Annotated in this window: 51 protein-coding genes (1 of these 51 running past the window's edge); 39 read left to right on the forward strand and 12 right to left on the reverse strand. The window is 55.2% G+C overall.

Going from position 1 to position 57,449, the window contains the following annotated elements; translation table 11 throughout:
* Positions 1-94: 94 nt before the first annotated feature.
* On the forward strand, positions 95-1,597 hold the full coding sequence (locus AC3WP7_RS20135; protein WP_092247648.1) for a nucleobase:cation symporter-2 family protein: 1,503 nt from the start codon (positions 95-97) through the stop codon (positions 1,595-1,597).
* Positions 1,598-1,712: 115 nt separating this feature from the next.
* Here the strand turns inward: AC3WP7_RS20135 and AC3WP7_RS20140 are convergent, their stop codons facing one another.
* The gene (locus AC3WP7_RS20140) at positions 1,713-2,645 is read right to left on the reverse strand and encodes a proline iminopeptidase-family hydrolase (protein ID WP_092247523.1); all 933 of its coding nucleotides are present in this window, start codon (positions 2,643-2,645) and stop codon (positions 1,713-1,715) included.
* Between the two features lie 92 nt (positions 2,646-2,737).
* A complete protein-coding gene (locus tag AC3WP7_RS20145) occupies positions 2,738-3,502 on the reverse strand; it encodes a LuxR family transcriptional regulator (protein WP_071489052.1) in 765 nt (254 codons plus the stop codon).
* 182 nt (positions 3,503-3,684) lie between these two features.
* On the opposite strand from AC3WP7_RS20145, the gene AC3WP7_RS20150 reads away from it, so the two are divergent.
* The 6 genes from AC3WP7_RS20150 to AC3WP7_RS20175 are packed head-to-tail and all read left to right on the forward strand — an operon-like array spanning position 3,685 to position 9,848.
* Positions 3,685-4,572 (forward strand): proline iminopeptidase-family hydrolase, encoded by an 888-nt coding sequence (locus AC3WP7_RS20150; RefSeq protein ID WP_071489053.1) that lies wholly within the window; start codon positions 3,685-3,687, stop codon positions 4,570-4,572.
* Between the two features lie 3 nt (positions 4,573-4,575).
* Positions 4,576-5,523, forward strand: a complete 948-nt coding sequence (locus AC3WP7_RS20155; RefSeq protein ID WP_092247532.1) for an ABC transporter permease — start codon at positions 4,576-4,578, stop codon at positions 5,521-5,523.
* Positions 5,520-6,377 carry an ABC transporter permease gene (locus AC3WP7_RS20160; RefSeq protein ID WP_092247535.1) on the forward strand — a complete coding sequence of 286 codons (858 nt, stop codon included), beginning with the start codon at positions 5,520-5,522 and terminating at the stop codon, positions 6,375-6,377. The genes AC3WP7_RS20155 and AC3WP7_RS20160 overlap by 4 nt, the downstream gene beginning before the upstream one ends.
* On the forward strand, positions 6,374-7,330 hold the full coding sequence (locus tag AC3WP7_RS20165; protein ID WP_092247538.1) for an ABC transporter ATP-binding protein: 957 nt from the start codon (positions 6,374-6,376) through the stop codon (positions 7,328-7,330). Before AC3WP7_RS20160 ends, AC3WP7_RS20165 begins: the two co-directional genes overlap by 4 nt.
* Positions 7,327-8,298: an ABC transporter ATP-binding protein gene (locus AC3WP7_RS20170; protein ID WP_102593037.1), complete on the forward strand. Its 972-nt coding sequence runs from the start codon at positions 7,327-7,329 to the stop codon at positions 8,296-8,298. Before AC3WP7_RS20165 ends, AC3WP7_RS20170 begins: the two co-directional genes overlap by 4 nt.
* Positions 8,299-8,333: 35 nt before the next feature.
* The gene (locus AC3WP7_RS20175) at positions 8,334-9,848 is read left to right on the forward strand and encodes an ABC transporter substrate-binding protein (protein ID WP_092247541.1); all 1,515 of its coding nucleotides are present in this window, start codon (positions 8,334-8,336) and stop codon (positions 9,846-9,848) included.
* 128 nt (positions 9,849-9,976) lie between these two features.
* Here the strand turns inward: AC3WP7_RS20175 and AC3WP7_RS20180 are convergent, their stop codons facing one another.
* The 4 genes from AC3WP7_RS20180 to AC3WP7_RS20195 form a co-directional block, all read right to left on the reverse strand.
* Complete coding sequence (locus AC3WP7_RS20180) at positions 9,977-10,717, reverse strand: YciK family oxidoreductase (protein ID WP_071496681.1); 741 nt, start codon at positions 10,715-10,717, stop codon at positions 9,977-9,979.
* Between the two features lie 185 nt (positions 10,718-10,902).
* Positions 10,903-11,574 carry an N-acetylmuramic acid 6-phosphate phosphatase MupP gene (mupP, locus tag AC3WP7_RS20185; RefSeq protein ID WP_058424511.1) on the reverse strand — a complete coding sequence of 224 codons (672 nt, stop codon included), beginning with the start codon at positions 11,572-11,574 and terminating at the stop codon, positions 10,903-10,905.
* Between the two features lie 4 nt (positions 11,575-11,578).
* Positions 11,579-12,277: a bifunctional 2-polyprenyl-6-hydroxyphenol methylase/3-demethylubiquinol 3-O-methyltransferase UbiG gene (gene ubiG / locus AC3WP7_RS20190; protein ID WP_071489061.1), complete on the reverse strand. Its 699-nt coding sequence runs from the start codon at positions 12,275-12,277 to the stop codon at positions 11,579-11,581.
* Between the two features lie 64 nt (positions 12,278-12,341).
* Positions 12,342-13,673 carry a TRZ/ATZ family hydrolase gene (locus tag AC3WP7_RS20195; RefSeq protein ID WP_093126483.1) on the reverse strand — a complete coding sequence of 444 codons (1,332 nt, stop codon included), beginning with the start codon at positions 13,671-13,673 and terminating at the stop codon, positions 12,342-12,344.
* Between the two features lie 108 nt (positions 13,674-13,781).
* Here AC3WP7_RS20195 and mtnA point away from each other — a divergent pair, with 108 nt between their 5' ends.
* The 26 genes from mtnA to AC3WP7_RS20325 all read left to right on the forward strand — a co-directional run bounded on the left by mtnA (position 13,782) and on the right by AC3WP7_RS20325 (position 44,971).
* Positions 13,782-14,858: an S-methyl-5-thioribose-1-phosphate isomerase gene (mtnA, locus tag AC3WP7_RS20200; RefSeq protein WP_102593036.1), complete on the forward strand. Its 1,077-nt coding sequence runs from the start codon at positions 13,782-13,784 to the stop codon at positions 14,856-14,858.
* A gap of 303 nt (positions 14,859-15,161) precedes the next feature.
* Positions 15,162-17,816 carry a DNA gyrase subunit A gene (gene gyrA / locus AC3WP7_RS20205; protein WP_010211963.1) on the forward strand — a complete coding sequence of 885 codons (2,655 nt, stop codon included), beginning with the start codon at positions 15,162-15,164 and terminating at the stop codon, positions 17,814-17,816.
* 243 nt (positions 17,817-18,059) lie between these two features.
* A complete protein-coding gene (gene serC, locus AC3WP7_RS20210) occupies positions 18,060-19,145 on the forward strand; it encodes a 3-phosphoserine/phosphohydroxythreonine transaminase (RefSeq protein WP_071489064.1) in 1,086 nt (361 codons plus the stop codon).
* Positions 19,145-20,239, forward strand: coding sequence for a prephenate dehydratase (gene pheA / locus AC3WP7_RS20215; protein ID WP_003172650.1), 1,095 nt, complete (start codon positions 19,145-19,147; stop codon positions 20,237-20,239). Before serC ends, pheA begins: the two co-directional genes overlap by 1 nt.
* A 9-nt stretch (positions 20,240-20,248) precedes the next feature.
* Entirely contained in the window at positions 20,249-21,361 is a 1,113-nt protein-coding gene (gene hisC / locus AC3WP7_RS20220; RefSeq protein WP_102593035.1) for a histidinol-phosphate transaminase, read from the forward strand.
* A 28-nt stretch (positions 21,362-21,389) separates the two neighbouring features.
* On the forward strand, positions 21,390-23,600 hold the full coding sequence (locus AC3WP7_RS20225; RefSeq protein ID WP_256579952.1) for a bifunctional prephenate dehydrogenase/3-phosphoshikimate 1-carboxyvinyltransferase: 2,211 nt from the start codon (positions 21,390-21,392) through the stop codon (positions 23,598-23,600).
* Positions 23,597-24,286, forward strand: a complete 690-nt coding sequence (cmk, locus tag AC3WP7_RS20230; protein WP_003172653.1) for a (d)CMP kinase — start codon at positions 23,597-23,599, stop codon at positions 24,284-24,286. Before AC3WP7_RS20225 ends, cmk begins: the two co-directional genes overlap by 4 nt.
* Before the next feature lie 119 nt (positions 24,287-24,405).
* Positions 24,406-26,097 (forward strand): 30S ribosomal protein S1, encoded by a 1,692-nt coding sequence (gene rpsA / locus AC3WP7_RS20235; protein WP_071489067.1) that lies wholly within the window; start codon positions 24,406-24,408, stop codon positions 26,095-26,097.
* Positions 26,098-26,259: 162 nt separating this feature from the next.
* Positions 26,260-26,544 carry a hypothetical protein gene (locus AC3WP7_RS20240; RefSeq protein ID WP_071489068.1) on the forward strand — a complete coding sequence of 95 codons (285 nt, stop codon included), beginning with the start codon at positions 26,260-26,262 and terminating at the stop codon, positions 26,542-26,544.
* A gap of 132 nt (positions 26,545-26,676) precedes the next feature.
* Entirely contained in the window at positions 26,677-26,973 is a 297-nt protein-coding gene (ihfB, locus tag AC3WP7_RS20245) for an integration host factor subunit beta (RefSeq protein ID WP_003189779.1), read from the forward strand.
* A 24-nt stretch (positions 26,974-26,997) separates the two neighbouring features.
* Entirely contained in the window at positions 26,998-27,240 is a 243-nt protein-coding gene (locus tag AC3WP7_RS20250; RefSeq protein WP_093126506.1) for a lipopolysaccharide assembly protein LapA domain-containing protein, read from the forward strand.
* Between the two features lie 424 nt (positions 27,241-27,664).
* Entirely contained in the window at positions 27,665-29,014 is a 1,350-nt protein-coding gene (locus tag AC3WP7_RS20255; RefSeq protein ID WP_102593033.1) for a Wzz/FepE/Etk N-terminal domain-containing protein, read from the forward strand.
* A gap of 568 nt (positions 29,015-29,582) precedes the next feature.
* Entirely contained in the window at positions 29,583-29,996 is a 414-nt protein-coding gene (locus AC3WP7_RS20260; protein ID WP_092247557.1) for a sugar 3,4-ketoisomerase, read from the forward strand.
* The gene (locus AC3WP7_RS20265; protein WP_092247560.1) at positions 29,980-30,444 is read left to right on the forward strand and encodes an acyltransferase; all 465 of its coding nucleotides are present in this window, start codon (positions 29,980-29,982) and stop codon (positions 30,442-30,444) included. Before AC3WP7_RS20260 ends, AC3WP7_RS20265 begins: the two co-directional genes overlap by 17 nt.
* Complete coding sequence (locus AC3WP7_RS20270) at positions 30,441-31,568, forward strand: DegT/DnrJ/EryC1/StrS family aminotransferase (protein WP_092247563.1); 1,128 nt, start codon at positions 30,441-30,443, stop codon at positions 31,566-31,568. The genes AC3WP7_RS20265 and AC3WP7_RS20270 overlap by 4 nt, the downstream gene beginning before the upstream one ends.
* A complete protein-coding gene (locus AC3WP7_RS20275) occupies positions 31,568-32,842 on the forward strand; it encodes an O-antigen translocase (protein WP_092247566.1) in 1,275 nt (424 codons plus the stop codon). The genes AC3WP7_RS20270 and AC3WP7_RS20275 overlap by 1 nt, the downstream gene beginning before the upstream one ends.
* A 51-nt stretch (positions 32,843-32,893) precedes the next feature.
* Positions 32,894-34,084, forward strand: coding sequence for a hypothetical protein (locus tag AC3WP7_RS20280; protein WP_146012709.1), 1,191 nt, complete (start codon positions 32,894-32,896; stop codon positions 34,082-34,084).
* The gene (locus tag AC3WP7_RS20285) at positions 34,084-35,421 is read left to right on the forward strand and encodes a hypothetical protein (protein ID WP_102593177.1); all 1,338 of its coding nucleotides are present in this window, start codon (positions 34,084-34,086) and stop codon (positions 35,419-35,421) included. Before AC3WP7_RS20280 ends, AC3WP7_RS20285 begins: the two co-directional genes overlap by 1 nt.
* On the forward strand, positions 35,418-36,281 hold the full coding sequence (locus AC3WP7_RS20290; protein ID WP_093527378.1) for an alpha-1,2-fucosyltransferase: 864 nt from the start codon (positions 35,418-35,420) through the stop codon (positions 36,279-36,281). The genes AC3WP7_RS20285 and AC3WP7_RS20290 overlap by 4 nt, the downstream gene beginning before the upstream one ends.
* Positions 36,282-36,525: 244 nt before the next feature.
* Positions 36,526-37,935: a mannose-1-phosphate guanylyltransferase/mannose-6-phosphate isomerase gene (locus AC3WP7_RS20295; protein ID WP_092247578.1), complete on the forward strand. Its 1,410-nt coding sequence runs from the start codon at positions 36,526-36,528 to the stop codon at positions 37,933-37,935.
* A complete protein-coding gene (locus AC3WP7_RS20300) occupies positions 37,895-38,707 on the forward strand; it encodes a glycosyltransferase (RefSeq protein WP_092247580.1) in 813 nt (270 codons plus the stop codon). Before AC3WP7_RS20295 ends, AC3WP7_RS20300 begins: the two co-directional genes overlap by 41 nt.
* A gap of 18 nt (positions 38,708-38,725) precedes the next feature.
* Positions 38,726-39,760, forward strand: coding sequence for a UDP-glucose 4-epimerase GalE (gene galE / locus AC3WP7_RS20305; protein ID WP_093527374.1), 1,035 nt, complete (start codon positions 38,726-38,728; stop codon positions 39,758-39,760).
* Between the two features lie 11 nt (positions 39,761-39,771).
* On the forward strand, positions 39,772-40,857 hold the full coding sequence (locus AC3WP7_RS20310) for a glycosyltransferase family 4 protein (protein ID WP_256579951.1): 1,086 nt from the start codon (positions 39,772-39,774) through the stop codon (positions 40,855-40,857).
* 1 nt (position 40,858) lies between these two features.
* A complete protein-coding gene (locus AC3WP7_RS20315; protein ID WP_102593175.1) occupies positions 40,859-41,815 on the forward strand; it encodes an NAD-dependent epimerase/dehydratase family protein in 957 nt (318 codons plus the stop codon).
* A gap of 41 nt (positions 41,816-41,856) precedes the next feature.
* Positions 41,857-42,867, forward strand: a complete 1,011-nt coding sequence (locus AC3WP7_RS20320; protein ID WP_092247592.1) for an MraY family glycosyltransferase — start codon at positions 41,857-41,859, stop codon at positions 42,865-42,867.
* A 109-nt stretch (positions 42,868-42,976) separates the two neighbouring features.
* Positions 42,977-44,971 (forward strand): polysaccharide biosynthesis protein, encoded by a 1,995-nt coding sequence (locus tag AC3WP7_RS20325; protein WP_092247595.1) that lies wholly within the window; start codon positions 42,977-42,979, stop codon positions 44,969-44,971.
* Between the two features lie 113 nt (positions 44,972-45,084).
* Here the strand turns inward: AC3WP7_RS20325 and AC3WP7_RS20330 are convergent, their stop codons facing one another.
* Genes AC3WP7_RS20330 through gmd form a run of 3 tightly spaced genes read right to left on the reverse strand, consistent with a single transcriptional unit; the run spans position 45,085 to position 48,290 of the window.
* Positions 45,085-46,257, reverse strand: a complete 1,173-nt coding sequence (locus AC3WP7_RS20330; RefSeq protein WP_092247598.1) for a DegT/DnrJ/EryC1/StrS family aminotransferase — start codon at positions 46,255-46,257, stop codon at positions 45,085-45,087.
* Positions 46,254-47,198, reverse strand: coding sequence for a GDP-L-fucose synthase family protein (locus AC3WP7_RS20335; RefSeq protein WP_207240144.1), 945 nt, complete (start codon positions 47,196-47,198; stop codon positions 46,254-46,256). The genes AC3WP7_RS20330 and AC3WP7_RS20335 overlap by 4 nt, the downstream gene beginning before the upstream one ends.
* A 6-nt stretch (positions 47,199-47,204) precedes the next feature.
* Positions 47,205-48,290, reverse strand: coding sequence for a GDP-mannose 4,6-dehydratase (gene gmd / locus AC3WP7_RS20340; RefSeq protein ID WP_092247601.1), 1,086 nt, complete (start codon positions 48,288-48,290; stop codon positions 47,205-47,207).
* A gap of 725 nt (positions 48,291-49,015) precedes the next feature.
* Between gmd and AC3WP7_RS20345 the strand changes: the two genes are divergently transcribed.
* Positions 49,016-49,348: a ComEA family DNA-binding protein gene (locus AC3WP7_RS20345; RefSeq protein WP_092247604.1), complete on the forward strand. Its 333-nt coding sequence runs from the start codon at positions 49,016-49,018 to the stop codon at positions 49,346-49,348.
* A gap of 19 nt (positions 49,349-49,367) precedes the next feature.
* Here the strand turns inward: AC3WP7_RS20345 and AC3WP7_RS20350 are convergent, their stop codons facing one another.
* Entirely contained in the window at positions 49,368-49,946 is a 579-nt protein-coding gene (locus AC3WP7_RS20350) for a TetR/AcrR family transcriptional regulator (protein WP_093527370.1), read from the reverse strand.
* Positions 49,947-50,067: 121 nt separating this feature from the next.
* Here AC3WP7_RS20350 and AC3WP7_RS20355 point away from each other — a divergent pair, with 121 nt between their 5' ends.
* Together AC3WP7_RS20355 and AC3WP7_RS20360 are read left to right on the forward strand one after the other, a co-directional pair.
* Positions 50,068-50,712 (forward strand): GntR family transcriptional regulator, encoded by a 645-nt coding sequence (locus AC3WP7_RS20355; RefSeq protein ID WP_102593174.1) that lies wholly within the window; start codon positions 50,068-50,070, stop codon positions 50,710-50,712.
* Positions 50,713-50,727: 15 nt separating this feature from the next.
* Positions 50,728-51,576, forward strand: coding sequence for an urea carboxylase-associated family protein (locus tag AC3WP7_RS20360; protein WP_102593173.1), 849 nt, complete (start codon positions 50,728-50,730; stop codon positions 51,574-51,576).
* Positions 51,577-51,583: 7 nt separating this feature from the next.
* On the opposite strand, the gene AC3WP7_RS20365 is transcribed toward AC3WP7_RS20360, so the two are convergent.
* Entirely contained in the window at positions 51,584-51,751 is a 168-nt protein-coding gene (locus tag AC3WP7_RS20365) for a DUF2897 family protein (protein WP_003172675.1), read from the reverse strand.
* 112 nt (positions 51,752-51,863) lie between these two features.
* Positions 51,864-53,228: an ethanolamine permease gene (gene eat / locus AC3WP7_RS20370; protein ID WP_102593172.1), complete on the reverse strand. Its 1,365-nt coding sequence runs from the start codon at positions 53,226-53,228 to the stop codon at positions 51,864-51,866.
* Positions 53,229-53,630: 402 nt separating this feature from the next.
* Here eat and kdpF point away from each other — a divergent pair, with 402 nt between their 5' ends.
* The 3 genes in view from kdpF to kdpB are tightly spaced (at most 9 nt apart) and all read left to right on the forward strand, a layout consistent with a single transcriptional unit that may run on beyond the window.
* Positions 53,631-53,720, forward strand: a complete 90-nt coding sequence (gene kdpF, locus AC3WP7_RS20375) for a K(+)-transporting ATPase subunit F (RefSeq protein ID WP_003218754.1) — start codon at positions 53,631-53,633, stop codon at positions 53,718-53,720.
* Positions 53,721-53,729: 9 nt separating this feature from the next.
* Entirely contained in the window at positions 53,730-55,424 is a 1,695-nt protein-coding gene (gene kdpA, locus AC3WP7_RS20380; RefSeq protein ID WP_102593246.1) for a potassium-transporting ATPase subunit KdpA, read from the forward strand.
* 8 nt (positions 55,425-55,432) lie between these two features.
* Positions 55,433-57,449: the 5' portion of a potassium-transporting ATPase subunit KdpB gene (gene kdpB, locus AC3WP7_RS20385; RefSeq protein WP_071490038.1), read on the forward strand. It continues 47 nt past the right edge of the window; only the first 2,017 of its 2,064 coding nucleotides appear in the window; its start codon is at positions 55,433-55,435; the stop codon falls past the right edge of the window.

Genomic DNA, 57,449 nt, shown 5'->3' on the forward strand with positions numbered 1-57,449 from the left:
GTAACTTGTTCGATTGATTGTATACAACTCTATGGACATCCAGTCCAAACATTGCATACAGTGGCCGCACAACAAAAACAGAGAACCCCTCACCATGACTATCCCGAAGGCGTCACCGCAGCGGCCAGAAGATGAGAATCTCGGCGTCGCCGCCAACATGGCTTACGGCCTGCAACATGTGCTCACCATGTACGGCGGCATCGTCGCGGTACCGTTGATCGTCGGCCAGGCGGCGGGTTTGTCGCCGGCGGATATCGGCCTGCTGATCGCCGCGTCGTTGTTCGCCGGTGGCCTGGCCACGCTGTTGCAGACCCTGGGCCTGCCGTTTTTTGGTTGTCAGTTGCCGCTGGTGCAGGGCGTGTCGTTCGCCGGTGTGGCAACCATGGTGGCGATTGTCGGCAGTGATGGCGCCGGTGGTGTGCCGGCGATTCTTGGCGCGGTAATGGCCGCGTCGTTTATCGGATTATTGATAACCCCGGTGTTCTCGCGGATCACCAAGTTTTTCCCGCCGTTGGTAACGGGCATTGTGATCACCACCATCGGCCTGACCCTGATGCCCGTTGCCGCGCGCTGGGCCATGGGCGGCAACAGCCGCGCCGCCGATTTCGGCAGCATGTCCAATATCGGCCTGGCGGCGTTGACCCTTGTGCTGGTGTTGCTGCTGAGCAAGATAGGCAGCGCGACCATCTCGCGCTTGTCGATCCTGCTGGCGATGGTGATCGGCACCGTGATTGCGGTGTTCCTTGGCATGGCCGACTTCTCCGGCGTGACCCAGGGGCCGATGTTCGGTTTCCCCACACCCTTCCATTTCGGCATGCCCACCTTCCATGTGGCCGCGATCATTTCCATGTGCATCGTGGTGATGGTGACCCTGGTCGAGACCTCGGCGGATATTCTGGCGGTGGGTGAAATCATCGACACCAAAGTCGATTCCAAGCGTCTGGGCAACGGCCTGCGTGCCGATATGCTGTCGAGTATGTTCGCGCCGATCTTCGGTTCGTTCACCCAGAGCGCCTTCGCCCAGAACGTCGGGCTGGTGGCGGTGACCGGGGTCAAGAGCCGCTTCGTGGTGGCCACGGGCGGGCTGTTCCTGGTGATCCTCGGTTTGTTGCCCTTCATGGGCCGGGTCATCGCGGCGGTGCCCACTTCAGTGCTGGGCGGGGCCGGGATTGTGCTGTTCGGCACCGTGGCGGCCAGTGGTATCCGCACCTTGTCCAAGGTGGATTACCGCAACAACATGAACCTGATCATCGTGGCCACGTCCATCGGTTTTGGCATGATCCCGATTGCGGCACCGAGCTTCTACGACCACTTCCCGAGCTGGTTCGCGACCATTTTCCACTCGGGGATCAGCTCGTCGGCAATCATGGCGATCCTGCTGAACCTGGCGTTCAACCATTTCACCGCCGGCAATTCGGACCAGCAGTCGGTTTTCGTGGCGGGGACCGAACGCAGCCTGTGCTTTCGCGATGTGTCGGAACTGCGTGATGGGGATTACTTCAAGGGCGGCAAGTTGTTTGATGCCGAGGGCAGGGAGATCCCGTTGGTGGCGGAAGTGCCTAGGAAGGTCACCAAACCCGAGGCTAGCGAGGCCTGAATGTGGGAGGGGGCTTGCCCCCGATGACGGTGTATCAACTGAGTGATTGGCGCCTGACACACCGCTATCGGGGGCAAGCCCCCTCCCACAATTGGAATGCATCCAGCTTGAGCATTCAGCCGGCCTTGAGCACTTTGTATTGTGCTGAACACACCTCATCCAGAAACTTCACCACAGTCCCCATGCACGCCTGGCGTTCTTCCACATGGGGCATGTGGCTGGAGTCTTCAAACAGCGCCCAGCGCACATCCGCAATTTCGTCCAGGAACGGCTTGACCACCAGCGGCGTGGCCTCGTCGTGGCGACCTGAGATCACCAGCGTCGGTACGTTGATCGCCGACAGGCGGCCAGTGGACTTCCAGTCTTTCAAGCTGCCGATCACATGGAATTCGGTCGGGCCGCTCATGGCGTGGTACACCGTCGGGTCTGCATCGACCGCGGCGAAGGTGCGCGCCACTTCCTCGGGCCAAGGGATGACCCGGCATACGTGATGGTCATAGAACACCCGCGACGCGGCGAGGTATTCCGGATCCTGGTAGTTGCCGACGGCTTCGTGCTTGAGCAGGGTTTCATGCACGCCTTCAGGTAACAATTTGCGCAGGCGGTTGGCTTCGCTGACCCAGGTGCGCATGCAGGTCGGCGAGTTGGCCGGGATGAACGCGCGCAGGCCCTTGGGTTGCAGGATCGCGTGTTCACTGCCGAGCATGCCGCCCCAGGACTGGCCGAGGATCGCGTAGTTATCGCTGATCTGCAGGTGGTCCAGCAGGTTGTCGAGTTCTTCGAGGAACAGGCCCACGGTCCAGAAGGACGGGTCTTTGTCGGGCAGATGGGTGGAGCGGCCGTTGCCCAACTGGTCGTAGTGGATCACCGCGTGACCGCTGGCGGCGACGTCCTTGAACGCGTCAACATAATCATGGGTGCATCCGGGGCCGCCGTGGATAACCACCAGGGGCGTGCGACCGCTCGACAAGTCACCGGTGACGCGGTACCAGGTTTGGTAGGCGCCAAACGCCGCATACCCTTCGCGGATTTTTTCGATGAATTCCATTTCGTACCCTGCTCTGAAAAAAGGATCAGGGACACGATAATGCGTGGCAGAAATTTAGGTAACTAGCAAAACAGCTAGGTTTTGCCGGGGGGTCAGTCTTCCAGCAACCGGTAATGGGTGGCGCGCACTACCGCCTGCACGCGGTTCTTGGCCCCCAGCTTGTGCATGGCCGAGGCCAGGTGCAGGGTGACCACCGCCAGCGAACGGCTCAATTGCGTGGCAATTTCGGCCGCAGTCAGGCCTTCGGCGGCCCATTTGAGGCACTCACGTTCGCGTTTGGTCAGGTGGATATGCGGGTAAGTGCGCAGCTCTTTGCTGAACAGTGGGTAGGCCGCTTCCTGCAAGGCATGGGAAATCAGGCTGAAGTCCGACAAGGTCTGCTGCGCATCCTTCAACACGCTGCGGGCGTTGCCGGTGCGCAGGCCGGTCAGCGAGGCGAAGCCGCCACGGGGCAGGTGGATCGGCACGCTGACGCCGCAGGTCAATTGCTGGTCATGCAGGTAGGATGAAACCGGCGCGTGGCAGGGATCGATGATCTTTTGCAGGGGGGTGTCGGCCTTGACGTCGTAGGACCACACGAACGGCGACACCCGGCTCAGAGCCAGGTGTTGCACCGGATCGATCTGGTAGAACCCTTCGCTGCACCACAAGGCATGCCAGTCGGCCGGGGTGTTGCGCAGTTGCAGCACCGAGGGGGTGATCAATGCGCCATCCTGGTCGATCGGCACCGGGGTGTAGTCGTACACCAAGGCGTCGAAGCCCAACTGTTGGGCAAGGATAAAGGTGTTGTCCATCTGCTCGTCCAGGCTCCTGCCCGGCATCAGACGGTGATTTAAGGCAGTCAGCTTGGCCAGCATCCGTTCTGCTCCCGATTTCATTTGAATCTCGACTTGCGGCAAGTAGAATGCCACGCCCCGGCGAAGGACTGCCAGGCCAAACCTATAAGAAATACTAGGTTATGGACGCGCGGCATCCTCGGTAGTGTTGGCCGATCAACGGCCGCTACCTGCCAGGCCGATACAACACAAGGAATGTATGCATGTGGCGTGAAATTGCCCCCGACCAGCAGTACAACGTGCAAGTCGATGGCCATAACCTCGTGGTCTACAGCTTCGGCGAAGGCGATGAGGTGCTGCTGTGCCTCAACGGCGGGCCGGGCCTGCCGTGTGACTACTTGCGCGACGCCCATGGCTGGCTCAAGGAGCATAACCTGCGAGTGGTTGCATTCGACCAGCTTGGCACGGGCGCATCAGCCAGACCCACCGATGTTTCGCTGTGGGAAATCCGCCGTTATGTCGAAGAAGTCGAAACCGTGCGCCAGGCCCTGGGCCTGGGCCGCGTGCATTTGCTCGGGCATTCCTGGGGCGGCTGGCTCGGCATCGAATACGCGATCCATTACCCCGACGCGCTGAAAAGCCTGATCCTCGAAAACACCGTGGGCGACATTCCGCACCTGTCCCAGGAACTGGAGCGCCTGCGCGGCGCCCTCGGCAGCGAAACCGTGGCGATGATGCAACGTCACGAAGCCATGGGTACCCTCGACCACCCGCAGTACCAGGCCGCGATTACCTTGCTCAACTATCGCCACGTGTGCCGGCTGGACGAGTGGCCTGCACCGGTCAGACGCTCTCTCGACGACTGGAACATGGGCCCTTACGAAACCATGCAGGGTCCCAACGAGTTTCTCTACATCGGCAACCTCAAGGACTGGAACCGCCTCCCCGAGATGGCCGCGTTCAAGATGCCGATCCTGATCACCACCGGCCAGCACGACGAACTCACCCCGGCCTGCGCCATGCGCATGAAAATGGCGGCCCGGCACGCCGAATTGCATGTGTTCCCCAACAGCAGCCATATGCCGTTTTATGAAGAGCCCCAGGCATATTTCCCGGTGCTGCTGGACTTCCTCTCGCGTCACCGAGGCTGACGGATGAACCTGGCGCGCTACCGTTTTGTGCTGTCCCGGCCGCTGCAGTTGCTGCCGGTGCTGTTTGGCATCAGCCTGATCACCTTTGTGCTGGTGCGCTCGATCCCTGGCGACCCGGCGCGCGCCTTGCTGGGCTCGCGCAGCACGCCGGATGCCTTGCTGAAGATCCGCGCCCAGTACGGCCTCGACCAGCCGTTGTGGCAGCAATACTTCTACTTCCTGAAAAACCTGCTCAAGGGCGACCTCGGCCAATCGCTGCTGTACAAGGTCGACGCCCTCAAGCTGATTGTCACGCGCATCGAGCCCACCCTGGTGCTGGTACTGGGCAGCGTGGTGCTGGCGCTGCTGATCGCGGTGCCGCTGGCGACCTGGGCCGCACGCAACAAGGGCGGCTGGGCGGACAACCTGATCCGCGTGTTCACCACGGTTGGCCTGGGCATGCCGGCGTTCTGGCTGGGCTTGATGCTGATCCTGTTGCTGAGTGTGCAGTGGGGCTTGTTTCCGGTGTCCGGCTACGGCCGCACCTGGCTGGACAAGGCGCATCACATGGTGCTGCCGTGCCTGACGATTGCCCTGGCGTTATCGGCGGTGCTGGTGCGCAACCTGCGGGCGAGCATGTTGATGGAGTTGCAGGCCGATCACGTGACCGCGGCCCGCGCCCGTGGGCTGTCGGAAACCGCCGTTTTTCGTCGGCATGTGTTGCCAAATTCCCTGGTGCCGGCGGTCAACCTGCTGGCGGTGAACATCGGCTGGCTGATCAGCGGCACGGTGGTGATCGAAAGCCTGTTCGCCATTCCCGGTATCGGCCAATTGCTGGTGCGCGGCATTTTCACCCGCGATTACATGGTGGTGCAGGGCGTGGCCATGGTGCTGGCCTGTGCGACGGTGGTGGTCAACTTCATCGCTGACGTGGTGACGGTGGCCCTCGATCCACGGGTGAAGATGCAATGAGCAGCCGCCCGTTGATTGCCCCGTGGCGCTTGCGCCTGCGTTTCGGTTTGCGCAATGGTCGGCTGACGGCGGCGTGGGGCCTGTTGATCCTGCTGGTGTGGCTGGCGCTTGCGCTGTTTGCGCCGTGGATTGCACCGTATGACCCGATTGCGCAGAACCCTGATTTCAGTTTGCTCGCTCCAAGCCTTATGCATCCGTTTGGCACGGATAACTACGGAAGAGACATCCTTTCGAGGGTGATCTGGGGCGCGCGCATCGACCTGCAACTGGCCATTGTCGGGGTGATCTTCCCTTTCATGATCGGCACCTTCATCGGTGCGGTCTCGGGCTATATCGGCGGGCGCTTCGACAGCGTTTGCATGCGCGTGATCGACGTGATCCTGGCGTTTCCCTTCCTGGTGCTGATGCTCGCGATCATGGCCATCCTCGGGCCGGGCTTGAAGAGTTTCTACATCGCCATGGCGCTGGTGGGCTGGGTGTCGTATGCGCGGCTGATCCGCTCGCAGATCCTGGTGCTCAAGGAAAGCGAGTTTGCCCTGGCCGCCAAGAGCCTGGGCTTTGGCCACGGGCGCATTCTGTTCCGGCATCTGCTGCCCAATGCGATGTTCGGCTCGATTGTGTTTTCCATGTCTGACGCGGTGCTGGTGCTGCTCAATGGCGCCGCCGTTAGCTATCTGGGCCTGGGCGTGCAACCGCCGACCGCCGAGTGGGGCACCATGGTGGCCGAGGGGCAGGCCTTTATCACCACGGCCTGGTGGATCTGCACCTTTCCGGGGCTGGCCATCGTGACCCTGGCCATGGGCTTCAGCCTGCTGGCCGATGGCGTGGCGCAAGTGTTGGGGGACCGCTCATGAGCCTGCTGCAAGTGCGCGACCTCAGTGTCATCGCCAACAATGCGGGGCGCGATGTAACCCTGGTCGAGCGGGTGTCGTTCGATCTGGCCGAAGGCGAAATCCTCGGCCTGGTAGGGGAAAGCGGCTCGGGCAAGACCATGGCCTGCCGTGGCCTGATGCGCCTGCTGCCATCGCCCAGCCTGCGCGTGCAAGGCGGCTCGGTGCGGCTGGCCGGCCAGGACCTGTTGGCATTGGATGACGCTGGCATGCGCGCTGTGCGCGGCGGCCAACTGGGCATGATTTTCCAGAACCCCAGCAGCCACCTTGATCCGCTGATGCGTATCGGCGAGCAGATTGCCGAGGGCATCCGCCTGCATCAAGGCGCGTCGAAAAAAGACGCGCGATTGCAGGCCATCGACGTGTTGCGCCAGGTTGGCATCCCCGATCCCCAGGCGCGGGTCGACAACTACCCCCACGAGTTTTCCGGCGGCATGCGCCAGCGTGCAATGATCGCCGTGGCGCTGGGCTGCAACCCTAAAGTGTTGATCGCCGACGAACCCACCACCGCCCTGGATGTGACGGTGCAGGCGCAAATCCTGCGGCTGTTGATGGAATTGCGCGACCAGCGCGGCCTGTCGATCATCATGATTACCCATGATCTCGGCGTGGTGGCGCAAACCTGTGATTCCATCGCCGTGATGTACGCCGGGCGGCTGTGCGAGCACGGCAGCAAATACGACTTGCTGGCTCGACCGCAGCATCCCTACACCGCCGGCCTGATCGATTGCCAGCCCGCCCACAGCAGCGGTCACGCCTTGCTGCGCACGATCCCCGGGCAACCGCCGTTGCTGGATGCATTACCCGCCGGTTGCCGGTTCAACCCGCGTTGCCCGCAGGTTGGCGCGTTGTGCACCGAGGTGTTGCCGGACGGTGCTCGGGTCGCCTGTCATTACCCGTTGGGAGCGCAGCCATGAGCCTGTTGCAGATCAAGGACCTTGAGGTGAAGTTTGCCGCGTCCGGCACCGGCGTGTTCGGGTTGAACAAGCAGTGGGTGAGGGCAGTGAACGGCGTGTCGCTGAACCTGGCGGCGGGTGAAACCCTGGGGCTGGTGGGTGAGTCGGGCAGCGGCAAAAGCACCCTGGGCCGCGCCATCCTGCACCTCAACCCGATCAGCGCCGGCCAGGTGTTGTTTGACGGCATCGACATGGCCCATGGCAGCGCCATCGACATCACTCGTCTGCGGCATGAAACCGCAATGATCTTCCAGGACCCGTACGCTGCGTTGAACCCGCGCCACACCATCGGCGAAACCATTGCCGAGGTGCTGCGCGTGCAGCGCAAAGTCGCGCCAGAGCAGGTTGCAGCTCGTGTGAGTGAACTGCTCGACCTGGTCGGCCTGCGCCCCGAACTCGCCAGCCGCAAACCCGCCGCCCTCAGCGGTGGCCAGTGCCAGCGCGTCGGCATTGCCCGGGCGCTGGCGGTTGAGCCACGCCTGATCATCGCCGACGAGTGCGTGGCGGCGCTGGATGTGTCGATCCAGGGCCAGATCATCAACCTGCTGCTGGAACTGCAGCAGCGCATGAACCTGGCGATCCTGTTTATCGCCCATGACCTGGCCATCGTGCGCCGATTGTGTGACCGCGTGGCGGTGATGTACCTGGGCAAGATCGTCGAGGAAGGACCGGTGGAGGCGGTCTTCACGGCGCCACGTCATCCGTACACGGCGGCGTTGATCCAGGCGATTCCCGAGATCGATCCGCATCGGCCATTGCCGACAGAACCCTTGCCGGGTGAACCACCGAGCCCACTGAATCTGCCCACAGGCTGCGCCTTTCACCCGCGTTGCCGGCATGCCCGCACCCTGTGTTCCGTGGTGTTGCCGCCGACCCATTTCCTGCACGAGCATCGGTACAGTTGCGTGCTTGAAGAACCTTTGCTTTGACCCATCCCTGCCATTCATGAACAAGGAGTTATGACATGCAATCGCGCCACTTGAAGTTGCTCGCCGCCGCCACACTGACCGCCTGGTCGCTGACCGCCGGTTTCGCCCAGGCCGCCGGTGTCCTGACCATCGGCTGCCGTGAAGACAGCACCACGTTCGACCCGATCAAAAGCGCGCAAAACCGCGACACCTGGGTCTTCGCCAACGTCTACGACACCCTGGTACGCGTGGACAACCTGGGCACCAAGATGGAGCCGGGCCTGGCCGAAAGCTGGGATATCTCCAAGGACGGCCTGACTTACACCTTCAAACTGCGTGACGCGAAGTTCTCCGATGGCTCGGCCATTACCGCCGACGATGCGGCGTTCAGCCTGCTGCGTATCCGCGACAACAAGGCTTCGCTGTGGGCTGATCCGTTCAACTTGATCAACACGGCCAAGGCATCGGACCCGAAAACCCTGGTGGTCACGCTGAAAACCCCGGCCGTCGCCTTCCTCTCGCAACTGGCGTCGCCGACGGTGTCGATCCTGTCGGAAAAAGCCATGACCAAGATGGGCGAAGACGCCTACTCGGAAAACCCGGTGACGTCCGGCGCGTTTACCGTAGACGAGTGGCGCAAGGGCGATCGGGTGATCCTGAAGAAGAACCCGAACTTCTGGCAGGCCAGGAACGTGAGCCTGGATGGCGTGGAGTGGGTCTCCGTTACCGACGACAACACTCGCATGCGCATGGTGCAGAACAATGAGCTGGACACGGCGATCTTCGTACCGTTCTCGCGGGTTGAAGAGCTGAAGAAAGACAAGAACGTGGTGATCCACGCCGACCCGTCCACACGTGAAGATCACCTGCTGATCAACCACGCCCACGGGTTGCTGGCCAAGCCGGAAGTGCGCCAGGCGCTGGACATGGCCATCGACAAACAATCGCTGGTGAAGACCGCCACCTACGGTCAGGGCACTGTGGCCTATTCCTACATTCCAAAGGGCTCGCTGTACCACTACGCCAACAACCTGCAGCGCCCGTATGACCCCACCGCCGCCAGGAAGCTGCTGGAGCAGGCCGGTGCGAAGGACTTGAAGCTCAACTACGTGGTCAACGCCGGCAACGAAGCCGACGAGCAGATTGCGGTGATCATCAAGGACCAGCTAGCCAAGGTCGGCGTAACCGCCAACCTGCAAAAGGTCGATCCGACCCAGAGCTGGCAGATGCTGGTGGACGGTGAGTACGATATTTCGGTGATGTACTGGACCAACGACATCCTCGACCCGGACCAGAAGACCACCTTCGTGCTGGGCCACGACACCAACCAGAACTACATGACCCGCTACAGGAACGACAAGGTCAAGGACCTGGTGGCCCAGGCACGGATCGAGGCCGACCCGGTCAAGCGTGAGCAGATGTATGTGGAATTGCAGAAACTGGCGAAACAGGATGTGAACTGGATCGACTTGTACTACAGCCCTTACATCAACATCTCACGCAAGAATGTGAGCAACTTCCTGCAGAACCCATTGGGCCGCTTCACCCTTGAAGAAGTGGTGAAAAACTAAAGCACACTGCTGAAAAATGTGGGAGGGGGCTTGCCCCCGATTGCAGTGGATCAGTCAACAGATACAGTGACTGTCCCACCGCTATCGGGGGCAAGCCCCCTCCCACATTTGGTTTTACAATGTGCCGGTTATTGCGCGTCGAACGCCTGGCCGTTGATGCCGGCACTGTCCGGCCCCATCAGGTACAGGTACACCGGCATGATCTCTTCCGGCGCCGGCCGTTCCATCGGGTTTTCCCCCGGATACGCCTGGGCGCGCATGCTGGTGCGGGTGCCGCCGGGGTTGATGCTGTTCGAGCGAACCGCCGCTACATCTTCGAGCTCGTCCGCCAGGGTTTGCATCAGGCCCTCAGTCGCAAACTTCGACACGCCATAAGCTCCCCAATAGGCCCGGCCCTTGCGGCCGACGCTGCTGGAGGTGAACACCACCGAGGCATCCTTCGACAGCTTGAGCAGCGGCAACAAGGTACTGGTCAGCATGAACATCGCGTTGACGTTCACGTGCATCACCCGCATGAAGTTCTCGCCGGACAACTGTTCGAGCGGCGTACGCGGGCCGATGATCGAGGCGTTGTGCAGCAGGCCGTCGAGGTGGCCGAATTCTTTTTCGATCATTGCCGCCAGCTCATCGTATTGATGGGGCAGGGCGGTCTCCAGGTTGAAGGGGATCACCACCGGCTGTGGTTGGCCTGCGGCTTCGATTTCGTCATATACCTGGGCAAGGTTGGCTTCGGTCTTGCCCAACAACAGCACGGTAGCGCCGTGGGCGGCGTAGGTTTTCGCCGCCGCCGCGCCAATCCCGCGACCGGCGCCGGTGACCAGGATCACCCGGCCCTTGAGCAGTTCTGGACGTGCAGAGTAATCAAACATAAATAGCCTCGACAGAATTCAGCAGCTTTTGAACCCCAACTCCGAAAACACTGAAGATCCCCAGTGGGAGGGGGCTTGCCCCCGATGAGGGCCTATCAGTCCTAGAGGTGCGGGCTGGCACACCGCTATCGGGGGCGGGCCCCCTCCCACATTGGATCTTCATAGAGGGTGGGGGCGTTGAGTAATCAGCAACTGCACAGTGCGTTATCCAGCACCTTGCGCAGTTCCAGCGGGTGATCCACCACCACATCGGCACCCCAATGGCGTGGGTTGTCGTCCGGGTGGATGTAGCCGTAAGTGACCGCCGCCGTGCGGGTGCCGGCGTCGCGGCCGGACTCGATGTCGCGCAGGTCATCGCCCACGAACAGCACGCTGGCCGGGTCCAGGCCGAGCATCTTGCAGGCCAGGATCATCGGCTCCGGGTCCGGCTTGCTGTTTTTCACGTGGTCCGGGCAGATCAGCAGTGCCGAGCGTTCGGCCAGGCCGAGTTGCTGCATGATCGGCTCGGCAAAACGCAGGGGTTTGTTGGTGACCACGCCCCAGATCAGCTTGGCCTTCTCGATGTCTTCGAGCAGCTGCGCCATGCCGTCGAACAACTTGCTGTGGACCGCGCAGCCCTTGAGGTAGCGCTCGAGGAATTCCTGGCGCAGTTCTTCAAAGCCTGGGGATTCCGGGTCCATCGAGAAGGTCACCGCAACCATTGCCCGCGCACCGCCGGAGATTTCATCGCGGATGTGCTGGGGGTTGATCGGCGGCAGGTCGCGATCGGCGCGCATCGCCTGGCAGATCGCGATGAAGTCCGGCGCGGTATCCAGCAGGGTACCGTCCATATCGAAGAGAACCGCTCGCAACTTCACAGGCTCACTCCTCGCGCAGGGTCTGGATCATGTAGTTGACGTCAACATCGTTGGCCAGCTTGTAGTGCTTGGTCAGCGGGTTGTAGGTCAGGCCGATGATGTCCTTGACGGTCAGCCCGGCCTGGCGGCTCCACGCACCCAGCTCGGACGGACGGATGAATTTCTTGAAGTCATGGGTGCCGCGCGGCAGCAGCTTCATGATGTATTCGGCGCCGATGATCGCGAACAGGTAAGCCTTGGGGTTGCGGTTGATGGTGGAGAAGAACACCTGGCCGCCGGGCTTGACCATGCGGAAGCAGGCGCTGATCACCGAGGACGGGTCGGGCACGTGTTCCAGCATTTCCAGGCAGGTGACCACGTCGAACTGCTCGGGCATCTCTTCGGCCAGGGCTTCGGCGGTGATCTGGCGGTATTCCACGCTCACCCCGGACTCCAGTTGATGCAATTGGGCCACGGCCAAGGGCGCTTCGCCCATGTCGATGCCCATCACAGTCGCGCCGCGTTGGGCCATGGCTTCGCTGAGGATGCCGCCGCCGCAACCGACGTCCAGTACTTTTTTGCCGGCCAGGTTGACGCGTTCGTCAATCCAGTTGACCCGCAGCGGGTTGATGTCGTGCAAAGGCTTGAACTCGCTTTCGCGGTCCCACCAGCGGTGAGCCAGGGCTTCGAATTTGGCGATTTCGGCGTGGTCGACGTTGCTCATGGTGAATCCTCTGAATCTGATAAATCGGTTTGTCGGTCTTGAACGCCAGGGTTCAAGGCCGTCGTTATTCGCTGTGCCCGCTGATGCGTTGGCCCCAGGCGATGGCCGTGGCGGTCAACTGTTGTTCATCCATGCGGGTCAATTGCCGGTCGTCGAGCAATTGCTTGCCAGCGACCCAAAGGTGTTTCACGCAATCGCGTCCGGTGGCATATATAAGCTGTGAGACCGGATCATAGATCGGTTGTTGCGCCAGCCCCGACAGATCGAAAGCAACGATATCCGCCGCCTTGCCGACTTCCAGCGAGCCGATCTCGCTTTCCAGGCCCATGGCTCGCGCGCCATTGAGGGTGGCCATGCGCAGGGCGCGATGGGCATCGAGTGCGGTGGCCGAACCGGCGACGGCCTTTGCCAGCATCGCCGCCGTGCGCGTTTCGCCCAACAGGTCAAGGTCATTGTTGCTGGCGGCGCCATCGGTGCCGATGGCCACATTCACGCCAGCCTGCCACAGACGCTCCACCGGGCAAAAGCCGCTGGCCAGTTTCAGATTGGATTCCGGGCAATGGATGACGCTGGTGTTGCTTTCTACCAGCAAAGCCAGGTCGTCCTCGCTGATTTGGGTCATATGAACGGCCTGGAAGCGCGGGCCCAGCAGCCCCAGGCGCCCCAGGCGCGCCAGCGGGCGCTCGCCGGTCTGCTCGACCGCTTGCTGCACTTCGAAGGCGGTTTCGTGAACATGCATATGGATCGCGGCGTCCAGCTCTTCGGCGATCACCCGGATTTTTTCCAGGTTGTCATCGCACACGGTGTAAGGCGCGTGGGGGCCAAAGGTGATCTTGATGCGCGGGTGGTGCTTGAGGTCGCCGAACAGCTCGACACCCTGGCGAATCGCCTCGTCGGCACTGCCGGCGCCGGGGATCGGGAAGTCGAGGATCGGAATCGCGATCTGTGCGCGCATGCCGCTGTTGTGCACGCAGTCGCTGGCGACCTTGGGGTAGAAGTACATGTCGGAGAAGCAGGTGATGCCGCCCTTGAGCTGTTCGGCGATGGCCAGGTCGGTACCGTCACGCACGAACGCTTCATCGACCCACTTGGCTTCGGCGGGCCAGATGTGTTTTTCCAGCCAGGTCATCAGCGGCAGGTCATCGGCCAGGCCGCGAAACAGGCTCATCGCCGCGTGCCCGTGGGCGTTGACCAGGCCGGGGCTGAGCAACATGCCCGGCAGTTCGCGGGTCTCCTTGGCGGTCAGCTTCAACGCCGCCTGGCGAGGGCCGATAAACGCAATGCGCCCATCGCGGATGCCCAGGCCGTGTTCCTTGAGCACCACGCCGGCGGGTTCGACAGGTACCAGCCAGGTCGGCAGCAACAGTAAGTCGAGCGGGGCGGCAGTGGCAGTCATCGCAGGCTTCTTCCCAGGCAGCTATAAAAGAAGGGCGAAGTATACCCGAGCGTCCTGGCTGGCGGATCGCTATAATCGGCGGCTTTGTTTATGAGTGCGGAGTAAGGGATGCGCGATCGACTGTTGGCAGCGGAGAAAGTGAAGGCCATCGATTGGCGTGATGGCGCACTGTACCTGCTTGATCAGCGTGCCTTGCCGTCCCGGGAAAGCTGGGTGGCCTGCGTGACGGTCGATGCAGTGGCTGCAGCCATTCGCTCGATGGTAGTGCGCGGTGCACCGGCCATCGGCATCAGCGCCGCATATGGCCTGGTGCTGGCCGCCCGCGAGCGGATCGCCGAGGGCGGTGACTGGCAGGCAGCGTGGGAAGAAGACTACGCATTGTTAGCCGATGCCCGCCCCACCGCGTCGAACCTGTTCTGGGCCTTGAAGCGCATGCGTGACCGGCTCGACCGCGTCAAAAAGCACGCCGACCCTATGGCGGTGCTGGAAGCGGAAGCCATCGCCATCCATGAGAGTGACCGCGAAGCCAACCTGACCATGGCCCAGCTGGGCGTCGAGCTGATCCGCAAGCACCAGGGCAACGCCCAGGCCATCCTCACCCACGGCAACGCTGGCGCCCTGGCGACCGGCGGTGTCGGTACGGCGCTCGGGGTGATTCGCGCGGCCTACCTCGAAGGCATGGTCGAGCAGGTCTACGCCAATGAAACCCGGCCCTGGCTGCAAGGCTCGCGGCTGACCGCCTGGGAGCTGGCGGGCGAGGGCATCCCGGTGACGGTGAATGCCGACTCGGCCGGTGCGCATATCCTCAAGACCAAAGGCGTGACCTGGGTGATTGTCGGCGCCGACTGCATTGCCGCCAACGGCGATGTGATCAGCAAGATCGGCACTTACCAGTTGGCCGTGTGTGCGATGCACCACGGCGTGCGTTTCATGGTGGTGGCGCCGAGTTCCACCCTGGACCTGATGATGGCCACTGGCGATGATGTTGCCCTGGAAGAGCGCGATGCCGGTGAGTTGCTTGAAGTCGCCGGCCAGCGCTTCGCGGCCGATGTGGCGGCCTTCAATCCGGTGTTCGACGTGACCCCGGCCGACCTGATCGATGTGATCGTGACCGAAAAAGGCGTGGTCGAACGGCCGGACACCGCCAAGCTGGCCAGGTTGATGTGTCGTAAGCGCTTGCATTAAGCCAATTTGCCCCCGAAATCGGGCTTGGTTCCAGCTCTGAGCCCCTCTCGTCGCCCTCAAGCCTGTCATCCGTCAACTTACTATGCTCCATGCGCATCAGGGGGATAGGTGCGTGGCGGCGATTGTGATAACATCCGGCGGTTTCCAGGGCTGCCCCGAGGGGTGGCCTATAACGTGCAGATCCGTGTCATAACTCGTTGATTTGTCGTAAGTCGTTGTCAGGCACTCTGCCGGCAGCGGCGAGCTTCGTTCGTCCCATATGGATGTGACGAGGTTTCACCCGAAAAAGGAATCAGGCTTCTCATGGGCGAACTGGCCAAAGAAATCCTCCCGGTCAATATCGAAGACGAGCTGAAACAGTCCTACCTCGACTACGCGATGAGCGTAATTGTCGGTCGGGCACTGCCTGATGCGCGCGATGGCTTGAAGCCCGTGCACCGGCGTGTGCTGTTCGCGATGAGCGAGCTGGGTAACGACTGGAACAAGCCGTACAAGAAATCTGCCCGTGTTGTCGGTGACGTGATCGGTAAGTATCACCCTCACGGCGACACTGCGGTGTACGACACCATCGTTCGGATGGCCCAGCCGTTTTCCCTGCGTTACCTGCTGGTAGACGGCCAGGGCAACTTCGGTTCGGTCGACGGCGACAACGCCGCGGCCATGCGATACACCGAAGTGCGCATGACCAAGCTGGCGCACGAGCTGCTGGCCGACCTGCATAAAGAAACCGTGGACTGGGTGCCGAACTACGACGGCACCGAAATGATCCCGGCCGTCATGCCGACCAAGATCCCCAACCTGCTGGTCAACGGTTCCAGCGGTATCGCCGTGGGCATGGCGACCAACATCCCGCCGCACAACCTCGGTGAAGTCATCGACGGTTGCCTGGCCCTCATCGACAACCCCGAGCTGACCGTCGATGAGCTGATGCAATACATCCCCGGCCCGGACTTCCCGACCGCCGCGATCATCAACGGTCGCGCCGGCATCATCGAAGCCTATCGCACCGGTCGCGGCCGCATTTACATGCGTGCCCGCTCGATCATCGAAGACATCGACAAGGTCGGTGGCCGCCAGCAGATCGTCATCACCGAGCTGCCTTACCAGCTGAACAAGGCACGTCTGATCGAGAAGATCGCCGAGCTGGTCAAAGAGAAGAAGCTCGAAGGCATCACCGAGCTGCGCGACGAGTCCGACAAAGACGGTATGCGCGTGGTGATCGAGCTGCGTCGTGGCGAAGTGCCTGAGGTGATCCTCAACAACCTCTACGCCCAGACCCAGCTGCAAAGCGTGTTTGGTATCAACGTGGTTGCACTGATCGATGGCCGCCCGCGCATTCTGAACCTCAAGGACCTGCTGGAAGCCTTCGTGCGTCACCGTCGCGAAGTGGTCACCCGCCGTACCGTGTTCGAACTGCGCAAGGCCCGCGAGCGCGGCCACATCCTGGAAGGCCAGGCAGTTGCGCTGTCGAACATCGACCCGGTGATCGCTCTGATCAAGGCCTCGCCAACCCCGTCGGAAGCCAAGGAAGCGTTGATCAGCACCCCTTGGGAATCCAGCGCCGTGGTGGCGATGGTTGAACGTGCCGGCGCCGACTCGTGCCGTCCGGAGACCCTGGACCCGCAATACGGTCTGCGTGAAGGCAAGTACTTCCTGTCGCCGGAACAGGCCCAGGCCATCCTGGAACTGCGCCTGCACCGCCTGACTGGCCTGGAGCACGAGAAGCTGCTGGCCGAGTACCAGGAGATCCTCAACCAGATCGGCGAGTTGATCCGCATCCTCAGCAGCGCCGTGCGCCTGATGGAAGTGATCCGCGAAGAACTGGAAGTGATCCGCGCCGAATACGGCGATGTGCGTCGCACCGAGATTCTCGATGCACGTCTCGACCTGACCCTGGGTGACATGATCCCGGAAGAGGAGCGCGTGGTGACCATCTCCCACGGTGGCTACGCCAAGACCCAGCCGCTGGCTGCGTACCAGGCCCAGCGTCGTGGTGGTAAAGGTAAATCGGCTACCGGCGTGAAGGATGAGGACTACATCGCTCACCTGCTGGTTGCCAACAGCCACACCACGCTGCTGCTGTTCTCCAGCAAGGGCAAGGTGTACTGGCTCAAGACCTACGAAATCCCGGAAGCGTCCCGTGCCGCCCGTGGTCGCCCACTGGTCAACCTGCTGCCGCTGGACAGTGATGAATACATCACCACCATGCTGCCGGTCGAGGAATACACCGAAGGTCACTTCATCTTCATGGCCACCGCCAAAGGCACCGTGAAGAAGACCCCGCTGGAATCCTTCAGCCGCCAGCGCAGCGTGGGCCTGATCGCCCTGGAGCTGGACGAAGGCGACGTGCTGATCTCCGCCGCCATCACCGACGGCGAGCGTGAAGTCATGCTGTTCTCCGACGGCGGTAAAGTAACGCGCTTCAAGGAATCCGACGTTCGTGCCATGGGCCGTACCGCCCGCGGTGTGCGCGGCATGCGCCTGCCGGAAGGGCAGAAGCTGATTTCGATGCTGATCCCGGAAGAAGGCAGCCAGATCCTCACCGCTTCCGAGCGTGGTTATGGCAAGCGCACCGCCATCAGCGAGTTCCCGGAGTACAAGCGTGGCGGCCAGGGCGTGATCGCCATGGTCAGCAACGACCGCAACGGCCGTCTGGTCGGTGCGGTGCAGGTGCTCGACGGCGAGGAAATCATGCTGATCTCCGACCAGGGCACCCTGGTACGTACCCGTGTGGCTGAAGTGTCGAGCCTGGGCCGTAACACCCAGGGCGTGACCCTGATCAAGCTGGCCAAGGACGAAAAACTGGTCGGCCTGGAGCGTGTCCAGGAGCCATCGGAAGTCGAAGGCGAAGAGCTGGAAGGCGAGGAGTTTGAAGGCGAGGTGATCGCAGCAGGCGATGACAACGTCGACGAGCCAACCCTCGACGCTGCCGCAGACGAAGAAGAACCGCAGGAATAAGCGGACACACAGGGGGCGGATGAAGATTCGCCCCCTTGTTGTTTGTCCCTTATGAAATAACACGTCCTTTGGCTGGACGCGGTCAATGTGGGAGCTGGCTTGCCTGCGATGGCAGCGCCGCGGTATCACTGCGCTACCGAGGTGCCCTTATCGCAGGCAAGCCAGCTCCCACAAGGGTTCGCTCCAGAGAAAGGTTGTTACTGAACATGATTGCAGCCCCACCAGATCAGAGTGAGATTGGATGTGAGCAAGAGAGCCTATAACTTCTGTGCCGGTCCCGCGGCGCTTCCTGAAGCAGTCCTGCAGCGTGCGCAGGGTGAACTCCTCGACTGGCATGGAAAAGGCCTCTCCGTGATGGAAATGAGCCATCGCAGCGATGAGTTCGTGTCCATCGCCACCAAGGCCGAGCAGGATCTGCGCGACTTGCTGGACATCCCTTCCAACTACAAAGTGCTATTCCTGCAGGGCGGCGCCAGCCAGCAATTCGCCCAGATCCCGCTGAACCTGCTGCCGGAAGACGGCACTGCCGACTATATCGACACTGGTATCTGGGGCCAGAAGGCCATTGAAGAGGCTTCCCGTTACGGTCACGTCAATGTGGCGGGCACCGCCAAGCCTTACGACTATTTCGCCATTCCGGGTCAGAACGAGTGGAAGTTGTCGAAGGACGCTGCCTACGTGCACTACGTGGCCAACGAAACCATTGGCGGCCTGGAGTTCGATTGGGTGCCGGAAGTGGGCGACGTGCCGCTGGTGTGCGACATGTCCTCGGACATCCTCTCGCGTCCTATCGACGTGTCCCGGTACGGCATGATCTACGCCGGTGCCCAGAAGAACATCGGCCCGAGCGGCATCCTGGTCAACATCATCCGCGAAGACCTGCTGGGTCGCGCCCGTTCGCTGTGCCCGACCATGCTCAACTACAAGGTCGCAGCCGATAACGGTTCGATGTACAACACCCCGCCGGCGTTCGCCTGGTACCTGTCCGGCCTGGTGTTCGAGTGGCTGAAAGAGCAGGGCGGTGTCGCTGCGATGGGCAAGCTGAACGAAGAGAAGAAGCGTGTCTTGTACGACTTCATCGACGCCAGCGGCCTGTACAGCAACCCGATCAACCTGACCGACCGCTCTTGGATGAACGTGCCGTTCCGCCTGGCTGACGACCGCCTGGACAAGCCGTTCCTGGCCGGTGCCGACGCGCGTGGCCTGCTAAACCTCAAGGGTCACCGCTCGGTGGGTGGCATGCGCGCCTCCATTTACAACGCCGTCGACATCCACGCGATCAACGCGCTGGTTGCCTACATGGCAGAGTTCGAAAAGGAACACGGCTAATGTCTGAGCAAGAACTCAAGGCCCTGCGTGTACGCATCGACAGCCTGGACGAGAAAGTCCTGGAGCTGATCAGTGAGCGCGCGCGGTGCGCCCAGGAAGTGGCAAGGGTGAAGATGGCGTCCCTGGCCGAAGGCGAAGTGCCGGTGTTCTATCGGCCCGAGCGTGAAGCCCAGGTGCTCAAGCGTGTGATGGAGCGCAACAAGGGGCCGCTGGGCAACGAAGAGATGGCGCGGTTGTTCCGTGAAATCATGTCCTCGTGCCTGGCGCTGGAGCAGCCGCTGAAAGTGGCCTACCTCGGCCCGGAAGGCACCTTTACCCAGGCGGCGGCCATGAAGCACTTCGGCCACGCGGTGATCAGCAAGCCAATGGCAGCGATCGACGAAGTGTTCCGTGAAGTGGCGGCCGGTGCGGTGAACTTTGGCGTGGTGCCGGTGGAAAACTCCACCGAAGGCGCGGTCAACCACACGCTGGACAGCTTCCTCGAGCACGACATGGTGATCTGTGGCGAAGTCGAGCTGCGCATCCACCACCACCTGCTGGTGGGTGAGAACACCAAGACCGACAGCATCAGTCGCATCTACTCCCACGCCCAGTCGCTGGCCCAGTGCCGCAAGTGGCTGGATGCGCATTACCCGAATGTCGAGCGCGTGGCGGTCTCCAGCAACGCCGAAGCCGCCAAGCGGGTCAAGGGTGAGTGGAATTCGGCAGCCATCGCTGGCGATATGGCGGCGGGTCTGTACGGCCTGACGCGCCTGGCCGAGAAAATCGAGGACCGCCCGGACAACTCCACGCGCTTCCTGATGATCGGCAGCCAGGAAGTACCGCCGACCGGTGACGACAAGACCTCCATCATCGTGTCCATGAGCAACAAGCCCGGCGCACTGCATGAGCTGCTGGTGCCGTTCCACGACAACGGGATTGACCTGACGCGCATCGAGACTCGTCCTTCGCGCAGCGGTAAATGGACTTATGTGTTCTTTATCGACTTCATCGGCCATCACCGCGACCCACTGGTCAAGGGCGTGCTCGAGAAAATCAGTCAGGAAGCCGTGGCACTCAAGGTGCTGGGCTCTTACCCGAAAGCGGTTTTGTGAGGCTTTAACATGAGTGGCAACTTCCTCGCCCTGGCGCAGCCGGGCGTGCAACAACTGTCGCCTTACGTTCCGGGCAAGCCTGTGGACGAGCTGGCGCGTGAGTTGAACCTGGATCCTTCGAAAATCGTCAAGCTGGCGAGCAACGAGAACCCGCTGGGCCCTAGCCCCAAAGTCCTGGCGGCGATCCGTGAAGAGCTGGCTGAGCTGACCCGGTATCCGGACGGCAACGGCTTCGCGCTCAAGTCGTTGCTGGCGGAAAAATGCCGCGTCGAGCTGAACCAGGTGACCCTGGGCAACGGTTCCAACGACATTCTCGAGCTGGTCGGCCGTGCCTACCTGGCGCCGGGCTTGAACGCGGTGTTCAGTGAGCACGCCTTCGCGGTCTATCCGATCGTGACCCAGGCCGTCGGTGCCGATGCGCGCATCATTCCGGCGAAGGATTGGGGCCATGACCTGCCGGCCATGCTGGCAGCCATCGATGCCCGGACCCGCGTGGTGTTCATCGCCAACCCGAACAACCCGACCGGCACCTGGTTCGACGCCCAGGCGCTGAACGACTTCCTGCAAGACGTGCCCGAGCACGTGCTGGTGGTGCTGGACGAGGCCTACATCGAGTACGCCGAAGGCAGCGACCTGCCGAACGGCCTCGATTTCCTGGCCGCGTACCCGAACCTGCTGGTGTCGCGCACCTTCTCCAAGGCTTACGGCCTGGCATCGCTGCGCGTGGGCTACGGCCTGTCCACTGCGGTGGTTGCCGATGTGCTGAACCGCGTGCGCCAGCCGTTCAACGTCAACAGCCTGGCTCTGGCAGCGGCCTGTGCGGCGGTGAAGGATACCGAGTACCTGGAGCAAGGTCGTTGTATCAACGAAAGCGGCATGCTGCAGTTGCAGGAAGGCTTCCGCGAGCTGGGCCTGGGCTGGATTCCGTCCAAGGGTAATTTCATCTGCGTCGACCTCGGTCAGGTGGCCGCTCCGGTATTCCAGGGCTTGTTGCGTGAAGGTGTGATCGTGCGTCCGGTGGCCAACTACGGCATGCCGAACCACCTGCGCATCACCATCGGTCTGCCGGCTGAAAACAGTCGCTTCTTGGAGGCGCTGGCCAAGGTTCTGGCTCGTGGTTGATGTCACTGCATTGCAACCTGCTGTGCCTATGATCGGTCGCCTGGTGGTGGTCGGCCTGGGGTTGATCGGCGGCTCCTTCGCCAAAGGCCTGCGTGAAAGCGGGCTGTGTGGCGAAGTGGTCGGTGTGGACCTGGACCCGCAATCGCGCCAGTTGGCGGTCGAGTTGGGCGTGGTGGATCGCTGTGAAGCGGACCTGGCGCTCGCCTGCCGGGGCGCGGATGTGATCCAGCTGGCCGTGCCGATCCTGGCCATGGAGAAATTGCTCGCCGTGTTGGCGGGCATGGACCTGGGCCGGGCGATCCTGACGGACGTCGGCAGTGCCAAAGGTAATGTGGTGCGCGCGGCGCAGCAGGCGTTTGGTGGCATGCCGACGCGCTTCGTGCCGGGTCATCCGATTGCCGGTTCGGAGCAAAGCGGGGTGGAGGCGTCGAATGCGCAGCTGTTCCGTCGGCACAAAGTGATCCTGACGCCACTTGCGCAAACCGATCCGGCGGCGCTGGCGGTGGTGGATCGCCTATGGCGCGAGTTGGGTGCGGATGTCGAGCACATGCAGGTCGAGCGTCACGACGAAGTGCTGGCCGCGACCAGCCATCTGCCGCATTTGCTGGCGTTTGGCCTGGTGGATTCTTTGGCCAAGCGCAACGAGAACCTCGAGATTTTCCGTTACGCCGCCGGTGGCTTCAGCGACTTCACGCGGATTGCCGGCAGCGACCCGGTGATGTGGCACGACATCTTCCTCGCCAATCGCGAAGCGGTGTTGCGCACCCTGGACACCTTCCGCAGCGACCTCGACGCCTTGCGCGATGCGGTCGACGCCGGGGATGGCCATCAATTATTGGGCGTGTTCACCCGTGCGCGGGTGGCGCGTGAGCATTTCAGCAAGATCCTGGCGCGCCGGGCGTATATGGAAACCGCTGTGAACGCTGATGACCTGACCTTCCTCGCTAGCCCGGGCGGCCGCTTGAGCGGAAGCATTCGGGTGCCGGGCGACAAGTCGATTTCTCATCGCTCGATCATGCTCGGTTCGTTGGCTGAGGGTGTGACGGAAGTCGAAGGTTTCCTCGAAGGCGAGGACGCCCTGGCGACTTTGCAGGCGTTTCGCGACATGGGCGTGGTGATTGAAGGGCCGCACCATGGGCGCGTGACCATCCACGGCGTGGGGCTGCATGGTTTGAAGCCCGCACCGGGGCCGATCTATCTCGGAAACTCGGGCACCTCCATGCGCCTGCTGTCCGGTTTGCTGGCTGCGCAGAGCTTCGACAGCGTGCTGACGGGCGACGCTTCCCTGTCCAAGCGTCCGATGAACCGCGTGGCCAAGCCGTTGCGGGAAATGGGTGCGGTGATCGAGACCGGCCCGGAAGGGCGTCCGCCCCTGACTATCAGGGGTGGTCAGGTGCTCAAAGGTTTCGATTATTCGATGCCGATGGCCAGTGCGCAGGTTAAATCCTGCCTATTGCTGGCCGGGCTTTACGCCGAGGGCAAGACCTCGGTGACCGAGCCTGCGCCGACCCGTGATCATACCGAGCGCATGTTGCGCGGTTTTGGATATCCGGTTGATGTGGTAGGGGGCAAGGCGTCGGTTGAGTCGGGCCATGCGTTGGCTGCAACACATATTGAAGTGCCGGGGGATATTTCCTCTTCGGCGTTTTTCCTGGTGGCGGCTTCGATTGCCGAAGGCTCCGAGTTGTTGCTGGAGCACGTGGGTGTCAACCCGACCCGCACCGGCGTGATCGACATTCTGCGGCTGATGGGGGCGGACATTACCTTGGAAAATCCGCGTGAAGTGGGTGGCGAGCCGGTGGCTGACCTGCGCGTACGTGCCGCGGCGTTGAAAGGTATTGAAATTCCCGAGGCACTGGTGCCTTTGGCGATCGACGAGTTCCCGGTGCTGTTCGTTGCGGCGGCCTGTGCCGAAGGGCGGACCGTGTTGCGCGGCGCCGAAGAGCTGCGCGTGAAGGAATCCGACCGTATTCAGGTCATGGCCGATGGTCTGCTGGCACTGGGCGTGACGTGTGAACCGACCCCTGATGGGATTATCATTGACGGTGGCCCGATGGGTGGCGGTGACGTACATGCCCATGGCGATCACCGGATTGCCATGGCATTCAGCGTGGCTTCCCTACGGGCGGCGGCGCCGATTCGTATCCGTGACTGCGCCAATGTTGCTACGTCTTTTCCGAACTTTCTTACACTGTGTGCCCAAGTCGGCATCCGTGTTGCCCAAGAGGCTCAATTGTGAATATCAAAGCACCGGTGATTACCATCGACGGGCCAAGCGGCTCGGGCAAAGGCACGATCGCCGGCATCCTGGCCAAGCGCCTGGGCTGGTGCCTGCTGGATTCCGGCGCGCTGTACCGCCTGCTGGCATTCGCCGCACGCAACCATGGCGTCGACCTGACCAACGAAGAATCCCTGAAGCTGCTGGCGGCGCACCTCGATGTACAGTTCGTCGGCGCGACGGAAGGGCATCCCCAGCGCATCATCCTTGAAGGGGACGATGTGACCGATGACCTGCGCAATGAGCAAGTTGGCTCCTGGGCCTCTCAGGTTGCCGCGCTGCCAGCGGTGCGGGACGCATTGTTGCAGCGCCAGCGGGCTTTCCAGGAGCCGCCGGGCCTGGTGGCCGATGGCCGCGATATGGGAACCGTGGTGTTTCCCGAGGCGCCATTGAAGATTTTCCTGACCGCCAGCGCCGAGGAGCGGGCTCGCCGCCGCTACTTGCAGTTGAAGGGCAAAGTCGATGGTGTTAGTCTGTCGAGTCTGCTAGATGAGATCCGTGCACGCGATGAGCGTGATACCCAGCGCGCAGTAGCCCCGCTCAAGCCGGCGGCTGATGCCATACAGCTGGATTCCACGGAGCTGTCCATCGAGCAGGTGCTGGAACGCATCTTGAGCGAGATCGCCATTCGCGATATCGCCGGGTGACCAAGAAGGCCGCAGGGGACCAGTCATAGTCCTGTGGTGCTTCTTTTAATTGAAACTGACCCACACCGTCTGGGGTGTGGAGATGGGCGTATTCTTCGCCCTTATCAACAGGAATTAAAATGAGCGAAAGCTTTGCGGAACTCTTTGAAGAAAGCCTAAAAACCCTGAACCTTCAGGCAGGCTCCATCATCACCGGTGTTATCGTTGATATCGATTACCAAGCTCGCTGGGTAACCGTTCACGCTGGTCTGAAGTCTGAAGCTCTGATCCCGCTGGAACAGTTCTACAACGATGCTGGTGATCTGACAATCAATGTCGGTGACGAAGTTCACGTTGCTCTGGACTCGGTTGAAGACGGTTTCGGTGAAACCAAGCTGTCCCGTGAAAAAGCCAAGCGCGCTGAATGCTGGATTGTTCTCGAAGCAGCCTTCGCAGCTGAAGAAGTGGTCAAGGGCGTTATCAACGGTAAGGTTAAAGGCGGCTTCACTGTCGACGTTAACGGCATCCGTGCGTTCCTGCCAGGTTCTTTGGTCGACGTTCGTCCAGTGCGCGACACCACGCACCTGGAAGGCAAAGAACTCGAATTCAAGGTCATCAAGCTCGACCAGAAGCGCAACAACGTTGTCGTTTCCCGTCGCAGCGTCCTGGAAGCAGAGAACTCCGCCGAGCGTGAAGCTCTGCTGGAATCCCTGCAGGAAGGCCAACAAGTCAAAGGTATCGTCAAAAACCTCACCGACTACGGCGCATTCGTCGACCTGGGTGGCGTGGATGGCCTGCTGCACATTACCGACATGGCTTGGAAGCGTATCAAGCATCCTTCCGAAATCGTCAACGTTGGCGACGAGATCGATGTCAAGGTTCTGAAATACGATCGCGAGCGCAACCGTGTTTCCCTGGGCCTGAAGCAACTGGGCGAAGATCCATGGGTTGCTATCAAAGCCCGTTACCCAGAAGGCACTCGCGTAACCGCGCGTGTTACCAACCTGACCGACTACGGCTGCTTCGCTGAGCTGGAAGAAGGCGTGGAAGGCCTGGTGCACGTTTCCGAAATGGACTGGACCAACAAGAACATCCACCCTTCGAAAGTCGTACAAGTCGGCGACGAAGTGGAAGTTATGGTTCTGGACATCGACGAAGAGCGTCGTCGTATCTCCCTGGGCATCAAGCAGTGCAAATCTAACCCATGGGAAGATTTCTCTGGCCAGTTCAACAAGGGCGATAAAATCTCCGGCACCATCAAGTCGATCACCGATTTCGGTATCTTCATTGGTCTGGACGGCGGCATCGACGGCCTGGTTCACCTGTCCGACATCTCCTGGAACGAAGTGGGCGAAGAAGCTGTTCGTCGTTTCAAGAAGGGCGACGAGCTGGACACCGTTATCCTGTCGGTTGACCCAGAGCGCGAGCGTATCTCCCTGGGTATCAAGCAACTGGAAAGCGACCCGTTCTCTGAATACGTTCAGGACAACGACAAAGGCGCAATCGTTAAAGGCATCGTGAAGGAAGTTGACGCTAAAGGCGCCATCATCACTCTGGCCGACGATATCGAAGCGACTCTGAAAGCCTCCGAAATCAGCCGTGACCGCGTTGAAGACGCGCGTAACGTTCTGAAAGAAGGCCAGGAAGTAGAAGCCAAGATCATCAGCGTTGACCGCAAGAGCCGTGTAATCCAGCTCTCCATCAAGTCGAAAGACGATGCTGAAGAGAAAGAAGCCATCCAGAGCTTGAAAGACAAGCCTTCGGATAGCATCGCTGCTGGTCCTACCACTCTGGGCGACCTGTTGCGTGCACAAATGGAAAAACAGAACTAAGTTCTGTCAGACCATAAAAAAGGGCGACTTCGGTCGCCCTTTTTTGTGCCTGAAATTCGTTGAATCAACAACCTAGAACCAAGGCATACAGCTCAGTGTCAGAACTCACTATAGTCTTAAGAAAAATGCGGTTCTTGTGTTGTTGTTTCAGTAAGGATTTGAATGAACAGGCTTATCGTAATACTTGCAATGATAGTGCTCGCCGGTTGCTCCTCCACCAGCGCTAAAACCCACGCCAAGCGCGGCGTCAGCGGCATTGAGATCGATTGCTCGGGCCTTGGCAATCGCTGGGAGAAGTGCGAGAGGCGCGCTGCCCGTGAGTGCAAGATGCAGGGCTATAAGGTGATCACCAGGTCCAGCGACGCCAAGGACGAAGAGGGTGACTATCTGTTCGGTTGGAACCCTGCCGGCGCTGTAACCCGCACTATGCTGGTCATCTGTAATTGAGGTCGGAATACGCCTATAGCCGGTTGCCACCTATCCTGCGGATAAGTTGTTCGGTGGGCTGTTCAAATTCATCAAGTCATGCTAAAACCTTCGAAGCGCTTTTCCTAGCTGCTTGAAAAAGAAGGGAAAAATATGACGAAGTCGGAGTTGATCGAACGAATTGTCACCCATCAAGGGCTGCTCTCATCCAAGGATGTCGAGCTGGCTATCAAGACCATGCTTGAGCAAATGTCCCAGTGCCTGGCGACCGGGGATCGGATTGAGATCCGTGGGTTTGGCAGTTTCTCTCTGCACTATCGTGCGCCCCGTGTAGGCCGTAATCCTAAAACCGGCCAGTCCGTCAGCCTGGACGGTAAGTTCGTTCCCCACTTCAAACCGGGCAAGGAATTGCGCGACCGGGTGAACGAAGAAGAGGAAGAGGGCGTCTGAGTTTTTTTGGGGTAGGAGAAGGTTATGCGCGGAGTTAAACGCGTTGTTGTGGTGCTGACGGTGCTGGTGGTTTCGCTAGTGGTGTTGGCGTTTGTGCTGGAGAATCAGCAGGGCGTGTCTCTCTCATTCCTAGGGATGGCGACTGGGCCGCTGCCGGTGTCGGTATTTGTGATCGTGGCGTTGATTCTCGGTATGCTGATAGGGCCGTTGTTAGGTGTGCTGGTGCGCACTAGGCGTCATGGGTCGGTCCCAGCAGGGCGCGCCTAAGGGACTCTCTCTCTTTAAACCGCGTGAGCGCACGTTTAGCAGCCGTTCGTCAGAAAACTGCCTTGATATGGCGCATCGGTTTTGCCTTTGTCCTGTAATGATGCGGTCATCCTCGAGTAGTTCCCATCCCCGGATTCATTGAGTCTAACTCGACAATTCGGAATTTCCTTTGCGCTTTCAGATTTTTCAGACATGGCCTCTGGCGGGTTAACGTGCCTGTTTGGGAAAAATCTGACGGCTCTGTCAAGACTTGTAATATGTCAGAGAGATGGCAAAATGAAATCTGTTCTCGATAACGGGCATTTTGTGTGCTCAAAATTTGGCAGAGACGCTGGGTTTTGGCGGTCATATAACTAAAATAAAAAACACATGAAATAGTCTGCATAACGAGCCCGCAGTTTCTCTTTGAAGGCAGGTTTTTGTTGTGAGTAGTAATTTTCGTACCCCCCCAACTCCCCCTGCGGATGAAATTGACCTATACGCCCTTTTCCTGTCTGTATGGCGGCAGAAGTTTATAGTCTGCACAGTAGCGTTGATCGTGACATTGCTTTCGGGTGTCTATGCCTTCACGATCACTCCTGAATATAAGGTATCTAGTATCCTGCGCCCTGCTGCCATTAATGAACTTGATGCTTTAAATCGATCAAAAATTTATGAACTTTCGCCAAAAGACGCTCTGACTAAAGTTGGTGCTGCTCTGGAATCTTATGACACCCGGCTCAGCTTCTTTCGTGCCAATCAAAACATATTTCAATCATTCGAAAAACCAGGGCGGACGTTGGAGCAAAGCTTTGAAGAGTTTAATCGAAATTCATTCGTAATTGTTTTTCCGGATTCAAATAAGAAAGATATTATAAGTTCTTATATAAAAGTTGAAATGAGTTACCCCGAGGGGGTTGATGGGGTGGCTATTCTCAATGGCTTTGTTAATTATGCTATATCAAGTGCGCGTGGTCAGGTAGCCGCAGATCTAGGTGTGATTGTAAGGAACCGTCTAGGCGAATTGGATGGAAGATTGGCTGCCGCACGATCCAGTTATGCCGGGAGAAAGGAGGCAGAAATTGCTTCGCTATCGGAGTCGGACTTCCTGAAAAAAGCTCAGCTTCAAGATGAGCTGAAGGCGCTTAGGGCTGAACTCAAGACCCGTCGGAATGATCGCATAGAACAGCTTGCTGAGGCGATTGGTATCGCCAAGTCTTTGAACATCCTAAGGCCTACGACACCTTCCTCTATGGAGGAGTCTCGGCGTAATACGGCATCGAGTGTCATGCGAACAGAAATTAATAGTCAGCAAACCCCGCTATACTTTATGGGGGTTGAGGCTCTGGAGGCAGAACGGCAAGTGCTGTTGCGACGCAAGTCCGATGACTTCAGCGAAGGGCGTGTTGCTCAGATTGCCAGAGAGCTTCAATTGCTTCAGTTCAATCGCCAAATTGAAATGCTAAACAGCCGTCAGAATGAAGATCTTTTTCTCGATGGTGTTGAGCCACTTAGAGCAGAAGCTGCGCGACTGCGGAATCTGAATGTCAACATGGACTTTTTGAAATTGGTGGTTTTAGATAAAGAGGCGTTGGAGCCTTTAGGTCCAGTTTCTCCAAATAAAACCATCATCGTTGCTTCAGGACTTCTTCTCGGAGTGATCCTTGGAGTAATCGCTGCTTTTATTTACACTCTAATTTCGAGGCGTCTTGTCGAAAAAGAATTACAAATTTCGCCTGGCGCAGCAGTTGCTGTTCCGCGGGCGTTCAGCCAAAACTACGAAAAGGTACAATGATGAGCTTGGTAAAGGACTTCAAGGGTATTGTGGCTGGGATTGCCTCCTGATCGTTTTGGTCAAGAGCAGATCCAGTGGTCAGTGTTAGCGATTCCGAAAGTCAGCCAGTTTTACATTCATCTCCGGTTGGGCGAAGGGTGGGGCGTTCCCCCACCCTAAGTAGAGCTTGCAGCAGCTGTCGTTTGATGATCGGGACTCAAGCAAATGCTTTGTCCACGGCTTTGAATAGCCGAAGTCATCGTATGGACTAGGTGACTACCTTTAGCTAGTTAAGCGATGATGCCCTTCACAGAGGTCGATACAAACTGAGCGGAACCTCTCTGCTGGAAGGGCTGGCTCCCCAGCACCAAGAGCTGCGGTACTCGCCACGTGTCCTCAGCGACGCGACTACTGGTAAATCGACAGAGGGCAGCGGCAAGGAATTGTTTTGAGCCGACCCACTCATCGCTGCAAAAGAACATTGGTTTTTTGGCATGTGGGGTTTTTCGTGGTCTAATAATAAATATTTCCCTACGATCTGGCATCGTGCTGGCGAATTGACATGAAAGCTGCTTTGAGAGGGATCTAAATGAGTTTGGTAGACTTGGTCGACTTACAAGTTCTAGGCGATGAGCGTGGGCAGCTGGTAGTTTTAGAAGCGCAAAAAAATGTGCCGTTTGACATTAAACGCGTTTATTTTCTGATGGGAACACGCCCAGGGGTATCTCGCGGTTTTCACGCTCATCGAGAGTTACAGCAAGCAGCAATCTGTGTTTCGGGTCAGTGTCGTATGTTGATGAATAATGGCATAACCAGCGAGCAAGTTCTATTGAATAGCTCAAGTAAGGCAATATTTATCGATAAAATGATATGGCATGAAATGCATGATTTTTCATCAGATTGCGTTCTTTTAGTCCTGGCCAGTGATTATTATAATGAGCAGGACTATATTCGAGATTATTCAGAGTTTATAGGTCTTGTAAGTTATGCCGAAAATACATGAGCTTGCAGATGTAAAAAGTAGTGATATAGGCGTGGGTACACGTGTTTGGCAGTTTTGTGTTGTGCTTGAGGGCGCGAAGATTGGTAAAGGTTGCAACCTTTGCGCGCATACGCTAGTTGAAGGAGATGTAGTCATTGGTGATAACGTGACTCTGAAGTCTGGTGTCTTTTTGTGGGATGGCACTCGCATTGAAGATAATGTGTTTATCGGACCTAACGCAACTTTTACTAATGATTCGATGCCTCGTTCGAAAGTTTACCCGGAGAAATTTGTAGGTATTACGGTGAAGGTTGGTGCAAGCATCGGTGCTAATGCAACTATCTTGCCTGGCGTTACTATTGGGCGTTCCGCTATGGTCGGTGCAGGCGCCGTTGTGACGAAAGACGTGCCTGATTTCTCCGTGGTAGTCGGTAATCCAGCTAAAATAATTCGGTATCTAACGGTATGATCAAGTTTCTAGATCTGAAAACAATTAATCACGATATGCGGAGTGAGTTACTGGAGGCATGCGCCCGCGTAATTGACTCTGGCTGGTATATCGGTGGGGTTGAGTTGCAACGCTTTGAGCAAGAGTTCGCGGAATATTGCGGCGTTAAATTTTGTGTTGGAGTAGCTAACGGTTTAGACGCATTAAGCCTGACGTTACGGGCCTGGAAAGAACTGGGTCGCCTTAGGGATGGTGATGAAGTAATTGTTCCGGCAAACACTTACATAGCAAGTGTTCTCGCTATTACTGAAAACGGTCTCGTCCCAGTTTTGGTTGAACCAGACCCTGCGACATACAATTTAAATGTAAGCAATATTGAGAGCGCGATTACCCTGAGAACAAAGGTTTTGCTACCTGTACATCTTTATGGGTTACTTACGGATATGCCAGCTTTGCTTACGGTCGCAAAGAAACATGGGTTATTGGTGCTTGAGGATTCCGCGCAATCTCACGGGGCAACTCACCAGGGGAAGAAGGCGGGGGCTTGGGGGGATGCTTCAGGTTTTAGTTTTTACCCAGGAAAAAACTTAGGAGCCCTTGGAGATGCAGGGGCCATTACAACGAACGATGAAGAACTGGTTCAAGTGTTGCGTGCTCTTCGTAATTACGGATCTCATGAAAAATATCAGAATATATATCGAGGGGTAAATAGTCGTTTAGATGAACTACAGGCAGCGGTGCTGTCTGTGAAGCTAAAATATCTGGATGCGCAGACAGCACGGAGACGTGAGATTGTAGACGTATATTTACAAGGTATCAAAAACCCAAACCTAATTTTACCATTGCCAGTAGATAAATGCGTGCAGGAATTTGCAGAGCACGTCTGGCATTTATTCGTCATTCGAACCGCCCATCGCGATGAACTACAAAAACATCTTCAAGATAACGGAGTTCAAACACTCATTCATTACCCAGTACCGATTCATAAGCAAAAAGCATATACCCATATGTCAGGATTATCATTGCCCATTACAGAGTTGATCCATGATGAAGTTTTGAGCCTTCCACTTGGCCCTACTTTAACCTTGGAAGAGGCGTGGAAAGTTGTGTCGGCCTGTAACAGCTTTCGGGTCGGCAGCATCTAATGACATTAATACGCACAGGCTTGTTGAATAGCATTGCCGTTGCTATAAAAATGCTGACACTTTTGGGGGTCAACAAGGTTCTTGCTATCTATGTTGGCCCAGGTGGATATGCAGCGCTTGGGCAATTTCAGAACGCTATCCAAATGATCACGACATTTGCAAGTGGTGCAGTTAATACTGGCGTCACAAAATATACTGCGGAGTATGTCGGGGATCACATATCGCAGCGCAAAGTATGGGGGACCGCAGGGACAATAGCGCTAATAGGGTCTTTGCTGAGCGCGTTTATCATAATTTTTTGTAACAAAACACTGTCGAGTTGGTTTTTGAGCAGCGAGGGGTATGGCGGAGTATTCATATGCTTTGCGGTCTCGCTTGTGTTTTTTTCGTTTAACGCACTATTGTTGGCTGTCCTAAATGGGCGGAAAGAAATAGCAACCTATGTGCTCGCTAATATAGCTGGAAGTATTTTTTCACTTGTAATCACCGCATTCATGGCTATGAACTTTGGCCTATATGGAGCTTTGATTGCCCTTGCAGTTTATCAATCTTTTGCTTTCGTTGTTACGCTGGCGCTGTGCTATAGAGCTCCTTGGTTTAGAGTTTCATATTTCTTCTCCGGTATTGACGCTGCCGTTGCCCTAAACTTGAGTAAATATGCGTTGATGGCGTTTACGTCGGCGGCCTGTGTTCCCGTAAGCCATATACTGGTTCGTGATTACCTTGGCGAAACGTTTGGTTTGCAGGCGGCTGGTTATTGGGAGGCAATGTGGCGTTTAAGTGCTGCGTACTTAATGCTCGTGACAACCACATTGAGTGTGTATTACCTGCCCCGGTTGTCTGAGCTTAAAGGCGCAAATGAAATCAGGAGTGAAATAGTACAAGGGTATCGAGTCATTTTGCCAATTGCTATTGTTAGTGCATTGATTATTTACCTGATGAGAGACTTTATCATTGTTACATTGTTCACCGGGGATTTTTCACCTATGCGTGAACTGTTTGCCTGGCAAATGCTTGGCGATACCTTGAAGATAGGGGGGTGGGTTTTGGCTTATCTTATGTTGGGTAAAGCCATGATGAAACTATTTATTTGCTCGGAAGTGATTTTTGCAGCTGGTTTTGTAGCATTTACATGGGGCTTTACCAAGATATATGGATTTCAAGGGGTCGCAATAGCACATGCTGTGAACTACTTTCTTTATTGGCTGGTTATGGCTTTTTTTATATGGCGTAAATTAGTTGATCGACAGGGTTTTACGGAAAATAAAAATTAGCTACTAGTCTAGTTCAAACTATTTTAAAAAGCGTCGGAGTAAAGCGTTGTGGTGAAGACGACAGTATTGATTTTAACTCAGGGGCGTTTTGGTGGGACGGATTTTCTTCTTGCGCGCCTCAGTAGTTGGTTGAAATTAAACCATTGCTACGTTGATATCATCACACCGGCTGAAAGGCCGGGTCTGAAGGAATACGATATTGTATTTCTTCCAACCTCCGAGGTCAGCCGGCTTTGGCTTTTTTCAGTATCATCTGTAAAGTTTAAGCATGTCTGCATATGGTGTATGGGGTATGCAGCATTTCGCGGCGCATACGTGTCCATTGCTGATGAGGAGTACTCCCAGCACATTACCTCCAACAACCTCAAAGCCAAAGTCATAAGGGCGCTGAAGGCAAGATCCCAGCGCGGGTTAGCTACGTTTCTTAATAGCAAATCTATAGCTTTTACTGACGAGGTTGGGGCGTTTGCTGATATTGGCGGCTTGAGTTTTGATCAGAAGTTAGAAGATTTGATTTGCCCGATTGTCATAGATAAAAGTCCTTCTGAATATTTTGAATATAGCGCTCCAACGAATATTCTTCGGCTAGGGTGGGTTGGTCGTGTTGATATGGATTTCAAATTCTATGCTTTGGAGCGAGTCATACTTGATATTCGTGCGCTTCAAGAAGAGATATTAAAGCGCTACGGAAAAATTGTTTTTTATATCGTCGGAAATGGTGATGCTATTGAGGCTTTGAAGGAGCTCGTTTCTACTGATTTAAGTATTGAATATCACCTTATTCCCTTCATTGATAAAGCAAAGCTCAGTGGATTTATTAGAGAAAATATCGACTTGATGTTTGCGATGGGAACGTCGTCATTAGAATCGGCCAAAAATAAAATTCCCACTATAGTAGTTCCTCCTAGAGCTCGCAGAGATGATTTAGAGATGCCTGCATATAGGTGGGTTTCAGAGTCTAAAGGTTACTCTCTGGGAGAACTTAGTTACGCAGGCATCAGGCCGGTACAACCATCAAGTCAGATGAATATTTTACTCGATAAATTTATTAACAGCGCCAGTGAGCTTTCAGATGCTGCCTACGAATATTCGAAGTTTTTTGATGCTGAACTAGTATTTGAAAAACTAGATATCGTGGCGAGAAAAAGTCTGCCCTCGTATATGTTATATGTAAAGTCTTTTGAGCTTTTTATGCTTAAAAAAATCAAGGCGGCCACCAAGATTATTTTGAGGCGGGCTTAATGATTATTGTCAAGCGGAATGAACTCGAATTTGGTTTTCTTTTGCTGTTCAATTTTGTACTGACTGTCTTGGTGGCTCTGTCGATAAGTGAGGAGACTGGTGGTGTCGAGGCTTTCCTATTTAATATATTTTTGGTTTCTACTACTGCTCTTTTGGTTTTTTTCTGTTTTCAGGGGGCTTACAAGAACCCTTTAAATATTACATCGCTGGTATCGATTTCGATATTTTTTTTCATGTGGGCACGTCCGTTTTTGACATTAATTTTTGATAAAGACATTGTTGAAGCGGGAATAGTGCTGGGCGAAAGCTCAGTTCGAAAATCTGTCGTTATCCTGGCGATGGGATGTATATTTATATTTTCAGGCCACTTCTTTAGCTCAAGGCTTACTTCAAGGCTATCCAGGGCATTGGTAGAATTTCCGGTGTTTACTTTGTCTCGCCTCACAAGTGGTTTTATAATTTTTCTTGCGTCGTGCAGTGGTATGTACTTTTTGGGCAAGTCTTATGTTTTAGCTAGCAAGTATATGGTCGGCGATTATTTCGCAGCATTGGAAAATCCTGAGTTTCATGCGCACATATTAACATTTTTTATTGCGAAAAATATTTTGTTGTTGTGGGGTATTTTTGGAAAAAACTCTAATCGACTTTTAATTATTTCGTTCATATGGGTATTTTTTGCAGTAGGCTTTTTAATGATCGGCCTTCGCGGCTATTTTTTTGTCTATTTATTTTTGTTTGTTTTTGTATACGGGTTGGAGCGGCGGATCAATTACATATTTCTAGTGGCGTTAGGGCTGGGCTCATTGATTTTTGCAAATATATTGCTCGAGTATAGATTGGGTTTTGAGGTCGCTACTGGAGTGGTAGATAAGATATCTCAAACATTGCATGGGCAAGGTGCTTCTTTCGAGGTTTTATATGGCGCTGTTAATTTTGGTAACGCGGTGCGTGAATGTTTGAACTCGACGAATGAAGCTTTTGGTATCTGTGTTGATCAGGCTCGTCATATAAACTTTGTCAGTGGTGGTTTTTCTACAAGTTTCTTTGCTGAAGCCTACTATCAGGGATGGGTTTTTTATATATTTTGGTGTCTTCTTTTTGGATGTTTGGTGCGTACGTTAGATGGAGCGGTTGCTTTTTATAAAGACAATAGATCTGCCTGTGGGAACCATGGCGGCGTTATTTTTTTGATTCTCTCGGTCTTACCAAATCTCGTGTATTTTTCGCGCTCAAGCATGTATGAGTTTTTATTTAAGTTCTTGCAAGTTTCAATGGTGCTGATGGTCATGGCTATAGTAATGACTTATATAAAAAGATATCGTAGGGTTTTCAAATGAATATGCATGTTAGCGTTATGCTCCAAGGCGGATTGGGAAATCAACTGTTTCAGCTGGCGTGGGCCAGGTACATCGAGTCTGTGTCTAGTTCTAAGGTTGCGTGTAATAGTAAGAGACTGCTCAGTAAGGGGATTCATGGAGGTATCCGTCTGTCGGATCTGATTGATTATGATCATGATCAGTCATCGGAAAGTTGTATTTTTTTTGAGGATAATATTTTTGCAAAGGTTATTCGACTCATAATTAGAAAGTTGAATATTAGACGATTAGGTAATCATCTTTTTTATGATTACGATGCGGATACCAACTTTGATCAAGCCTGCCAGGCGATAAATTCGAAATTTCATTTTGGTTACTTTCAGTATGTCCAAAGCGCTCTTTATTTCAGGGATGAGCTGAAGTCGCTGATTCTTCAGAAAAATTCTGTATTGTTGGCAAAGGGCAGAGAGCTCTACTCCGGCAGCGTTGGTGTTCATGTTCGTCGAGGCGATTTTTTACTATCAACAGATCCTCGTCATAAAGTCATGGGCGAGGATTATTATTTAAAAGCAATCAAGAGTTTCAAAGGTCGTCGTTTCGTGATATTCACGGATGATAGGGAGTGGTGTAAAGAGGTCTTCAAGGGACAAGATTTTGAAATCTGTGGGCTTCTTGGAAATGAAGTGAAGCCTGCGATCGCGGATTTTTTGAGCTTGATTTGTTGTAAAGATTATATAGTAGGCACTAGCACGTTCGCTTGGTGGGCTGCATTTTTAAGTCTCAGCAACAACCCGGTTGTTTACTTGCCTCGCGTGAATCTCCCATTCCAGAGCGAAATGAGTAATCAGCTGATTGGCTGGAGTTATATTTTGAGTGAGTAACGCCCGTAAGGTATGCTTTACTGAGTGATTGCCAAGTCATGAGAGTCAGAACTCTGGCTTGAAAATCGCCGGTATACTCGCATAATGGGTAACTCGTAGTCTCTGCCTCAATTTTGTACGTTCAAAAAAATGTGCTGATGAGTGACAATGGGCATTTGCCCTATTGCTTCCCAACTCGCCATGCCGTTCGGGTTCGTATGTGGTGTCATTACGCCTTCTGGTAGGCAATCAAAGGACGATATCAATGTTTGTTCCAATTATTATGGCAGGTGGTTCGGGGACTCGCTTGTGGCCATTGTCTCGTCAGCTTCACCCAAAACAGTTTCTTCCGCTGGTAGACACCCAATTTTCGATGCTGCAAGCCACAATTCATCGCTTGGAAGGTTTGACTCATGCCTCACCGCAGTTGATTTGCAATGAGGAGCATCGGTTTTTAGCTGCGGAGCAGTTACGCCAGCTTGGTCTTGAAGATATCAATATTCTGTTGGAACCAATGGGCCGTAATACGGCTCCCGCCATTGCCTTGGCGGCTCTTCAAGCGACCGCCGGAGGCGATGACCCTCTGTTGTTGGTGTTGGCTGCGGATCATCTGATTCAGGATACCGAAGCCTTCCAAGACGCAATACGTATTGCGGCGGAACTTGCAGGGGCGGGTAAACTCGTTTCCTTTGGTATCACGCCCACAAGGCCAGAAACAGGTTACGGTTATCTGCGGCAGGGTGCTTCAGTCGGAAAAGGAGGGTTTGAAGTTACACGCTTTGTTGAGAAGCCAGATACCGAGACTGCGCAGCTTTACCTTGCTGGCGGCGATTATTTCTGGAATAGCGGAATGTTCATGTTTAGGGCAAGTCGTTACTTGGAGGAGCTACAGACCTTTGAGCCCGAAATTGTCTCCTGTTGTCGCGAGGCGTTGGCCAAAGGGCAACAGGACATGCATTTCACTCGGGTCGACCGGGATGCATTTTTGCGGTGCCCTGATAACTCGATCGACTACGCTGTGATGGAGAAAACCCTTCAAGCTGTCATGGTGCCACTTGATGCCAATTGGAGTGATATTGGTTCGTGGACCGCGTTGTGGGAGGCGGGTAGCCGTTCCGAAGATGGAAACTTGCTAGAAGGTGATGTGATTTCGATAGATACGTCAAATAGTTACGTCTATTCAGAGAGTCGTCTGGTTTCTACGGTTGGCGTCAATGATCTGATTGTCGTTGAAACCAAGGACGCTGTACTTGTAGCTCACAAGGATCATGTTCAGGACGTAAAAAGAGTAGTTGAGAAGCTGAAGGCAGATGCAAGGAGAGAGCATATATCACATCGTGAGGTTTACAGGCCTTGGGGTATGTACGATGCTATTGATAGTGGGCAGCGCTACCAAGTTAAAAGAATTACAGTGAAGCCAGGACATAAGCTGTCTGTACAAATGCACCACCATCGCGCTGAACATTGGATTGTCGTTAGTGGCACTGCAAAAGTTACTAACGGGGAAAAAACCTATCTTGTCACTGAAAACCAATCTACCTATATCCCAATAGGCGGGGTCCACGCGCTCGAAAATCCAGGTGTAATACCGCTAGAGCTTATTGAAGTGCAGTCAGGCTCTTACCTGGGGGAGGATGACATTATCCGATTTTCAGATAATTATGGGCGTAGCTGAAATGGTTGAGGTAGAGGATGCTCAGACGCCGTTTTTCAGTGTACTCATGTGTTGTAATCGTGATGATGGTTATCTTAATCAGGCCATTGAAAGTGTTCTAGCACAAAATTTCAGTTCGTTTGAGTTTATAATCGTTTTGAATCGTTGTACTGATGAGTTATATGATTCGGTAGCCGCAATAAAAGACCCGAGAATTGTGTTGTTTCGAACAGAAATAGGCCAGTTATCCTTCAATCTTAACTTTGGCGTCAACAGTGCGATTGGAACTTATATCGTCAGATTTGACAGTGATGACATTTGTCATGTTGATAGGCTTGCGGAATCTTACAAGATTATTCAAAAAGACTTGGATACGGACATCGTTGCTGGATCTTGTCGGGTCATTGATGCTTTGGGTAATGTGGTCGGTGTTCGAGTTCTAAGGGAGGAGGATTGGCGTTCTAAAATCACGTACTCGAACCCTTTTATCCATCCAGCAATGGTAATTAGGAGAGATCTGATCCTATCTGCAAGAGGATATCTGGGTGGTTTTCAGAGCGAGGACTATGATCTTTGGATCAGGTTGGCCAAGCGTGCAGATGTAAAGTGTGTATTTACATCGTTTCCAATGATTGATTACAGAATTTCAGATTTCCAATCAAAAGGAAGCCGTCAAGCCTATGCGGAGGTTGCTTCATATTTTTTTAGAGAATTCCTGATTGAGCCTGGTTTTAAAAAGCTCGTGAGTGTGTTTTTTTCCGTGTTTAAAGTTTTTTTTAAGTCAAAAAAATAGTTTTTGGTGTGAGGTGAAATTTTGAAAACGGTTTTGGTTACTGGAGGGGCAGGTTATATCGGTTCTCATGCACTTGTGGAATGTCTTCAGGCGGGCTATAGAGTGGTGGTCCTAGATGACCTCAGTAATAGCTCCAGCGAAGTACTGGTTCGAATTAAAAATATCACCGGTGTTAGTCCTGTATTTTTTAATGGAAGTGTTTGTGATGCTCAATTGCTCACAATAATATTTAACACCTATTTAATTGATTTTGTAATTCATTTTGCAGGCGTCAAAGCGGTCGGTGAAAGTGTTGAAAAGCCTTTAAAGTACTATAATAATAATGTGCTCGGGTCCATTGTTCTATTTCAGATTATGGCCAGAATGAGTGTTTATAAGTTGGTGTTCAGCTCTTCTGCTACAGTGTATGGTAATTCTCTTGAGATGCCGCTTCGCGAAGATTCACGTACTGCGTCCCCCACCAACCCGTATGGGCATTCCAAATTGATGGTTGAGCAAATTTTGTTTGATTTAGCTCATTCTGATTCCCGATGGTCTATTGCTGTTTTGCGTTACTTTAATCCCGTTGGTGCTCATACAAGTGGCCTGATAGGGGAGCATCCCAAGGGGGCCCCTAACAATTTGTTTCCTTACATTAGCCAGGTGGCTGTGGGGCTAAGGCCCTCTGTGAGTGTGTTTGGCAATGATTATCCTACTTCTGATGGCACTGGTATTAGGGACTACATCCATGTAGTGGACTTAGCCAAGGGGCACTTGGCTGCATTGAGCTATCTTGATTCACACAACGGTTGCTTTTTATGGAACTTGGGTACAGGGAGAGGTTATTCGGTTCTTGAAGTAATCAAGGCTTTTTCCACGGTTAGCCAAGTGAACATACCGTTTGAGTACCTCGGACGTAGGCCTGGTGATTTGTCCGCTTGTTGGTCTGATCCCTCTAAAGCAAAGAGGGACCTGGGTTGGGCCGCAACTCTGGATTTGAAGGCGATGGTTGAAGATTCCTGGCGTTGGCAATCCCGAAATCCTCATGGTTATGATGTGGAGGAAGAAGGGTGAGAATCTTATATGTGATTACCCGTTCCGACGTTATCGGAGGGGCGAGCGTTCATCTTCTTGATCTCGCCAGCGGAGTCCAAGAGGCAGGGCATGAAGTGATTATAGTTGTAGGCGGCGAGGGTGTCTTTATCGAGCGCGCTAAAGATCGGGGGCTTGCATGTGTTTCCGCGAATCATTTGGTCCGTCCCTTGAGCGTTATCAACGATTTTCGCTGCTATTTGGAACTAAAGCGCATCGTGTCGGCCTGGAAACCGGATTTGATTCACGCGCACTCATCGAAAGCCGGAATAATAGGGCGATTGGTTGCAAAAAAGTTGTCCGTTCCATGTTTATTCACCGCGCATGGTTGGGCTTTTACCGAAGGCGTATCAGCGTCTCGGCGGTTTTTATACCGCTGGATTGAACGCGCTGTCGCCAATCTTGCGAATAAAATTATTACTGTCTCTGATTATGATCGCTTGTTGGCGCTGAGGTCGGGCGTGGGAAGTGCGGATCTCATTGTCACCATTCATAATGGAATGCCTTCCGTAGAGGACAGTTCTGCTACAAAAGTCGCATCCGAAATAACTCGGCTTATAATGGTTGCAAGGTTCGATGCGCCCAAAGATCATGCTTTTCTGGTTCGTGCCCTGGCCTCATTGACTCGTAATGATTGGGCTATGGAGTTTGTCGGGGACGGGCCCACTATGCCAAAAGTAAAGCAGCTCGTTGCCGAACTCGACTTGGCAGATAAAATTTTCTTCCCGGGCGCTTGTTCTGATGTATCCGAACGGCTGTCCAGATCTGACGTCTTTTGCCTTATATCAAATTGGGAAGGACTACCGTTGACTGTACTGGAAGCTATGCGTTCTGGACTACCGGTCATCGCATCGGGGGTTGGCGGTGTTCCAGAGGCAGTAAAGCAGCAGGAGACAGGGATTTTGGTCGCTAAGCACGATCATGAGGGATTGGTATACGCGTTAGATGCGTTAATTGGCTCGCGGGAGTTGCGCTCAAAGATGGGAATTTTGGGTAAATCAAGGTTTTCTAGTGACTTCACTTTTGAGCTAATGTTGCAGCGAACAATTACCGTTTATTCAGAAGTGGTAAAGGTGTGATATGCGTGTTCTTGTAACGGGAGCTACCGGATTCGTCGGCCGTGCTTTGATTCATGCATGTACAGATTCTGATGACATTGATGTATTGGCGGCAGTGCGTCATGCTCAGGGGGCCACTGAGCGAAACGTTGACGTAGTAGTTGTTGGCGATATCTCCGGACAGGTTAATTGGGCACCTGCGCTTGAGGGGGTGGATGTGGTTGTCCATCTGGCTGGCCGTGCTCATGTCATGGGCGAGTTACCCGCAAACGCACTGGATAAGTTCAGAGCAGTCAATGTTGCAGGAACCAGCGCGATTGCTAGACAGGCACTTGAAGCGGGGGTGAAGCGCTTCATCCTTATTAGTTCAATTGGGGTCAATGGCGCGCGAACGATGAATACGCCTTTTGTCGAAAGTTCTATTCCCTTACCGCATGCAGACTATGCCGTTTCCAAGCTCGAGGCCGAGGAGGCATTACGTCAGGTTGCCGAAGGCTCGACAATGGAGTGGGTCATCGTTCGTCCGCCACTCGTCTACGGGGCTGAGGCTCCTGGGAACTTTGGGCGGCTGCTCAAATTGGTATCATCCGGTTTTCCTTTACCTTTTGCTTGGGTGGAAAACTCCAGAAGCATGATAGCGTTAGAAAATTTGGTGCATTTTTTGCGTCAATGCATCACTCATCCATCCGCCGCTAATCAGCTATTTCTGGTTTCTGACGGTATTTTTCTGTCTACTCCGGAGATAATTGTCCACCTAGCCCTCGGGATGGGAGTGAAAACCCGTTTGCTACCCTGTCCGCCAGCCCTGATGCGATGGGGGGCGAGTTTGATAGGCAGACAGGGTATGTATACACAGTTATGTGAGTCTCTCACGATTGACTCGAGCAAAGCCAGATCGCTCCTTGAATGGACACCACCGCTGTCTCCCGAGCTTGCATTGCAAAAATGTGGTCGCGAGTTCCTAACATTAAGATCATGATGCCAACTATTAATCCGTAGCCTCAAGGACGTGTCTTTTTTATGAGTATGTGGCTTTTATATCCTGCTATTGTCATTTTGTCCGCTTTGCTGACGGGGGGTATTCGTCGATACGCGATTAGTCGTAGCCTCATCGATGTGCCTAACGCGCGCAGTTCTCACTCGGTTCCTACGGCTAGAGGCGGCGGTGTTGCGATCGTCCTGATTTTTTTGCTGTTCTTACCATTCTTTGGTGTTACCGGGGAATCGGAATGGTCCTTGATTTGGTCGATAATCGGGGCTGGTACAGGCGTCGCTGTACTCGGTTTTCTTGACGATCATGGTCATATCGCTGCTCGGTGGCGCTTGCTCGGTCATTTTCTGTGCGCCGCCTGGGCATTGTGTTGGCTGGGGGGCCTCCCACCGATTGGGTACTGGGGAGGAGTTATTGATCTTCAGTGGTTCGGCGTAATTGTGGCTGCCTTCTATCTTGTATGGTTGTTGAATCTATATAACTTTATGGATGGTATAGACGGACTCGCGAGCGTTGAGGCTATCTGTACTTGTGTTGGGGTTTGCGTTATCTACTGGCTAACAGGCTTTCCCGGTTTAATTGGGCCACCCTTGCTCTTGGCAATGGCTGTCGCTGGATTCCTCATATGGAATTTCCCACCGGCGCGCATTTTTATGGGTGATGCGGGTAGTGGGTTTCTCGGTCTAATGATGGGGGTTCTCTCGCTTTATGCTGCTTGGAAAAGTCCGACTTTTCTTTGGGTATGGTTGGTTCTTTTAGGTGTTTTTATAGTCGATGCGACGTTCACTCTATGTTCTCGATTTTTGCAAGGGCGCCGGGTGTATGAGGCTCATCGAAGTCATGCTTATCAGCATGCGGCACGTAAACTTGGTAACCATCTTTCGGTGACAGGGGCTGTTGCTGCTATCAACACGCTTTGGTTGTTTCCGATAGCTATCTGCATTGCTGTTTTTGAACTAAATAGTCTTCTGGGCGTGATTATTGCTTATGTGCCTTTGGTCATCCTGGTCTATAAATGTCGTGCAGGTAAAGATGGTTAAGTTTTGTGGTCGAGATATATTACTTTAAAATAACCGTCATTAGGTCGGTTAAAATGCAATTAATGACCTGTGGCATTAGCGACAGGAGCTTCGTAAGGTGCTGTAAATTATGGACAAAATGAGAGCATTTTTGCTGAGTTTACCGCGTAGGCAAAAGCGCATCCTCCAAGTCGCTGCTGATATTTTGCTGGTTTGGTTCGCGCTATGGATGGCTTTTCTGGTGCGTTTGGGGTTGGACGAGCTGGTTAACCCGTTTACCACGCATTTTTGGTTGTTTCTGACCGCACCTATCGTGGCAATTCCGCTTTTTATACGCTTTGGAATGTACCGTGCAGTAATGCGCTATTTTGGCAATGATGCACTTATTGCGATTATTAAAGCTGTCAGTTTGTCGTCGTTAATTCTGGGGGTTGTTGTCTACTGGTATAGTAATCACCAAAATGTAGTTCCTCGTTCAATCATTTTTAACTATTGGTGGCTCAGTTTGATCCTGGTTGGTGGACTGCGACTGGCAATGCGTCAATACTTTCTTGGTGATTGGTTTGCTGCGGCACAACATGTACCCTTTACCAGCCGTGAGGATGGTTTGCCCAGGGTTGCTATATATGGTGCGGGCGCTGCGGGTAACCAATTAGTTGCAGCGTTGCGTATGGGACGTGTCATGCGTCCGGTTGCTTTCATTGACGACGACTCCAGTATTTCCGATCGAGTGATTTCTGGACTGCAGGTATATAAGCCAAAACATATTCAGCGCATGATTGATGTCACTGGCGCTCAAGAAATCTTGCTTGCAATTCCGTCTTCAAATCGCGCTCGCCGTCGAGAGATTCTGGGCTTTCTTGAAGGCTTTCCTTTGCATGTCCGCAGTGTTCCTGGATTTATGGATCTCGCGAGTGGGCGCGTAAAAGTAGATGACATTCAAGAGGTTGATATTGCGGATTTACTCGGACGAGATGCAGTGCCTGCTCAAAACGAGTTGTTGGAGCACTGTATAAAAGGGAAATCTGTTCTAGTCACTGGTGCAGGCGGTTCGATCGGCTCTGAACTCTGTCGGCAAATACTAAATTCAAATCCAACAACGTTATTGCTGTTCGAGCATAGCGAATTCAATCTTTATAGTATTTTATCAGAGTTAGAGTTGCGAATTGCTAGGGATTCTTTGCCCGTCAGGTTGCTTCCGATTTTGGGTTCAGTGCGTAATGAGAAAAAGCTAATCGACGTCATGAGGGCTTGGCGCGTTGATACAGTTTATCATGCTGCGGCGTACAAACATGTACCCATGGTTGAGCATAATATTGCAGAAGGCGTATTAAATAATGTAATGGGAACGCTTAACACCGCTCAAGCAGCGTTGCAGGTGGGAGTCGCGAACTTCGTCCTGATTTCTACTGACAAAGCTGTTCGACCAACTAATGTTATGGGCAGCACGAAACGATTAGCAGAGTTGACGCTGCAGGCTCTCAGTCAGGAGGTGGCTCCTGTTTTGTTCGGGGAAAAGTCTAATGTTTCGCGAGTTAACAAGACTCGCTTTACGATGGTTCGTTTTGGGAATGTTCTCGGTTCTTCAGGTTCGGTTATCCCATTATTTTATAAGCAAATTAAGTCGGGTGGCCCGCTCACTGTTACTCACCCTAAAATCACGCGCTATTTTATGACCATTCCTGAAGCAGCGCAGCTGGTGATTCAGGCTGGCTCCATGGGGCAAGGGGGCGACGTTTTTGTCTTGGATATGGGGGAACCGGTAAAAATTATCGAACTGGCGGAGAAAATGATTCACCTTTCTGGCTTGAGTGTTCGCTCAGAGAAAAACCCTCATGGAGATATTTCAGTTGAGTTTTCGGGTTTGCGGCCGGGTGAAAAACTCTACGAAGAACTGCTCATTGGTGACAATGTCGTCGCAACGCCACACCCGATGATTATGAGTGCCAACGAAGATTATCTATCCTGGGAGTCTCTCAAAATTAAACTCGCCGAGCTGCTTGTGGCAGTAGATAAAGACGATTACGCTCGTGTCCGCCAACTACTACGTGAAACAGTCAGTGGTTATAGTCCTGATGGGGAAATCGTTGATTGGATCTATCAGCAACGCCGCTTTGAGCCCTGAAGCTCGGAGAGTTGGATTCCAGATAGCCGGTGCGGAAAATCTTACAATTAGTTGCTGTTATTGCCATCATTGTAAGTTTTCCGCACTTTGTGCTTTTAAGCTTTGCAGCTGAATCAGGCTTTAATACTGTTAAGCAGTGGAAAAGCTTCCGAGATCGAATAATGATGATTGCCAACGAATAGGCCAAATTTATCGATATGCTCGGCGTTCTTCAGTTCTCCATGAACTTCGCAGTCGAAATACTTTACAACTTCATTTTTTGCGAAATTTCCAGCTACGATAGGGCGACACTCAAAACCGAGTTCGTTCAGTTTTTCAACAAGTGACTTGCGTGTCAACTTGCTTCCCGGGCGTATCACCAAGCTGAAACCAAACCAACTGGATTCGCCAATCTCTCGTTGAATGATGATTTCCGGGTGGTCTTTCATTGCTGCTTGTAGAAGAGCACCATTCTTACGTCGCTCCTGAATTAGAGTGGGCAGGCGTTTTACCTGCTCCACACCTAGTGCGCCCTCGAGTTCAAGCGGCCGAACATTGTAACCGGGTAAAACGAAGCGAAATGACTCTTCGAACGAATCATCACTCTTATCGCTGCATACTAAGTTTTGCTTAGGCAGGTTTCGAGTCCAGCCATGGGCTCGCAGGGAGAGCAGGATCTGATACAGCTCTTCGTCATCGGTTACGATCAGACCTCCCTCCATCGTCGAAATGTGGTGGCTGAAGAAGGAACTGAAGCTACCCATAATACCGAAGGTGCCAGCTTGTTTTCCGTTGTAAGATGCTCCCATCGACTCGCAGTTATCTTCAATCAGGACAATCTTCTGCTTACCGATGATCTCTTGAATGCGTGCGAAATCATTCGGATTGCCAAGAAGGTTTACGGCCATAATGGCGCGGGTCTTATCGGTGACAGCGAGTTTAAGTTGTTCAAGGTCGTAGTTTAAGGTTTGGAGATCAATGTCAACGAACTTAATCTTCAAGCCGTACTGGTAAAGCGGGTAGTAAGTGGTACTCCACGAAACGGCCGGTACAATGATTTCATCGCCGCGTTGCAGTTTTAAGTCGGCGTTTTTAGTGTAAAAAAGAGCGGCAATAATCAAGAGGTTTGCGGACGAGCCAGAATTAACCATTACACAATGTTTACTGCCTACAAACTGCGCAAAGTCTTGTTCAAATGCTTTTACATTTTCGCCCATTGTAAACATGCCGGTGGCTATAACGCGTTGCATTGCGTCGAGTTCTTCTTTTTCCCAAGAAGAAGCGGCTAGCGGAAAATTAATACTCATTGTTGATGCTCCATATAATAGCTGTAGGTCTTTTCAATACCCTCTTGCAGGGTATGGTGCGGCTTCCAACCCCACAGTGTCTGACGCTCGATATTCACGAGTTTGCGCGCCATCCCCACCGGCTTGGTAGTATCATGTACGAATTGACCGCTGTATCCCATTACTGCAGCTACAGCGTGATAGTACTCATTGATTGAGTGATCCTGCCCAAGACCCACGTTCATGTTCAGGGGCAGGGAATCGAATTTCCGTAATGCCTGCATAATGGCGTCGCTCAAGTCTCCACTATACATGAACTCACGTCGGGCAGTCCCGTCACCCCATATTTCGACATTTGAATCATTGTTTATCTTCGCTGTGTGAATCTTATGTATAATCGCGGGTAGCAGGTGTGAGTGCGCAGGGTCGAACTTGTCAAAACGACCATAAATATTGCAAGGAATCAGAGTCTTGTATTGAAAGGTCGAGTCTTCGCGTGTGATGTAATCGCAAAGGCGTGCTGTAGTAACTTTTGCTAATGCATAGCCTTCATTAGTCGGTTCCAGTTCGCCCTTTAAAATCATTTCTTCGCTGAGAGGCTCGGAATGATTGCGCGGGTACATGCAGGAACTACTTAGGTTTATTAGGCGCTTTACGCCTGCTTGACGGCTAGCCCATACAATGTTTCTGCCCATATCAAGGTTGTCCAGCAGAAACCCCACAGGCTCTCTGATGTTCACTTGGATACCACCCACTTTTCCGGCCGCATGAATGATCAAGTCGGGCTTGGACTCAGATAGATACTTTTGAATTGCGTTGAAATCACGTAAGTCCAGTTCGCTACTACGCGGAGCAAGAACTTCAAAGTCTTCAATGCAGGGGTGCTCGAGGAGATTGCGCCCGACCATCCCGCCGCCGCCCGTCAACAATATTCGCATCTTATTCATCTGGTAGATTGCCAAATAGAGTTATTCGTTGTAGCTGAAGGTTGTGTATCCATGCTTTTTGATCAGCTCATCCCGTTCAGCACTTTTCAGATCCTCACGTACCATTTCCTTGACAAGCTCTTCAAACGTGATTTTCGGAGTCCATCCAAGTTTCTCTTTAGCTTTGGATGCATCCCCCAATAGAGTTTCAACTTCGGTTGGGCGGAAGTAGCGGGGATCCACTGCTACAATGCATTTACCGACTTCGTTGTAGCCTTTTTCATCCTCACCTTCACCTTTCCAAGTGATGGTGATACCTAGTTCTTTGGCTGCAGCGTTTACAAAGTCTCGTACGCTGTATTGCACACCGGTTGCGATTACGAAATCTTCAGGTTTTTCCTGTTGAAGCATCAGCCACTGCATCTCGACATAGTCTTTGGCGTGTCCCCAGTCTCGAAGTGAGTCCATATTGCCCAGATAGAGGCACTCTTGCAGGCCAAGCTTGATGCGGGAGAGTGCGCGGGTGATTTTGCGAGTAACAAAAGTCTCACCGCGAATCGGGCTTTCGTGGTTAAAGAGAATACCGTTGCAAGCGTAGATTCCATAGGCTTCACGGTAATTGACGGTAATCCAGTACGCATAGAGCTTGGCGACCGCGTAAGGGCTACGCGGATAAAACGGGGTGGTTTCTTTCTGGGGAGTTTCTTGAACCAGGCCATAAAGTTCTGAGGTGGAGGCTTGATAGAAGCGAGTTTTTTTCTCGAGGCCAAGAATTCGAATGGCTTCCAGAATTCTCAGGGAGCCGAGTGCGTCAGAGTTTGCGGTGTATTCTGGTTCTTCAAACGAAACGGCAACATGGCTTTGTGCTGCAAGGTTGTAAATTTCATCTGGTTGAACTTTTTGAATGATACGAGTCAAGCTGGATGAGTCAGTCATGTCTCCATGATGGAGGAAAAAAGGGTGACCTTTGTCGTGTACGTCGTGGAACAGGTGATCAATTCGGGCAGTATTAAATAACGAACTGCGTCGCTTTATCCCGTGTACCTCATAACCTTTGCTCAGCAAAAGTTCAGCAAGGTAAGCACCATCTTGTCCTGTGATGCCAGTAATAAGTGCTTTTTTAGTCATGTTCTCTTCCATAATTGTATTTTGGATTTAGTGGCTGGATTTGTCTGAACTTACTCGATGGTTTCTAGTTCAGACGGTCCGTTTTTTAAACTCGAAGATCTTACAGAGGGGGTACGTAAGTCTATATTTGGTCGATGTAAATTTACTTCGTAATAGTCCCTCCATTACGCGGCGTTTCATCCCATTTCTAATCTAAGATTGTGCGCAGTCATAATCATTGATCTGCTTGGCTAAAAGCTTGGAGAGCTGATATTCGCATGACCTAATTAGCCTCCGGGAAAATAAAAGACTGAGAGTATGTTCAAATCAAGATGTTTACCTGAATTGTCATTAAATGTACGGCCTTGCAAAAGGGACCCTCTATTTTCATACCGCATAGCAAAACCTTATGCATTAGGCTGTTGATAGTGGTCTCGCGAGCTTTCGCGGCGCACCGCTTCGCTGCAGTCAAAGTCAACATAGTACTTTACACCTGACTTCGCGCTTCTGACCAATTTTACCTGATGCGAGGACTGGGAGGTTATTTTTTCAAGTGTTGTAGATGTGCTCATGGTCTCAATGAGCATTGGCGCACGGGCATGCATTTTTCTTGCTCATTAGTCATCTGTTTTTAGCTTCCACATACTCTGTAACTGCGTTATTTTTGACAGCTTTCCTCCATCGCCTACCCTAGAAAAGCAGCTTCGGAAAAGCTGCTCTCTCAACTATGTCATGGAGCGTCACCGATGCAAATCACTTACATCTCGTCCCTTATATTTGCCTTTCTCACAAGCCTCTCCGTCGCCAGCGCAGCAGCACCTGCCAGTAGACCCGAGGCGCAAACGCCGATCTCTGCACAGATGAACAAGGTAGATCAGGCCGCCAAGGTCAACCTCAACGCTGCCGACGCCGAAACCCTGCGCCGCGACCTCTTCGGTATTGGCGTCTCCAAAGCCAAAGCAATCGTTGCCTATCGTGAAAGCAATGGTCCATTCACTGCGGTGGATGAGTTGCTGGAAGTTAAGGGGATCGGCAAGGCTCTGCTGGAAAAGAATCGCGATAGGCTTGTCATCAACTAATCCAATGAGGGGAGGCCGGTCATTGGCCGGCTTTTTCATCTTGTGAAACCTGGATTTTCAAGCTTCCCCGCACCACACCCATGATGCGCATCGCCATTGCCGAGTCTTGGACACTTCGAGCCAGCACAAGGGCACCCACCAGTGTCGACATCATCACCAGGCTTTGTGCATCACGTTGTCCATCCCCCAGCGCTGTCTCAATCTGCTGAAGCCTTGCGCCGAGCACAGCATCTGTAGTCGCGCTGTGTTGGCCTCTCAGCCCCAACTCGGAAGACATGGTTGGCAATGGGCAGCCTTCAGCCGGCGAGATCAGGTGCCATTCAGACAGGTAACTATCAATGAATGCTTCCAGCGGCCGTTCCTGGCTGAACAGTATCTCGCAATGCGCATCCAGCTCGGCAGCCGCGGCCTGCAGTGCCTTTTCCACCAGTTCGTCCTTGGATTTGAAGTGCGCGTAGAAACCGCCATGGGTCAAGTCCAGGGCTTTCATCAACGGCTGCAGACCGGTCGCGCCGATCCCGTCGCGACGAAAGCGTACCGAGGCTTCCTTGATGATGCGTTGGTGGGTCTTGGCTTTGTGGTCGGATGAGTAACGCATAGGTGGGCCTCAGTGACAGGCTGGCATTTTAACCGACTTGAATCTTTTTACACGCTGACACGTTGGCATGAAAAGTGATTACCTGCCCACTAAGGATTGTTCAACAATCGTGAAGGTAACCATGACACTCAGTTTGTCTCTCGCCGACCAGATCGCCCTGGAGCTCCGCGCCGACATCATCGGCGGGCGATTGCTGCCAGGCATGCCATTAGTCGAAGGGGAACTGGTCAACGCCTACAACGCATCGCGCAACACGATCCGTGAAGCGTTGCACCGCCTTGGGCAAGAAGGGTTGACCCGTTATGTGCGCAATAAAGGCGTGATGGTCCGGCGGGTTGCGCGCGAGGAAGTGCGGGATTTGTTTGTCGTGCGCCGCACCCTGGAGTTGCAGGCCATCGCCCAGAGCGGCCCTCTGACAGAAGATCAATCCAGGCGCATGCAGAACGCCATCGATGCCACCACCCTCGCCCGCGAGCGCGAAGACTGGCGTGCGGTCGCCACCCACAGCCTGGTGTTTCACCAGCACATCGTCGGGTTGATGCGCAGCCCGTTGTTCGATGAGTTTTTTGCCCAGGTCATCGCCCAGCTGCGGCTGGTGTTCTGCGCCGCGCCCGATGAGCGGCGCTTCCAGTCGCCGTGGCTGGAGCGTGATCGTGAGATCTACACGTTATTGGTCCGGCAGGATAAATCGGCGGCGGGGGAGGCGATGAGCCTCTACCTGGATGATTCGGAACGCTTGTCCCTGGCCTTGTTTAACCACCCCTGATCGAGGATCCGCACCATGTACAAAGACTATCCGGCCGCTTATCAGGTCAGTAATGGTTCGGCGTTGCAGGTCGACACAGCGTTTTACGAGCGCATCCGTGATCGAAAAGACCAGCGCACGCTGATCGAGCAGTTTGAGGTGCCGATTCGTACGGGCAGGGCGTGGAAGGTGCCAGCCGGACATGTGTTCCGTGTGACCACGCCGGTCGGCCCGCAGGTGGGTGATTTCAACGTATGGAATGCCAATGACCCCCGTGAGCGCCTGTGGGCGGCTCGCACCCGGCAGTTGCAGGGCGCCCATGTCAGCACCCATGACCGCTTGTGGTCGAACCTGCCATTCCTGCGGCCTTTGGTGACGATCACCGATGACAGCCTAGCCAGCTACGGCATTGATGAGCACGGCGGGCGGCTGCATGATTTGCTTGGCACACGTTGTGATCCCTATGTGAATCGGATGCTGACCGGTGAGGATTTCCATCACCATTGCCACTCCAACCTGACACGCGCGGTGTTGCCTCACGGTCTGACGGAATTCGACGTGCATGACGTGCTGAATATTTTCCAATGCACCGGTCTAAATCACGACGACATGTACTTCATGAAGGCCTGCCCCGCGCAGAAGGGCGACTACCTGGAGTTCTTTGCCGAGATTGATTTGCTATGCGCGCTGTCGACGTGCCCCGGTGGGGATTTGTCGCTGCCGATGTGGGGGCCGCAGGCGCAGGAGCCGCTGACGGTATGCCGTCCGTTGGGGGTTGAGATCTACACGTTGGAGGATGCGTTGCTCAATGGCTGGAGCCAGCCGGAACGTGCTGCCTACAAGGGGCAGCACGGGTTGCGTATTGCCAAGGCGGATTGGGAGTAGCCAAGGCTCAGCGGTCCTGCGCATCCTTGGCATCCGCCTGGGCGTTGCGCTCGGCCACGCGCTTGCGTTGTTCGTCGGTGAGTTCCACTTTGTTGGCGCTGTCACGCAGCATCATCAGTCCACCGACGATCGACCCGATCGCAACTACCATAATCAACCACGCGTACCACGGCATAAGGCTCTCCTTGAGGCAGATTGCCGCGGGAGAGTTTTCCCACGGTAATAACTGCTTTGAGTGACAGGCTTTCTTACTAGTTCAGTGTAGGCCCGTTCTGCCTCGCAGTAGATCAGAGCCCGGTCAACATCGCATCCGCCGGTGCATCGGCACGGTCTTGCGCAGTCATCTGGAAGTAGGCGAACCCCACCACCATAAAGCCCAGGAAGATAAGCCCGATCAGCGCGTTGAACCAAGCCATGGCCACCAGGCACACCACCGCCAGCACCAGGGCAATGCCCGGCACGATGGGGTAACCCGGCGCACGGAAGGTGCGTTCCAGCAGCGGTTCGGTCCTGCGCAGTTTGAACAGGCTGAGCATGCTCATGATGTACATCACGATGGCGCCGAATACCGCCATGGTGATCATCGCCGCGGTCAGTGTCATACCGCCGAGGTTGATCAGGCCGTCGCTGTAGATCGCCGCGATGCCGACCACGCCGCCGGCGATGATTGCGCGATGGGGTGTCTGAAAACGCGACAGTTTGGCGAGAAAAGACGGCAGGTAACCGGCGCGGGCCAGGGCGAAGAACTGGCGCGAGTAGCCGAGGATGATGCCGTGGAAACTGGCCACCAGGCCGAACAAGCCAATCCACACTAGCATGTGCAACCAGCCGGAGCTGTCGCCGACCACGGTTTTCATGGCTTGTGGCAGTGGGTCGTTGATGTTGGACAGGGTGCGCCAGTCACCCACGCCGCCGGCAAAGAACATCACACCCATGGCCAGGATCACCAGGGTCAGGATGCCGCTGATGTAGGCCTTTGGAATGGTGCGCTTCGGATCTTTGGCTTCTTCGGCGGCCATGGCGGCGCCTTCGATGGCAAGGAAGAACCAGATGGCGAAGGGAATTGCGGCAAACATGCCGGCAATCGCCGATGCGCCGAACGTGTCGGAACCGGCCCAGCCATTCAGGGCAAAGTTACTGAAGCTGAAGGCGGGCGCCACTACGCCCATGAACACCAGCAACTCAGCGACGGCGAGCACGCACACCACCAGTTCGAAGGTGGCAGCGAGCTTGACGCCGAGGATGTTCAGGCCCATGAACACGATGTAGGCACCAACGGCGGCGTGTTTGGGGTCCAGCGCCGGGAACTGCACATTCAGGTAGGCGCCGATGGCCAAGGCGATGGCGGGCGGTGCGAAAACGAATTCGATCAAGGTCGCGAGCCCCGCGATCAAGCCGCCTTTCTCACCAAAGGCGCGACGGCTGTAGGCAAACGGACCACCCGCATGGGGAATCGCGGTGGTCAGTTCGGTGAAGCTGAAGATGAAGCAGGTGTACATCGCGGCGACCATCAATGAGGTCACCAGGAAGCCCAGGGTCCCGGCGACGCCCCAGCCATAGCTCCAGCCGAAGTATTCCCCGGATATCACCAGCCCGACGGCGATGCCCCATAAGTGCAGAGTGCCTAGGGTGGGTTTGAGTTGTGTGTTCATCGTGACGCGCTCCCTGAACGGTTTGGAATGATTCAAGGTGTTGCAGCGGACATGCCATGCCTTACAACCGTGTCGTAAAGCGGCGCAACTGTCGTCTGGGGGATGGTTTGGCGTTTGAAATTTTCCGGTGTCGCACCAGATAAGTGCGGGGGTGGCTGGCAGGGCCTCATCGGGGGCAAGCCCCCTCCCACATTTTGACCGGTGTACGCAGGCCCGGTGTGGGAGGGGGCTTGCCCCCGATGAGGCCCTCCAATCCAGCACAACCCTCCCTGTAAACCCCGCATAAACCCACTCTTTACGCCGTCTTTACGCCCCGCCCACCCCCTCGCTCTCGTTCCTTTACGCCACTCCTGCCGACAATTGCCCCACACGCGGCACTCGCCGCTAAACGGAGAGACTTCCATGAGCGTTCTGGACGGGGTGTCACTGCTATTGGCCGTGGCGCTGTTCATTTATCTGCTGGTTGCGCTGTTACGCGCGGATCGGAACTAGGAGCTGGCCATGCACAGTTATGACTATTGGCTGATCATTGCCTTCTTTGCCGTGGTGCTGGTGCCGGCCCCGTTCCTGGGGCGGTTCTATTACAAAGTAATGGAAGGGCAGCGCACCTGGCTTACGCCGGTGTTCGGTCCCGTGGAGCGCGCCTGTTATCGCCTGTCGGGCGTGGACGAGCATCAGGAGCAAAGCTGGCAGAAGTACATGCTTGCCTTGCTTGCCTTCAACCTCGCGGGCTTTTTGCTGCTGTTCGCGATCCTGTTGTTCCAGGACTACCTCCCACTGAACCCGCAGAAATTGCCGGGGCAGGAATGGACCCTGGCCTTCAACACCGCGGTCAGTTTCATGACCAACACCAACTGGCAGTCCTACAGTGGCGAGGCGTCCCTGAGCTACCTCAGCCAGATGGCCGGCCTGACCGTGCAGAACTTTGTCAGCGCGGCGACGGGTCTGGCAGTGCTGGTCGCGCTTTGCCGTGGGATCGGTCGCAAATCCACCAAGACCCTTGGCAACTTCTGGGTCGACATGACCCGCGCCACCCTCTACGGCCTGCTGCCGTTGTGCCTGGTGCTGGCGTTGTTCCTGGTGTGGCAGGGCGTACCGCAGACCTTCGCCCATTACGTGGATGCCGTGACCCTGCAGGGTGTGGATCAAGTGATCCCCCTGGGCCCGGCCGCCAGTCAGATTGCGATCAAGCAGTTGGGCACCAACGGCGGCGGCTTCTTCGGTGTCAACTCGGCGCATCCGTTTGAAGACCCTACCGCTTGGGCAAACTTGTTCGAAGTGGCGTCAATCATCCTGATCCCCGTGGCGCTGGTGTTCACCTTCGGCCATTACGTGAAAGACCTGCGTCAGAGCCGCGCGATCCTCGGCTGCATGCTGGCGTTGTTCCTGATCGGCGGCGCGACCTCGCTGTGGGCCGAATACCAGCCCAACCCGACCCTGAACAATCCAGCCGTGGAGCAGACTGCGCCACTGGAAGGCAAGGAGGCACGCTTCGGCACCGCCGGTACGGTGCTGTGGTCGGTGACGACGACAGCGGCATCCAATGGCTCGATCAACGGCATGCAGGACAGCCTCAATCCACTCAGCGGCATGGTCGCGCTGGTCAACATGATGGTCGGCGAAGTGATCTTCGGCGGCGTCGGCGCCGGCATGTACGGCATGTTGCTCAACGTGTTGATCGCGGTGTTTCTCGCCGGCCTGATGATCGGCCGCACCCCGGAATACCTGGGCAAGAAGCTGCAGGCCAAGGAAGTGCAATTGCTGGTGGTGACCCTGCTGGTGATGCCGGTGGGTGTGCTCGTGCTCGGCGCCATTGCCGCCAGCCTGCCTGGCCCGGCCAGTGCCATCAGCAACCCTGGCCCCCACGGCTTCAGCCAGTTGCTCTACGCCTACACCTCGGCGAGTGCCAACAACGGCTCGGCCTTCGGTGGCTTCAGCGCCAACACACCGTTCCATAACCTGATGCTGGGCCTGGGCATGTTGATCGGCCGCTTCGGCTACATCCTCCCGGTCCTGGCCCTGGCCGGCAGCCTGGCGATGAAGAAGACCGCACCGATCGGCCAGAACAGCTTCCCGACCCATGGCCCGCTGTTCGTGACCCTGTTGACCGTGACCATTCTGCTGGTGGGCGGCCTGACTTTCCTGCCAACGCTGGCGCTGGGTCCCATTGCTGAACACTTGAGCATGGGCTTCTAAGAGGCGATATGAACATGAATATGCCTGCAAAAAATGCGGCCCCGGTCAAAACCCAGGAGCCTGCCAAAACCGCCGTCTCGGCTCTGTGGCGCCCGGCGCTGGTCCAGGCGTTCGTCAAGCTGGACCCGCGCCAACTGCAACGTTCGCCGGTGATGCTGGTGGTCGAACTGACCGCGATCCTCACCACTGTGCTGTGCTTCGTGCCCGACACCACCGTGCCCACGTTTGTCGCCGTACAAATCGCCGTGTGGCTGTGGTTCACCGTGCTGTTCGCCAACTTCGCCGAAGCCCTGGCCGAAGGGCGTGGCAAGGCCCGCGCCGACAGCCTCAAGGCCGGCAGCGAAGGCCTCAGCGCACGCCGCAAGGAGGCCGATGGCAGCTTCAAGGTCGTGCCGGCCACCAGCCTGCGCAAAGGCGATGTGGTGCGCGTTGCCGCCGGGGAAATGATCCCCGGTGACGGCGAGGTCATCGAAGGCATTGCGGCAGTCAACGAAGCGGCCATTACCGGTGAATCGGCACCGGTGATCCGTGAGTCCGGTGGTGACCGTTCAGCCGTCACCGGCAACACCCGCCTGGTGTCTGACTGGCTGCTGATTCGTATCACCGCCAACCCTGGTGAGTCGACCCTGGACCGCATGATCGCCCTGGTGGAAGGCGCCAAGCGCCAGAAAACCCCCAACGAAGTCGCGTTGGATATTCTGCTGATCGGCCTGACCCTGATCTTCCTGTTGGTGGTGGTAACCCTGCAGCCGTTCGCCCATTTCGCCAGCGGCAGCTTGCCGTTGGTGTTCCTGGTCGCACTGCTGGTGACGCTGATTCCTACAACTATTGGCGGCTTGCTGTCGGCGATCGGCATCGCCGGCATGGACCGCCTGGTGCGCCTCAACGTGATCGCCAAGTCCGGGCGTGCCGTGGAAGCAGCGGGCGACGTGCATGTGTTACTGCTGGACAAGACCGGCACCATCACCTTCGGTAACCGTCGCTGTGCGGCGGTGGTCGCGGCGCCTGGCGTCAGTGGCAAGGAAGTGGCCGAAGGCGCATTGTTCGCCTCCCTGGCCGATGACACGGCGGAAGGTAAATCCATCGTTGAATACCTGCGCGCCTTGCACCCTCAAGCCGAGCCGACCGCAGACGAACTGACGGCCGTGCCGTTCAGTGCTGAAACCCGCTTGTCCGGTGTCGACTACCAGGGCCGTGTGTTCCGCAAAGGCGCGGTGGATTCGCTGCTGGCCTTCATCGGTCAACAACGTCGCGACTTGCAGCCTGCGCTGTCGCGGGAAATCGACAAGATCGCCCAGAGCGGCGGCACCCCGTTGCTGGTGTGTGCCGACGGCAAGTTGCTCGGCGCGATCCACCTGAAGGACGTGGTCAAGCCGGGCATCCGTGAGCGTTTCGCCGAGCTGCGCAAACTGGGAATCCGTACCGTGATGGTCACCGGCGACAACCCGTTGACCGCCGCCGCGATTGCCGCTGAAGCGGGCGTGGACGACGTACTGGCCGAAGCCACCCCGGAGAAAAAACTCGCCCGCATCCGTCATGAGCAAAATGATGGTCGCCTGGTGGCGATGTGCGGCGACGGCGCCAACGACGCCCCGGCGCTGGCCCAGGCGGACGTCGGCATGGCGATGAACGATGGCACCCAGGCTGCGCGCGAGGCCGCCAACATGGTCGACCTCGACAGCGACCCGACCAAGCTGTTGGACGTGGTGCAGATCGGCAAGGAATTGCTGGTGACCCGTGGCGCATTGACCACCTTTTCCATCGCCAACGACGTGGCCAAGTACTTCGCGATCCTGCCGGCGCTGTTCGCTTCGATCTATCCGCAACTGGGCGTGCTCAACGTGATGCACTTGCAGAGCCCGCAGAGCGCGATCCTTTCGGCCATCGTGTTCAACGCGCTGATCATCGTGGTGCTGATCCCCCTGGCGCTGCGCGGTGTGCGCGTACAGGCGGCGAGTGCGGCGGCATTGCTGCGGCGCAACCTGCTGATCTATGGGCTGGGCGGGATCCTGGTGCCGTTCGTGG

The organism is Pseudomonas sp. FW305-3-2-15-C-LB1, assembly GCF_058787615.1.

Bases quoted from the DNA above. Each gene is read 5' to 3' on its own strand.
- ubiG (WP_071489061.1), bottom strand. From the start codon at position 12,277: ATGAGCAACGTCGACCACGCCGAAATCGCCAAATTCGAAGCCCTGGCT.
- AC3WP7_RS20315 (WP_102593175.1), top strand. From the start codon at position 40,859: ATGCGTGTTCTTGTAACGGGAGCTACCGGATTCGTCGGCCGTGCTTTG.
- AC3WP7_RS20135 (WP_092247648.1), top strand. From the start codon at position 95: ATGACTATCCCGAAGGCGTCACCGCAGCGGCCAGAAGATGAGAATCTC.
- AC3WP7_RS20225 (WP_256579952.1), top strand. From the start codon at position 21,390: ATGATCGGTCGCCTGGTGGTGGTCGGCCTGGGGTTGATCGGCGGCTCC.
- hisC (WP_102593035.1), top strand. From the start codon at position 20,249: ATGAGTGGCAACTTCCTCGCCCTGGCGCAGCCGGGCGTGCAACAACTG.
- rpsA (WP_071489067.1), top strand. From the start codon at position 24,406: ATGAGCGAAAGCTTTGCGGAACTCTTTGAAGAAAGCCTAAAAACCCTG.
- AC3WP7_RS20140 (WP_092247523.1), bottom strand. From the start codon at position 2,645: ATGGAATTCATCGAAAAAATCCGCGAAGGGTATGCGGCGTTTGGCGCC.
- AC3WP7_RS20195 (WP_093126483.1), bottom strand. From the start codon at position 13,673: ATGACTGCCACTGCCGCCCCGCTCGACTTACTGTTGCTGCCGACCTGG.
- AC3WP7_RS20325 (WP_092247595.1), top strand. From the start codon at position 42,977: ATGGACAAAATGAGAGCATTTTTGCTGAGTTTACCGCGTAGGCAAAAG.
- AC3WP7_RS20260 (WP_092247557.1), top strand. From the start codon at position 29,583: ATGAGTTTGGTAGACTTGGTCGACTTACAAGTTCTAGGCGATGAGCGT.
- mtnA (WP_102593036.1), top strand. From the start codon at position 13,782: ATGCGCGATCGACTGTTGGCAGCGGAGAAAGTGAAGGCCATCGATTGG.
- AC3WP7_RS20285 (WP_102593177.1), top strand. From the start codon at position 34,084: ATGATTATTGTCAAGCGGAATGAACTCGAATTTGGTTTTCTTTTGCTG.
- eat (WP_102593172.1), bottom strand. From the start codon at position 53,228: ATGAACACACAACTCAAACCCACCCTAGGCACTCTGCACTTATGGGGC.
- AC3WP7_RS20240 (WP_071489068.1), top strand. From the start codon at position 26,260: ATGAACAGGCTTATCGTAATACTTGCAATGATAGTGCTCGCCGGTTGC.
- AC3WP7_RS20165 (WP_092247538.1), top strand. From the start codon at position 6,374: ATGAGCCTGCTGCAAGTGCGCGACCTCAGTGTCATCGCCAACAATGCG.
- AC3WP7_RS20150 (WP_071489053.1), top strand. From the start codon at position 3,685: ATGTGGCGTGAAATTGCCCCCGACCAGCAGTACAACGTGCAAGTCGAT.
- kdpA (WP_102593246.1), top strand. From the start codon at position 53,730: ATGCACAGTTATGACTATTGGCTGATCATTGCCTTCTTTGCCGTGGTG.
- AC3WP7_RS20355 (WP_102593174.1), top strand. From the start codon at position 50,068: ATGACACTCAGTTTGTCTCTCGCCGACCAGATCGCCCTGGAGCTCCGC.
- AC3WP7_RS20300 (WP_092247580.1), top strand. From the start codon at position 37,895: ATGACATTATCCGATTTTCAGATAATTATGGGCGTAGCTGAAATGGTT.
- AC3WP7_RS20155 (WP_092247532.1), top strand. From the start codon at position 4,576: ATGAACCTGGCGCGCTACCGTTTTGTGCTGTCCCGGCCGCTGCAGTTG.
- AC3WP7_RS20275 (WP_092247566.1), top strand. From the start codon at position 31,568: ATGACATTAATACGCACAGGCTTGTTGAATAGCATTGCCGTTGCTATA.
- AC3WP7_RS20365 (WP_003172675.1), bottom strand. From the start codon at position 51,751: ATGCCGTGGTACGCGTGGTTGATTATGGTAGTTGCGATCGGGTCGATC.
- AC3WP7_RS20350 (WP_093527370.1), bottom strand. From the start codon at position 49,946: ATGCGTTACTCATCCGACCACAAAGCCAAGACCCACCAACGCATCATC.
- ihfB (WP_003189779.1), top strand. From the start codon at position 26,677: ATGACGAAGTCGGAGTTGATCGAACGAATTGTCACCCATCAAGGGCTG.
- AC3WP7_RS20360 (WP_102593173.1), top strand. From the start codon at position 50,728: ATGTACAAAGACTATCCGGCCGCTTATCAGGTCAGTAATGGTTCGGCG.
- kdpF (WP_003218754.1), top strand. From the start codon at position 53,631: ATGAGCGTTCTGGACGGGGTGTCACTGCTATTGGCCGTGGCGCTGTTC.
- AC3WP7_RS20320 (WP_092247592.1), top strand. From the start codon at position 41,857: ATGAGTATGTGGCTTTTATATCCTGCTATTGTCATTTTGTCCGCTTTG.
- gyrA (WP_010211963.1), top strand. From the start codon at position 15,162: ATGGGCGAACTGGCCAAAGAAATCCTCCCGGTCAATATCGAAGACGAG.
- AC3WP7_RS20160 (WP_092247535.1), top strand. From the start codon at position 5,520: ATGAGCAGCCGCCCGTTGATTGCCCCGTGGCGCTTGCGCCTGCGTTTC.
- AC3WP7_RS20170 (WP_102593037.1), top strand. From the start codon at position 7,327: ATGAGCCTGTTGCAGATCAAGGACCTTGAGGTGAAGTTTGCCGCGTCC.
- AC3WP7_RS20270 (WP_092247563.1), top strand. From the start codon at position 30,441: ATGATCAAGTTTCTAGATCTGAAAACAATTAATCACGATATGCGGAGT.
- AC3WP7_RS20330 (WP_092247598.1), bottom strand. From the start codon at position 46,257: ATGAGTATTAATTTTCCGCTAGCCGCTTCTTCTTGGGAAAAAGAAGAA.
- AC3WP7_RS20175 (WP_092247541.1), top strand. From the start codon at position 8,334: ATGCAATCGCGCCACTTGAAGTTGCTCGCCGCCGCCACACTGACCGCC.
- AC3WP7_RS20345 (WP_092247604.1), top strand. From the start codon at position 49,016: ATGCAAATCACTTACATCTCGTCCCTTATATTTGCCTTTCTCACAAGC.
- AC3WP7_RS20290 (WP_093527378.1), top strand. From the start codon at position 35,418: ATGAATATGCATGTTAGCGTTATGCTCCAAGGCGGATTGGGAAATCAA.
- gmd (WP_092247601.1), bottom strand. From the start codon at position 48,290: ATGACTAAAAAAGCACTTATTACTGGCATCACAGGACAAGATGGTGCT.
- pheA (WP_003172650.1), top strand. From the start codon at position 19,145: ATGTCTGAGCAAGAACTCAAGGCCCTGCGTGTACGCATCGACAGCCTG.
- AC3WP7_RS20145 (WP_071489052.1), bottom strand. From the start codon at position 3,502: ATGCTGGCCAAGCTGACTGCCTTAAATCACCGTCTGATGCCGGGCAGG.
- AC3WP7_RS20180 (WP_071496681.1), bottom strand. From the start codon at position 10,717: ATGTTTGATTACTCTGCACGTCCAGAACTGCTCAAGGGCCGGGTGATC.
- AC3WP7_RS20295 (WP_092247578.1), top strand. From the start codon at position 36,526: ATGTTTGTTCCAATTATTATGGCAGGTGGTTCGGGGACTCGCTTGTGG.
- AC3WP7_RS20250 (WP_093126506.1), top strand. From the start codon at position 26,998: ATGCGCGGAGTTAAACGCGTTGTTGTGGTGCTGACGGTGCTGGTGGTT.
- AC3WP7_RS20265 (WP_092247560.1), top strand. From the start codon at position 29,980: ATGCCGAAAATACATGAGCTTGCAGATGTAAAAAGTAGTGATATAGGC.